Genomic DNA, 56513 nt, shown 5'->3' with positions numbered 1-56513 from the left:
GGCGAGTTTCCGGCGGAGGTCCTCTATTTCTTTCCTCAATTTTAGTTCCGAAAGGGCTCGCTCCATAATGAGGAGTAATTCCTCCAGGTTTACCGGTTTGGTGAGGTAGTGGTAGGCTCCGAGTTTCATGGCCGAGACCGCCCGTTCTACGGTGGCAAAGGCCGTTAGCATGATGATGGCCGAAAGGGGAGAGCGTTCTTTGAGTTTGGGGATAAGGTTCAGGCCATCATCATCTGGGAGCCGCCAGTCGAGGAGAACGATCTCCGGCTTTTTCTCCTCTACAATCTTCAAGGCTTCTGTGCCGCTTCCGGCTTCAGACACCTGGTAGCCCCTTTTTTGTAAATAGCCTCCCAAGATCTTGCGCTGGGCTTCTTCGTCTTCCACCAGAAGCACACGATAGGCCATTTTCATAGACTTGTTGACTCTCCGGGGATTTCCATCTCAAAGCATACTTTTTCCGGAAAGGTCTTCAAGCCGACTCGTCCGCCGTGGGCCTCCGCCACCTGTTTTACGATGTAAAGCCCCAGGCCGAAACCTCCTTCCCGGGTGGTGAAAAAAGGTTCAAATATCTTTCCTTTTAAGGCTTTCGGCACGGTAGAACCACTATTGCAAACCTGGAAAACGATTTGCCTTTTTTGAGCCGAGATCGAGACTTCTACCGATTCCCCGACAGGAGCGTGTTCGATGGCATTGGTAAGGAGGTTAGCAAGCGCCCTATAAAGCCACCGCCGATCGGCGGTTAGGACAAGTTTTTCCGGGGCCGAAATCCGAAAAGCAAGTCCTTTGGCTTCTATCTTGGGGCGGAAGCGGACTTCAATCTGAGAAAGGAGTTCCGAGAGTTCAAATTTTTCGATTTTGACCTCAAATCCTCGGGAAAGCGATAGAAGTTCCCCGGTAAGTTCGGAAAGTCGTCTGATTTCATCTTCAAGGAGAGGAAGGATCTCTTCGGAGTTTTCCGCCTCCTTTAGGTATTGGATCCCCATAAAGAGGGTGTTCAAGGGATTCCTTATCTCGTGGGCAATCATGGCTGAAAGTCTTCCCATGGTAGCCAGTCTTTCGGAGGAAATGAGCCTTTCTCTAAGGTTTTCCCGTTCTTTCTCAAGTTTCTGGGTGTAAAGGGCCGCTAGAAGAAGAAGGAGGCTTCCCCCTAAAAAAACTAGACCTCCATAGACTAAAGCCTCTCTGAAAAGAAGGGCCTTGAAATGGGTATCAAAGGCTACCAAAAGAAAAAAGTTCTTTCCAGGGGCAAGCTCGGAATTTCGACAAAGAAAAAAAGCCCTTTGGTATTCGTATCCCTTCCGACAGGCCAAAAAGGTTTCCTTGTCGAGCCGAATATCTTCGGGGAAGGTGTTCAAAAGTACGCGCTTCCCTTCTTTTACCAGGACTCCGGTAAGACCAGGATCTCCTTGGAGTTCATCGGTCAACCAGGCAAGGTTCTTTAAGTAGGGTGGCACCTCTGAAAGGACTGCCAGCAATTCAAGGTAACCCGCGAGCCGTCCTTCTATTAAGTTGAGTGCCCTTTGGGCTTCGAAACGCTGATGGTCGGAAAGGGTATTGTGAAACAACCATATTTCGGCCATGAAGCTCAGAAAAAGGACCACAAAACCTGCCAAAAAGAAAACCTTTGAACGCAAGCCTTTACTACCACCCTGGTCTGGAACGATATTTCCTCCAGAGGGGAATCCCTTTTTCATTACGAAGTCTTATTTTCCCTCCTCGATGACGAATGACTTTCGGGAAAATGATATCTCCACACCGATAGCCTCTGATAATAACTTTTTCGCCTTTTCTCAGGCTATAGCCCATGGCCTTCCAGAACTGATAAGGCCCCAGACGGATATATAAAGTTTCGCCCTGAGGGGTTTCCAATACCGCCAGTGGTGGGCGAATTTTTATTATTCGACCAATAACTTTCACCTCATTTCGCCACTTCTCTCCTCGTGAGCATCCTCCCCAGGCGAAAGCGGTTTGGGAGGCTCCCAGAAACAAGAACCCTATTAGGAGAAAGATACGCATTTTCATGGCTACCTCCGTCTTATTTTAAAGCAGAACCCGTGCCAGAGTAAAAGTCCTCCTACTTTATCCAAAAACTCGGTTTCCCAGTGGAGGCCTTCGACGATTTTGTCGTTGAAGCCTTCGAAATCGTCGAGAAAACAAAGCTGTACTTTTGTTTTCTGGATAGGCCTTCGGGCCTGAACCCTTTGTTTTTAAAGCGAAAGAAGGCTTTGGCACGTCATTTGATTTGAACCAAAACAAAGGACAAAACGAAGGAGGTGAGGAGGATGAGGATTCAGAGGTGGTTTTGGGGTCTTTTGATGGTCGGACTTTTGGTTACAGCATGTACCACTACTCAAAGTGCCCCTTATCAGGGAGCGGGGCTTGGAGCGGCTGTGGGAGCCTTTTCCGGAGCCCTTCTTGATCATCACAATCCTTGGCGGGGGGCCGTGATTGGGGCTACCGCAGGGGCGGTTCTTGGAGGTGGACTTACGGCCATAAGCACCCGGGCCACTCAGGAGGCGGTCGCCAAACAGCAGACCGTAGTTTATCAGAGTGAAAACGCAGTGGTGGAGGCTACGCCCATGGAATACAACCAGAAGACCTACTGCCACAAGGTCCACAAGCGTATTTGGAGAAACGGACAATTGGTGACCGACCGTATTGAAGAGGTCTGTGAGGGCACCAAGACCGGAAACTACTACTAATAAAATGGCCAGGAGGTGAACCATGAAAAGGTTTGGGGTTTGGCTTTTAGTCGGGGGACTTTTGATGGGAAATGCAGGGGCAGCTAGGGCTTGGTGGTCGGAGATTAGGTACGATAGGCAGGAAATAAGACACGACTTGCGCGAGTTGCGTGCAGATCGACGGGCATTGCGAGAAGACCATCGGGAACTGAAAAAGGATCTAAGGTATCCGCATACCAGGCCTGCAGAGATTCGTCACGACCTAAAGGAAATAAGACATGATTTTCGAAAGTTGCGCCGTGATTGCCGGGAACTCCACCGGGACTTTCAGGAACTCCAAAGGGATAAGAGATCCTTTAGGCGGTATGGGAGAAAAATAAATTAGTTAGTAACAAACACATAAAGGAGGTAAGTGTCATGAAGAAGGTCATGGGGATCTTTTTGGTGCTGGGGGTTTTGATGTTAGGCGGCTGGGCTTTTTCTCAGGAGGGAGGGGAGAGCTCTTACCCGCCGAGTTATCAGAAAAGTGTTCCTTCTTGGGTAGGTCCCATGTGGCACTACTGTGAAAAGGTCAACCCCAAGAGCAAGAATTGTCAGAAGATGATGGAAATGATGTGGGAACACTGGCAGAAGATGAAGGATGTGAGAGCCAAGGTTTGGCAGGAGATGGAAGAGTACTGTCAGAAACATAAAGGTGAAGAACTTTGTAAGAACATGAAAGGCTGGAATAACCAGAAAAATTGCCCCTGCTTTTGTAAAGGAGCAAGGTCTTACAATAAACGTTGGCACAGGATGAGAATGGAAGGTTGCTAAATAGCAGCAAAGAGGGCCCGGAGTTTCTCCGGGTCCTTTTTACCAGGTGAAGCCTCGACACCGGAGCTTATATCCACTGCAAAAGGTCTTACAGTTTGGAGGGCTTCCTTGATGTTTTCCGGTCTGAGTCCTCCAGCGAGGATGACAGGGATCCCGAATTTTTTGGCCTTCTTGGCCAGTTCCCAATTAAAGGTTTGGCCGGTTCCTCCTGGGATTCCTTTTACATAGGTGTCAAGCAACACAGCTCGGATCTTGCCTTTATAAGCCGATATAGCCTTGAGGTCTTCGAGGCTCCGTACTCTTAGAGCTTTGATTGCTTTCGGGAAAAAACGGGCACAAAGATCTGGGGATTCGTCTCCGTGGAGTTGCACTAAGTCTAGTCCGACCTCCGAAAGGACTTTTCGGATGAAATCTTCGCTTTCATTTACAAACACTCCCACCGTGGTCACAAAAGGGGGCAGCTGACTTATGATCTTGCGGGCGGCCTCGGGTTCTATATAGCGGGGACTTCGGGGATAAAAGATGAAACCCAGGGCCGAAGCTCCCAGCTCAATTGCGAGCAAGGCGTCCTCAAGATTGGTGATCCCACAGATCTTGATCCTTACTTTGCTCTCCATTTATGATATCTTTAAAATATGGCGAAGATTAAAGACTATTTCGTCCCTTTCATTTTGCTCCTAATCCTCAACCTGCGTTATTATCCTGGAAACCTGGAACTCACCCTTAAACAAAATTTTAGATTTTTGCTGGCCTCCTTTATCTATGGTTTGGCCTTTGCTTTTATTTTTAAATGGTTCCTGCGCCAGTTCCTGCGACGGGAACTTTCCCGAGAAAATTTTGTCAAAATCGCTTTGTGGGCCGCCGTCATAATGGCCTTTGGCGAGTTTTTGCGAATCTATTTCGCTCCTTACTGATATTCTATAGGTTCAAGCGTCACTAGAACATAAGCTTCATCTTCCAAATATTTACGAGCAGCTGCCAAGACTTCTTCTAACTTAACGTTCTTGATGTTTTCAATGTATCTATAGAAATAGTTGAACCCGAGCCCTAAAGCTTCGTTTAAAGCCCGATCCATGGCCTGAGAGAGATTGGTCTGGAGTTCGGTCTCATAACGTCCTACAAGCCAGTTTTTGGCCCGGGAGAGTTCTTCTTCGGTGAGGCCCCTTTCCTTGATTTTGTTGATCTCGCGCCAGAGCCCCGAGAGGGCTTGATCTTTTTTCTCTGGGGCACAGCCGATGTAGAAGGCCAGGGCCCCGGTGTTGGTCCCCAGAGTAAGGAAAGAAGTTACGGAATAAGCTAGGGCTTCTTGATCTCTAAGGCTGCGAAAGAGGCGCCCTCCCTGTCCAGCGAGTACGGCATTGAGGACCTCCAGGGCATATCGATCTGGATCGTTAAGCCCTCCGGTCCTAAAGCCTAAGAGAATATGGGTTTGTTCCGAAGGTTTGGGCACAGTTGTAATCCTAGGAGCCTCAAGAGGCGAAGGTTGGAGGTCTTCGGGTGTAGGATTGGGAGGAGCTTGCCAGTCGCGAAGGGCCTTTTCAAGCTTGCTAAGAACCTTTTCCGGATTGACGTCTCCTACAATGGCAAGTACCCCAGTATCTGGACGAACATATTTGGTATAGGCCCGCCGGAGATCTTCGGCGGTTACCTTTTCGAAAAATTCTTTGGAACCCAAGACATTCAGGCTATAAGGATGGGGTGCAAACATAACTCGGTAAAATTCCCTTAAGGCCACCTGTAGAGGCTGGTCCTCTTGACGGAGAAGAGCGGAAATCAATTCTGGACGGGCTTTTTCTATTTCTTTGTCCGGGAAGGCCGGTTTAAGTAATACTTCGAGAAAGAGATCTAATCCTTGGTCAAAATTTTCCGAGAGAAAGGTGGCTTCCAGACCAAAGGTATTCCGGCCCGAAAAACCGGTGATTTTGCCTCCCAAGGATTCAATGAGGGTGGCTAAGGCCTCCGCAGAGTGTTTGCGGGTAGCCCGGGGCCAGATAGTAGTAAGCGCTCGGAAAAGACCATTGGTCTCGGGGGTTTCATAGCGAACCCCTCCTGGAAAAACGAGAGATATGGCTACCGAGGGGACATCTTTGAGAGGAAGGATGATGACCCTAAGGCCATTGTTTAAAATGCGATAAGTGGGCGGTATCACTGGAGCCATCTCTCCTGTGGAGATCCCTTGGGCGGCTAGTTCGGCTTCCTTTACCATTTCAGCCAGCAATTTAGGATCTAGACTCTCGTTTTGGGCTAGGATTCCGGAGACGACCTTGTCGGGCTTGAAATATTTCTGAGCGGCGTGAAGGATGGCCTCTGGGGTGATCCGTTTGATGGCTTCAAGATATCGATCGGCGGCCAAGGGGTCTCCGGTAACCATTTCAAAGGTTCCTAGTTTGCGGGCCTCGCCTTCCATGCTCTCACGTCCGTAAACAAAGTCCGAGAGTACCTGGATCTTGGCCTTGGATAACTCCTCTTCGCTTACAGGCTGATATTTGAGACGGAAAACCTCTATAAGAGCTTCTTTGATGGCCGCTCGTAAGTTTTCGGGAGGAGCCGTACCATAAATTTCAAAAAGCCCTGGACCCGCAGGGGTGAAGGCCGAAGCCTCGATAGAGTTTACCAGGGATAGTTCTCGGCGGAGTTTGAGATAGAGGCGGGAAGAGCGCCCTTCTCCTAGGAGGGCCGCTATTACATCCATGATAGGGGCCTCTTTTTCCGTGAGTGGAGGGGCCGGAAGGACAATTTCAAAATAACCTTCCTCTACGGGACGTTTTACGACTACCGACTGGGGACTGGTTACGTATGGTTCCTTTGGGAAAATGGTTTTGGGAGGCTTTTTACGGGGAACTTTACCAAAATATTGCTCTATAAGAGCTAAGGCCTTCTCGGATTCTATATCGCCGACTACTACTACCGCTATATTTTCTGGGACATAGAATTTCTTGATGTACTCCAGGATGTCCCTTCGGGTGATCTTTTTGACAGTGCTTTCGTAGCCAATAATGGGCCGACGGTAGGGGTATTTTTGATACGCGGTTTTGAGGACTTCCTCTGAGAGGACGATCATGGGACGGTCTTCCCGCATTCGCATTTCTTCGAGAACAACCTCTTTTTCTCTTTCAAGCTCTTTGGGATCGAAGACAGAGTTGAATAGAGCATCCGAAAGAATGTCGAGAGCTACCTCTAAGATTTCTCTAGGCCCTACGATGTAGTAGCAAGTATAATCATAAGAGGTGAAGGCGTTGATATAACCCCCATAGCCTTCGATGGTACTGGCGATTTCTCCCGGGCCACGGGTTTGGGTGCCTTTGAAGATCATGTGTTCGATGAGGTGGGTAATGCCCGCGACTTTTTCGTCTTCATAGATGCTGCCGACTTTGACCCAAACCTGTACGGCTACTACGGGAGCACGATGATTTTCCTCTACGATGGCTGTAAGACCGTTAGAGAGAGTATGTTTGTGAACACCTGGTTTCAATTCCAATCCCATACCCTGACCTCCAAGGACCAAAAGGTAAAAAAGGATGCTTGCTAGTATAGTATACATAGCTCACTCCCTCAGGAGTTTACCCGATTTGATTTTTATTTTTTAGGATGGAATCGCACAAATCAGTAAAAGTCAAGGGTAAAATAGCGTTTGACATATGCCTGAATTTTTGATAGAGGCTTGTTTTAGCTCCCCAAAAAACAAACTCTGCTTGATAGGGAGGGAGGCTTTATGAGTGTATTAAAGGAAAAGATCAAAGGTGTGTATGAAGGGCTTTGTGCTAAGAATTGGTCTCCTCTTATGGGTGGCATCCTTTTGGCTTTTTTTGTGGTCCTCCTTGAGACTTGGTATCGTCCTTGGGGTATCGTGGGGGGGTTGAGAAACTGGGCGGACTGGTTCTTTTACGGCCTGGGGCTTTATGAGGACGAGCCTCCTCACCCTCTTTGGTTTTCTTCCTCTATTCTGGACATAGGCTTGGTTTGGGGGGCCTTTATTTCGGCTGCTTTGGCCCGAGAATTCGGTATCCGTGTGCCTCCCAAGATTGAGTTCATAAAGGCGATAGTGGCCGGTATCCTCATGGGGATTGGTTCGGCCTTGGCCATGGGATGTAATGTAGGTGGTTTTTATATGGCGGTGAACAATCTGGCGGCCAATGGCCTGGTCATGATGATCGGACTCATTTTTGGGGTCATTTTGGGAGTGAAGTATCTCTATTGGGAGCTTGAGCATTTTCCGAGTGCCGGTGGCTTTGAAATCAGCTTCCGAAAGATAAACCCCATATTGGGAGTGATAGCCCTTATTGGCTTGCTACTGGCCACTAAGGCCTATTTTGGAAGCGAAGCTGATGACGGAGCTACTCTTGGAGGTTGCTTGATCCTTACGGCGGCCATTGGTTATACCATGCATCGGAGTCGGTTTTGTATGGTGAACGCCTTGCGCGAGCCCTTTATGACTGGTGAGGCCGTAATGGGTAAGGCTTTGGCCATAAGCCTTATTCTTTCGGCCATCGGGATAGCCATCCTGAAATACAATGAGTTTAGGCCTGAGATGGCTTATGTTACCCCCACCTTCGGCATTGGGGCCCTCTTGGGAGGTTTTATTTTCGGGGCCGCTATGGTGGTGGCTGGTGGATGTGGTTCTGGAAGCCTCTGGCGAGTGGCGGAAGGGCAGGTCAAGCTGGTGGTGGTGGTCATCTTTTTCGCTTTAACCAACTCTCTGGTAAGACATCTTTTTGCGGAGTATGAGGTCATTGAAAGTGGTTATCTGGGTAAGGCTATCTTTATGCCTGAATACTTGGGATATGCTGGAACGCTGTTTTTGATCGCTTTGGCGGTCATTGTTTGGTACATCGTTATTGACTGGAATGAGGATACTAATAAACTGGTTCTCGAAATGTAAAATAAAAATAAATCTAAGGAGGTTTAACGATGGCAGACATTAAAGTGGCCCCCGATGACGTCAAGGCTGACATGACCATTGATTGTAAAGGACTTTCCTGTCCGATGCCCCTTCTGAAGACCAAGAAGGCCATTCAGAAGCTTCAGTCCGGGCAAATCCTAGAGGTTCTGGGAACGGATCCAGGTTCTCGGAACGACATTCCGGGTTGGTGTGAGCGGGCTGGACACGAGTATCTCGGCGAAAAGCAGGATCAGGGGTTTATTCGCTTTTACGTCAAGAAAGGGTAAAAATTTTAGGGGGAGGTGAGTTATGGCTAAGGATCCCGATAAGCTTGGTATTTTTGTAACCAATCCTCAGTATATGCCCCAACTGATGAAAATTGTGGAGGCCGCTCAGCGGGCTGGCAAGAAGGTCAAAATCTTTTTTACCTTTAAGGCTGTTCATCTCACCAAACAACCGGATTTTCCTAAATTAGTTCAGATGATCCCGGAAGCGGATCTGGCTATCTGTGCAGATAGTTATACCTGCGAAGGCTTCGATGTAGAAACGGATATCCCCGGCGGTATGACTCCTAAACAGATGCGGACGCAGGCCTATCACGGTGAGATCCTGGATGAGTGCGGTAAGTATCTCGTGCTTTAAAAATTTCAGAAAAGGAGGGATAAAATGGCGGAATCCCTTAAGGTTTATTTTTTGATTGCTAACCGGATGTATATAGGGGATGGCATTCGCTCTACACTGGGTCTTTCCGTAGAAAATCATTATTCCCATACATGTGTTTTCTATAACAAGATGCCTCGGGTTACGGAGTACGTTCAGGAGAACATCGATTGGATCCGCGATATGGAAGGCGATGTCTTTGCGGTAGTAGATACTATGGATGAGGAAGCCAAAAAATATAATGTGGATGAGGTTGGCCTCACGGCTATCACCCTTGAAGAGCTGGCCCAGAGGTTGAAGGAAGCGGATGTGATCATTGGTTACGGTCTTCCTAAACAGAAACATGCTCCGCCTCCAGCCTGCGCGGATTAATTCCGGCTTTCTAAAATTCTGAACCAGGAGGTTGAAAATGAAGATTCTGCATGTATATCGTAGTGAACCAAATGAAGAGGTTCAGAAGTTGGTCTCCCTACTTAATGAGGGTAATGAGGCTATGGAGTTCAAACTTTACGAAGCTAAAGATGACGCCGACTACGATAAGCTTATTCAAATGATCTGGGAGGCCGACAAGACCATAAGCTGGTGGTAAGTTTAGGAGACGAATTCGGCCGGGCGAAAGGCCCGGCCTTTTTTACTTTTTAATGACTTCATAGACTCCGGGTAGGTGTCTATATCTTTCAGCGTAGTCCAGTCCGTAGCCTACTAGGAAGCCTTTGGGAATTTCGAAGGCCTTGAAATGAATCTCCACCGGGATTTGTCTTCTTTCGGCCTTATCAATGAAGCAGCAAATTTTCACCGAAGCCGGTTCATGCAGAAGTAGGTGATCTTTTAAGTAGGCTAGGGTATATCCTGTATCCACGATATCTTCCACTACCAGCACATGTTTTCCCTTGAGTGGAAGTTCTACATCTTTGGTAATCTGGACCTCACCGGTAGAGGTGTCCGAAAAACCATAACTTTTGAGACGCACAAAATCTACCTCCACCTGAGGAAGCCTCAGCACCCGCATGAGGTCGGCCAGGAAAACGAAAGCCCCCTTTAAAACGCCGATGAGAACCAAGGGTTTATCCTCGTATTCTCTTGAAATTTCTTCTCCGAGTTCTTTGAGTCGTTGAGTAATTTCTTCTGGGGACAGTATAATTTTCAAACTTTCAGCCATAATCACTCCCCTTAATTTAGGATTTTTTCTACTCGAACTATGTCTTCTTCTAAATCTACAGGTTTGAAACCTAACTTTTGGGCTAGGGTGAGCATTTTTTCATTTTCTTTCAAAATGTGCATACGAATGCGTTTCAAGTACATATCTCTGGCCACCGAAAGCATTTTTTCAGAAAGGATCTTGCCTAGGCCTTTGCCCTGCCACGGATCTCCTACCACTACGGCCATTTCAGCTGTTTCTTCGTCAGGATATTTGTTGAGCCTCACTACGCCTATTATTTTCTCTCGGCCATTTTCTTTTTGGACGGCTACCAGGGCCATTTCGCGATCGTAATCGATTTGGCAGTATCGGACTAGTTCCTCATGAGAAATACTCTTTTTGATCTGGTGAAAACGGAACCTTATAGTTTCTTCCGAAAGAGTATAAAAGAGCTCCGCCATAAGAGGTTCATCTTCGGGTTTAATAGGGCGTATAAAGATTGGAGTCCCATCCTTTAAAGAGGCTTCAAAAATGAAATGAGAAGGATAGGGACAAATGGCTAAGTGAGTAGGGCAAAAATAGCCTTTTTTGAAGTCGGTTCGTTTGAATGCAATTTCGTCTAGAAGGATTTCCGCTTTCGGAGCTTTTATCTCATCGCGTGATATTTCTAGGGCCGGAATAAATACTTCCTTAATTTCTGGAAAGTCTACAATTAAATGAGAAAAGCGGACTAGTAGTTCCTCCAGAAAAGAGAGGGGAACCTTTAGGTTCTTTTTTAGATGCCAGTATATTTTGGTTTCCTCAAGAAGTCTTCGGGCTAGGGTTTGATTTAAGGGCGGAAGGCCAATAGCATAATCTCTCTCCGGCTCCAAAAGAAAGCCCCCCAATCCAAAAAGGATGGTAGCTCCAAAGGAGGGGTCTCGAGTAGTGCCTAGAAAGAAAGAGACGGGTATATCCGATAAATTGTTATATCTTCCAATTATGCCGTAGGCTTGTAAAATAGATGCCGCTTCCTCAAAGGTTAAGATTAGGCGATTCTCCTTAGTAGCCTTCTCAATAATGCTATTAACCAAGGTTTTGTCAGGGGAAAAGTCTTCTAATATAGTCCCCGGAGTCTCTGATATTAAACGGAGATTGTGATCGTAACGATACATATAAACAAAGCTCTTGACGGCTTCTGTGGGACTAACAAAGTTGGGTATGCCTTCTTTGGCCAAGATTCGCCTACCCTCCAAGACCCTATTTTCTCCCATAAGACTGGCTAAGACGGGTTTCCAATGTATTTCTTTGTGGGCCCTTACGATAGACCAAGCAAAATCTTCTACCGGGGCTTCTAAGCTGGGAGTAAAAATTGCTAGAGCGCCATCTACTTCGCTATCTTTTAAACAAGTTTTCAGGGTTTCTCGAAAGAGGTGAGGAGGGGCCGAAGACAATAAGTCAATGGGGTTTTGAATTTCACGGCCCAATAGTTCATGCAAAGTTTTAGTGGTTTCAGGAGATAACCTGGCTAAGGTACCCCCTAGACGTTGCAAGTATTCAGCGGCGATCATGGCCGGACCACCGGCATTACTTATTATGACTAGCCGCGGGCCTTTGGGCCGGGGTTGTTTGGAAAGACTCTCGGCCAGATAAAAGAGCTCTAAGATTTCTTCAACTTGAACTACGCCCGCCCTTTTGAAGGCCGCGTCATAGACTAGATTTTCCTGGGCCAGAAGGGACAAAGTCTCTTCTGCATTTTGGGAAGAGCCCAGTTTTTTCCCTTTTACTACGACAATGGGTTTGTTCCGAGCAAAGGCCCGAGCGGCCCTTATAAATTTTCGGCCGCTTTTTAAGTTTTTTATATAAGCTACGATAGCCTTGGTGTAAGGGTCTAAAGTTAGATAGTCGATCAGATCCGAAAGATCTACATCCGCTTTCTCTCCCAGCGAAGCAAAGAGACTGAATCCTACCTTCTTTTCTTCGGCCCAGTCCAAGATGGCGTAAGCCAAAGTAGCGCTATCTGAAAGGAAGGCCAGGTTCCCAGGGGTTAGACTTCCAGGAAACAAGCTGGCGTTCAGCCTGAGTCTGGGGCAGATAAAACCTAAAGTATTGGGGCCTAAAACTCGAATTTTTCTTTCATGGGCAAACTGGGCTATTTTTTCCATAAAAGCTGAGGGATTTTCGGTCCGAGCAGAAAAGTCTAGCCCTAAAATGACGACGGCTTTGACATTATTGGCCGCACAGGCCTTTAATTGTGACCACCAATTTTCGGGCTCCCCTGCAAGAATGGCTAGGTCTACGGGCCTCGGAAGACTGGCCAAATCAGGGTAGGGTTCTATGCCAAAGATGGACTCTTCTTGCTCACTTATGGGATAAACTCCGCCTTTGAAGCCCTGTAAGATTAGATTTTTGAAGATTTGTGAGCCTAGTGAGGATTCCTCGGGTTTGACGTCAAAAATTGCGATCCTTTTGGGCTTAAATAAGAAATCTAGGTTATATACCGACATTGTTCGCTTCTGTCATAGGTTTTTAGATAAGGCTCGCAGAAGAATAGGTGAAGGAAAGGCTCCCTTCTTACCCTTTTTTAACCAATCTTTTAATTGGATTTTGTGTCTGTACATGGCTAAATCTGCCCGGTGAAGACAACTTTCTAAGGTGTCCTCGCCTAAGATATCTGTAGCTCCGCAAGCCAGAAAAGCTTCGATAACGGCTTCCTTATAAGGCAAACGTATGGGTTCGGAGACTAATTCTTTCAGAAAGGGTTCGGCTCGTTCTAAAGAATGGGCCGCCAGCAAGAGTATGAATTCATCTCCCCCTATCCTTGCCGGAACATCTACTCTCTTAGTGAAGACCCTAAGCCTCTTGGCAGCCTGGATGATAATCCGGTCTCCGATGTTGTGTCCATAGAAGTCGTTTATTCTTTTTAAGTCGCAAAGGTCGAGAAAGACCATGATGTAAAGCTCTTTTCCATGGGCTATTTTGCCTAAGACTTCTGGGAAAAATATGTTCAAGGCTCGACGGTTCCATAGTTTGGTAAGTTCATCTCTTAGGAGTTCTTCTCTAAGATAATAGACCTGCTCTTCTAGTTCTTTAATGCGCGTTAAAATTTCTTCCAGATCCGTAAGACGACCTTTAACCGCTATCGCTTCCCTTATTTCCTTTTGGGCCAAGAGCCAAGAAAGAATTTTCCGTGTTTCCTCAAGGAGGCTGGCAAGGACGTGTTTCTTTTCCTCTGGAGAAAGTTTTTCGGCACGCGAGAACTCTTCTGCATATATAGGGGGCAAAGGGAGTTTTAGGTCCTTAAAAGGAGACAGAAAAGCCGTCCAACAGGTTCGCAACCGTTCGGCCTCTTTTTCTAAAAATTCTGAAATGGCATCCATGGTTCGAGAAAATACTCATCTTGCCTGCCCTTGCCAAGACCTAGATTAGCGAGTAAATAGAGGAAAATGTTCCCAGAGGTTTTCCCTTCGAAAAGAGAGTTTGTAAGATTTGCTGAAACGGCCAATCTTGTTCCGGTTTATACCGAACTTTTAGTGGATCTCGAGACGCCGATTTCGCTTTTCTACAAAGCTTTTACTGGACATTATGGTTTCTTACTAGAGAGCCTTGAAGGCGGAGAGAAATGGGCCCGTTACAGTTTCATAGGGCTTAATCCATTTCTGGTCTTCCGGTCTAAGGGGCGGCAGGTCACCCTTCTTGATCGACACGGAGAAACTACTCGTGAGGTGCAGGATCCGCTTGAAACTCTAAAAGAAATCCTCTCTCGTTTTCGACCAGCCTCGCTTCCAGAGTTGCCTAGATTCTTCGGAGGGGCGGTAGGATTCATCTCCTACGACATGATCCGTTTCATAGAAAGGCTTCCTGATTTCTCCCCGGACACGGCCGGCTTTTCGGACCTTCATTTCATGTTCCCTGAGATCCTTCTGGTCTATGATCGTCTGCGACATGTCCTTCAGGTTATTTATAATGCCCGAATAGAGCCTGGAATTTCTCTGGAGGCCCTTTATGAGCGAGCCCGGGCCGAGCTTGCGGCTACAGTGGCCCGCGTGCGGGGGCCTTTGATTTATCCTCCGGTGGTTGAGGGGCGCGAGGAGGTAGAGCTTAGGCCTGAAATCGAAAAGGAACAATTCAAGGAGATGGTCCGACGGGCTAAGGACTACATCGCTGCAGGGGATGTCATTCAGGTGGTCCTCTCCCAGCGTTTCTCTGGGCGTTCTCACCTTCCGCCCTTTGCTATTTACCGGGCCCTGAGAAAAATCAATCCTTCGCCCTATCTCTTTTTCCTGAGAATGGCCGACGAAACCTTGATTGGCTCTTCTCCGGAAATCTTGGTGCGGGTCGAGGATCGTCAGGTGGAGACCCGTCCCATTGCTGGTACTCGTCCCCGTGGACGCACAGAGACCGAGGATGTAGCCCTGGCCGAGGATCTACTGCACGATCCCAAGGAGAGAGCCGAGCACCTGATGCTGGTTGATCTTGGACGCAACGACCTCGGGCGGGTTTGTACCTATGGAAGTGTAGATGTGTATGAACTCATGGTGATCGAACGCTATTCCCATGTCATGCATTTGGTTTCTGGAGTAAGGGGAGAACTTTCTCCGGACAAGGACATGTTTGATGTCTTCCGGGCCGCCTTTCCGGCGGGCACGGTCTCCGGGGCTCCGAAAATCCGGGCTATGGAGATCATCGAAGAACTCGAGCCTACCAAACGCGGTCCCTACGCTGGAGCCGTAGGTTATTTCGGGTTCTCCGGAAACATGGACCTTTGTATTACCATTCGGACCCTTTTCCAGAAGGGAGATCAGCTCTATCTTCAGGCCGGGGCTGGGATTGTGGCCGACTCCGATCCGGAACGAGAATATGAGGAAACGCTTAACAAGGCCCGGGGCATGATGAAGGCCCTGGAGATGGTGAAAAAGGGGGTGGTTTAGAACATGCGCCTCCTAGTCATAGACAACTATGATTCCTTCACTTACAACCTGGTTCAGCTTCTAGGGGTGATGTTGGCTAAGCTTTTTCAGGGAAGCGAAATTCTAGTCTTTCGAAATGATGAAATAGATCTCAAAAAGGCCGAAGGTCTGGAGCCCACCCATATTATAATTTCTCCGGGACCTTGTACCCCTAAAAAGGCCGGGATTTCCGTGGCCCTGATAAAGCACTTTGCCGGAAGAGTCCCCATTCTGGGGGTTTGTCTAGGACACCAGTGTATTGGAGAGGCCTTTGGCGGCCGTATTGTTTCGGCCAAACGCCTCATGCACGGTAAGACCTCCGAAATTACCCACGACGGCAGGGGGGTCTTTGCGGGCCTGCCCAGCCCCTTCGAGGCCATGCGCTACCATTCGCTGGCCATCGAGGAGAAAAGCCTTCCCGATTGTCTAGAAATCACCGCCCGGGCTGAGGACGGCGAGATCATGGGCGTAAGGCATAAGGAATATCCTATCGAGGGCGTCCAGTTCCATCCCGAATCTATTGGGACTTCGCTTTACGCCTGGAAACGCCTATCAAAGCCTCCACGAGACTGGGACTTCCTTTCCGATGACCTGCCCGAGGGGGTGGTGATTCTCAGGAACTTTCTGCGGTTTCCTCCAGGAAGAGCTTAAGCCGGATCTTCTTGTATTCCTTAAGGGTTTTAAGGGCTACGAAATCAGAAAGTTCGTACTTGTGCGAGATCTCTTTAAGTCTTCCTTCCGCGTCTTCTATCGCGTGGAGCATAGTGTAAAGGTTATAGGGCCACTCGGGATAACTTTGTCTTTCGTAGCAATGGGTGATGCCGGGTTCCTGAGCTAGGGCCTGCCCGATCTCTTCTATTCGTGATTCCGGCACCTTCCAGGCCACCATGACATTTTCCTTGAAACCCGCCCGGTGATGGCGCACCAGTCCGGCAAATCGACGCATAACCCCTTTCTTGAGCATTTCCTTTATCCAGGAAAGAAGTTCCTCTTCGGAAACCTCCGCCTTCCTGGCCACCTCAAGAAAAGGCCTGGGAGCCAGAGGTAGGGGCTCCTGGGTGGCCCGGACCAATTTTATCGTCCGTTTATCCGGCTTCCCGGAAACGCCTTCGTAGGCGAAATTTCCATCCCCGGTCTGTCCATCCTCGAGGTCGAAAATCACCGCAATTCGAAAAACCCGTTTGATAGGCAAAACGAGATAGCCTTCGGCACCGGCCTCCTCAGCCAGTCTTTTTACTTCCGCTTCAAGGTCTTTTCCCGGAGGCACCGCCAGCGTGAACCAGAAGTTGAAACAGTGATCCCGTAGATAGTTGTGACTCACCCCCGGATGCTGGCTTATGACTCGGGCGGCTTCCTCCTCCCTGTCTTCCGGTACCCTGAAGGCCACTAAGGTGGTCCGGTAGCCCAAGGCCTTGGGGTTGAATATGGCCCCGATCTGGCGTAGGATACCGGCCTCGGTGAGTCTCCTGAGCCTGGCGATGATATTTTCTTCCGGAAGCCCGAGAGCCTCGGCCAAAGCCGAATAAGGACGCTTGACCAGGGGAAAATCCTTCTGCACCAGGGTTAAAAGCTTGCGATCCTCGGCTTCCATGGCTTTAATTAAAAATGATGGAGGGGGAGATGACAAGTCCGGTTTATTTTGTGGATCTCCATTTAAAGAAAAAGAGTTCGCTTCTTGATAAGGTGGAGGCCTTGCTTGAGGCCCTGAAACTCCAAGGCCGGTTTAGGAAGGGAGCTCTGGTGGCGGTGAAGCTTCATTTCGGAGAGGCCGGCAACCTGGCCCACCTTCGACCCCAATGGGTGCGCCGAGTGGTAGATTACCTAAAAGGGCTTGAAACTAAACCTTTCCTTACAGATACCAATACCCTTTATCGAGGAAGCCGTTCGGATTCTGTAGTTCATCTTGAGACTGCTATCCGAAACGGTTTTGACTTTGCGGTGGTAGGAGCACCAATTGTCATCGCCGACGGGTTAAGGGGCAACACCTATGAGAAGGTAGAGCTCGACCTACCGGTTCTCAAGGAGTTCTACCTGGCCAAGGAGGTGGTGAGGGCCGATGGTCTGGTGGTGCTAACGCACTTCAAGGGTCACGAGCTTTCGGCCTTTGGTGGGGCCCTAAAGAATGTAGGTATGGGGTGTGCCGCACGTAAGGGTAAGCTAGAGCAACATTCTACAGTGGCCCCTAAGATAGACAAGAAACGGTGTGTGGCCTGCGGTACCTGCCGGGAGTTCTGCCCGGTGGAGGCTCCCGAGCCGGTCGAGGGGGTAAAGAAGCCCCGCTATCGCATAAACGAAAAGCGCTGTATAGGCTGCGGCGAGTGTATTGCGGTTTGTCCTCAAGAGGCTATTAAAGTTCAGTGGAACGAGAAGGCCGAGCTTTTTATGAAAAAGATGGCGGAGTACGCTGCGGCCCTTCTTTCTACCAAAAGGGGGCGGACCTTTTTTCTGAACTTCATTTTGCAGGTCTCTCCAACCTGCGACTGTTATCCTTTTAATGATTACCCCTTGGTAAGAGACATCGGGATCCTAGCCTCGGAGGACCCAGTGGCCATTGATCAGGCTAGTGTTGACCTGATAAATCAGGAGGCCGGGCTTCCAGGTTCCAAAGTGGGTGAGGTCGCTCCAGGCGAGGACAAGTTTCGGAGACTCTATCCGCAATTAAACTGGGAAATTACACTGGAACACGCAGAGAGAATCGGGTTAGGATCAAGGAAATATGAATTGATAAAACTCGAGAAATGAGGTTACTTAAATATTTCGGGAAGGGTAGGGGGTCGATCTTCCCGAAAGTCTGAGGATTTGGGATGGGTTTTAGGCCTTTTGAGATTTTGAAGGACAAAATCCGGGTGGAGGATTTGCCGAAGGGGCCGGAAAGGCCACTTTGCGATGAGGACCCAGAAGAGTTTTTTCGTAAAGTGCGGCCCCTTTCCGGAAAGCCTATCTTTTGGTCCCCGGCTCCCAAAGAGCCGCCCCGCTTCGAAGAGAAGAACTGGCCTCCTCGAAAAATAAAGGTCAGAGTCTGGCAGACCTCGGAATACATAGAAGGCCGTGCCCCGGGGGTGAGTCAAGAAGTGATAAAGGCCTTGAGAGAGGGACGTTTTGCCGTCTCCCGAGTGCTTGATCTGCACGGATTGACCGTGCCGGAAGCCGAATTCGCCTTCTTTGAGTTCATGCGGGAAGCCCTCTTCCGTGGCGAACGGTGTGTGCTCATCATTCACGGTCGGGGGCTTTCCTCACCGGATAAACCGGTGTTAAAAGAAAAAGTAAGGTTTTGGCTCGAGCGGGGGCCCTTACGGCGTCATGTTCTGGCCTACGCCAGTGCTAGACCCTGTGACGGAGGTCCTGGAGCCACTTATGTACTTTTAAGCCCAAAACCATGGAAAACAAAATAAAGATCCCGGCCCACGGTCGCAGGAAGGTTCTCGTTCATGGGTTGCCTGGTTCAGGCAAGACCACCCTCATAGAACGGGTGGCCGAAAGGCTTGCCGGGCCCAAAAAGGGATTCGTAACCCGTGAGGTCCGGGAGGGTGGCCGGCGTGTGGGGTTCAAGATCTATACTCTCGACGGGCGAGAGGCCTGGCTGGCCAAAAGGGGCCGAGGTTGGCCTCAAGTGGGTAAATACAAGGTCTTCCTTGAGACCTTCGAAAAATTGGCCCTTTCCTCCCTTGAGCTGGATAGCTCTTCGGGCGCCACTCCAGTCTTCATCGTGGACGAAATCGGAAAGATGGAAATCTTCTCCGAGGCCTTTCGCGAGCGTATGCGGAAGCTTCTTTCAGGACCAGAGCCACTTCTGGCTTCCGTGGGCTACGGTAAGGTGCCCTTTCTTGAGGAGATCCTGAGTTTAAAGGAGCCTATTTTTTGCGAAATCACGCCGGATAATCGGGATTTCCTAGTAACAAGGATTCTTGTGGAGTTTGAGCGACCTGGACGGCTAATCGTCTTCGAAGGCCTTGACGGCTCTGGGAAAAGTACCCTGGCTAGGGAGGTGTATCAGGAGCTCAAATCTAGGGGGATTCCCGCGATTTTTACCCAGGAGCCCACCCGGGGAGAATGGGGGGAGAAAATCCGGGAACACCTAGCTAAGCGTACCCCGCTTTCCCCCCAGGCCTATGCTGAGCTATTCCTGCGGGACCGTCGGGAACACGCCGAAAAGATCTTAGTGCCGGCTTTGCTTGCCGGCAAAATTGTCATCTGTGATCGTTATTATCCTTCTACCCTGGCCTATCAAGGGAGTGAGGGCCTCGATGTTGAAGAACTGCTCCGTAAAAATGAAACCGTGGCCCCGGTACCAGATCTGGTGGTATTTATAGATGTTTCCGAAGACTTGGCGTTAGAACGCATAAAAGATCGGGGTGAACCCCACGAGCTTTACGAAACCAGAGAAAGGCTTTCGGCCATAAAGGAACTCTATTTTGAGATCCTGCCGCGATTCAATTACCTAAGACTTTCCGGAGACCGACCGGTCTCTGAACTATGCGAGGAGGTCCTTGATGCCTTACCCTATCCGAATAAGGATTGAGAATCTAGAGCTTCGAGCCGAGCTCTTCGATACCGATTGTGCCCGTAGGCTCTATGAGGCTCTACCTATTGAAGCCGAGCCAAGCGAATGGGGGGATGAGTTTTACTTCCGGATACCGGTAAGCTGCGAACCGGATGAGACCTATACCGTAAAGGTGAAGGTAGGGGATATTGGCTACTGGCCTCCAGGTCAGGCCCTGGCCATCTTCTTCGGTCCCACCCCGGCTTCTACCGGCCCGGATCCGGTTCCGGCAAGCGAGGTAAACCTGGTAGGTCGTATCCTTGACGATCCCTCTAAGCTTAAAGAAGTAAAAGGCGCCCACCTCATTCGCATTGAGCCTCTTTAATTCTCTTACCGGCCTTGACTTTTGATTTTGATTTGAATTAGAATTCAAATTATGAATGGCCGTTCAAAAAGGAAGGCCTGGCGTGAGGAGGTTGAAAGGGAGATTCTTGCGGCCGCGCTTTCGGTCTTCTCGGAAAGGGGCTTTCATCGAGCTAAAATGGTGGAGATTGCCGAAAGAGCCGGGGTGGCGGTGGGAACCCTTTATCAGTATTTTCCAAGCAAAAAGGCCCTTTATGAAACCCTTCTCTTTGAGACCGCCTCAATGATACACGAAAGGGTGATAAAGGTTCTTTCTGAGGAAGGCCCTCCGCAAGAGGTCCTGAAAAGGTTTCTGGAAATAAAGCTTGAGACCCTTCGTGAAAATGAGATCTTGCTCAAACTTCACCTTCGGGAACTCTGGGAGGCGAGATTCCGCGGGGTGCATACGGAAAAGATTCGGGCTCTTTTTGAGGACTATCTGGAAAGGCTTGCCGGAATACTTAAAAAGTTACCCTCTCCCCTTTCCAAGAATCCTAGATTTTACGCCGCCTTGGTGGACGGGGTGATCGCCACCGCGGTGGTGGAAGCACTGGAAGGGAAGATGCCATTTCCCAGATCGGAAGATCTGTGGGAAATCCTTACCCGGGCCCTCATTCCGAAGGAGAAATAAATGGAGAACAAACACCGAAGACTGGCGTTATTTATCCTTCTCGCCATCTTTATTACTCTTCTCGTTTTTCTGGCTCGTTTTCTCTGGCACCGCCACCTTTACGCCGTGACCAACGCCGTTTTTGTGGAAACCGACTCCCTGGTCTTTGTATCCTTTGACAAGGTAAACGGAAGACTCAAGAAACTTAACAAGGAAGAAAGCGACCGAGCCTCGAAGGGGGAACTTCTAGCCGAACTCGACGATACCACCTACGCCCTAAGGGTCAAAAACCTTACGGAAAACTTAAAGGCCTTGCGGGAAAAGGCCAAGGCCCTTGCGATAGAGATCGAAAGGCTCAGAAAGGAGCTAACCCTTAGGGAGGCCCAGATCGGAAACGAAATTGAAAGATTTCAGGCCGAAAGGGAGGCCCTGAAAAATGAACTTGCGGCCCTTGAGGTGGATTTATCCCAGGCCGAGCGGGACCTTAAACGTTTCAAGCGTCTTTTGGAGGAAAAACTGATCCCGGAGCATCGCTTCGAGGAGGTTGAGAACAGGGTGCTCGGGCTCCGTGAGAAAAGAAAGGCCCTTTTGGCCCGGATAGATTCTCTCTCAGCCGCTATCCGCGCCACTCAGAAGGAAAAAGAAATCGTAAAAAACCAGCGCAAACTCATTCGAGAAAAAGAAAAAGAGCTTTTGGCCTTAAAGGCTCAGATCAAGGCCCAGGAGAAGGCCCTTGAGGAGGCCCAGGTCCTGCTTTCCTACTGCAAACTTAAAAGCCCGGTCTCGGGCTATATTGCCAAACGCTTCCACGCCGAAGGCGACGTAGTGGCCCACGGGGAGCCGGTTTATGCAGTGGTGGATTTTTCTAAACTGTATGTTCTGGTTCTTCTTGAGGAAACTAAGCTTCGGGGCGTAAAACCCGGCTGTGAAGCCAAAATAAGGATAGACGCCTATCCCGGCCGAATCTTTTACGGCGTAGTGACGGCCGTACTTCCGGCAACCGCCGCCAAGTTTGCCCTGGTTCCGCGGGATATTTCCGCCGGAGAGTTTACCAAAGTGGCCCAAAGGATTCCGGTAAAGATCAAAATTACCAAAGGGGACATCTCCCTTTTAAGAGTGGGACTCGGGGGAGAGGTTGAAATTAAAAGGAAATTCTAATGGCTGAAGCCCCGGTTACCCAAAGTTTTTATTATCCGGTCTCTCCCCTGGATCGGGTCCTCATCACCTTCATCGTAATGACCGGTTTTTTCATGGCTATTCTTGATACCACCATCGTAGATATCGTGGTTCCCAAGATGATGGGCCCGCTTTCCACCGACCTTTACGGCATCCAGTGGGTGATCACGGCTTACATGACCGCAGCCGCGGTAGGCCTCATCTTCGTGGTTTCCCTGGCTCCGAGGATCGGCTATGCCTGGACCTTTCTCTCCGGGCTCACCCTCTTCACCCTTTCCTCGGCCATGTGCGGTTTGGCCGGAAGCCTTCCCTCCATGGTCTTCTGGCGAGTGATGCAGGGGCTGGGGGAGGCCTTCATTGCGGCCTCGGCCCAGACCATCCTCCTTGCGGTCTACCCCCCGGAGAGACAGGGCCTTGCCATGGGCATCTTCGGCCTGGGGGTAAGCTTTGCCCCGGCCCTGGGGCCGACCCTCGGAGGGTTTCTCACCGAACACCTCTCCTGGCGCTGGGTCTTTTACATCAACCTCCCGGTAGGCGTCCTCACCCTGGTGGCCGGACTTTTCTTTCTTCCCCGTGCAATCGGCCGCACCGGCCGTTTCGAATTCAACCCGATAAGTTACATCTTTCTCACCGCCTTCACCATTTCCCTGCTGGTACTCCTCTCGAAGGGCCAGCAGCTTGGCTGGTTCCAGTCCACCGTGATCGGGACTCTGGCCTTTGTCTCGGCTCTGGCCCTGGTGGCTTATCTCATAAGTGAACTTCTTTCCCGTAAACCCCTGCTTGATCTTTCTATATATCTCATCCCCGAGTTCGGCCTTACCATGGCCTACCACTTCTTTGTGCTTGGTTTTTCCATGTATCAGATTTTTTACCTCCTTCCCCTCTATTACGAGAACCTCAAAGGCCTTACCACTTTCCAAGCCGGGCTTCACATGCTGGCCTTTGCGAGCTGTATCGGCCTTTTTTCCGTAATCTCCGGGGCCTTAAGCGACCGGTTTAAACCGGAATATCTGCTGGTGGCAAGCTTCTTTATCTATTCCTTTGTGTCCGTATTTCTCCTCCCGCGCCTCAATTATTATACCCCGGCCTTTACGGCCGCCCTTTACACCGTACCCCTGGGAATGGCCATTGGAACCTTTTTCCCGCCCCTTACCCGGATCACTTTAAGCAACCTCGGGCCCCGGACTGGCCTCGGGGTGGTCCTTATGCATTATCAAAGATTTATCGGGGGTTCTTTCGGAACGGCTATAGCCACCAATACCCTCACTTATCGAACCGATTTTCATTTTCAGGAGATCACCGGCCTCCAGAATCGCGTTCTTTTTGAGAAAGCCATCCAGAAAGGAACGGCCTTTCTTGAGCCCTTTTTTCCCTCTGAGCTTGCCATCCGGAAGGCCAAGGCTCTCATGTTCAAGGTGGAAAGTCTCTACGCCGCAAGTTACGCCTTTCAGGACACCTTCCGCCGCACCTACTACTTCGCCCTCCTCGGGGCCGTCTTCCTCTTCATCCTCTTTTTCCGCAACCTTTACCGGAGCTATCAAGCCCGAAGGGAGGTGAGGGCGTGAAAAAGATATTCTTTCTGGCCCTGAGTTTATTTTGCCTACTCGGTCCTGCCTTGAGAGCTGAAGAAAACCTTTTTTCCCTTGAGGAATGTTTGAGACTCGCTCTTTCCCGGTATCCGGCCTTAAAGGCCGCTTTGGCAAGAAGACAGGCCGCGGAGGAAAGGGAAAAAGCGGCCTTTCGGGAACACTTTCCAAAACTCTATACCGGATATGAATATCGGCGCTATCGGGATCAGGAGATCATAAAAACCCCCTTCGGAAATTACCCCATAAAAGACCGAGAGGAGGCCATTTTTGCCCTCACGGTGAAACTGCCCGTGTTTCACGGGCTGGCCATTTCCACCCGCCACGATCTAAAGAAGCTTGCGGTTAAGGTCTCGGAGGTGGAGGAGGCCCGGGTAAAGCAGGAACTTATCTTTCGGGTAAAAGAGGCCTACTTCCGGCTGGTTCAGGCGGAAAAAGAGCTTGAGCTTGCCAGAAAATCCCTTGAAAGACGGAGGACTCACCTCAGGGATGTTCAAGGATTTTTCCGAGAGGGACTGGTGGCTAAAAACCAGCTCCTTCAGGCCGAAACCGAGGTCAAGGAGGGCGAATACCGGCTCCTTTCAGTCGAAAATCAGGTAAAGGTGGCCCGTTCCAGACTGAATCTTCTGCTTCAGCGTCCCCTTTCCGCCCCGCTCAAAGTGATTCCTGTGTTCCCCTTGAAACCAGTAAAAGAGCCTTACGAAAAACTTCTTGAGCTTGCCCTTCAAAACCGGCCGGAGGTAAAAGCCGCGGTTTTAGCCGTAAAGGCCAAGGAAAAGGAATTAAGGCTTGCCCGGAGTCGCTATTTTCCCTGGCTCGACCTTGAGGCCCAGTATTACAAAAGGGGAGACACTCTGGATCTATCCGAGAACCCTTACGGTGACAGAGAAAATGCCTGGGTGGGCCTGAGTCTCAACTGGGAGCTCTGGGACTGGGATATTCGCGGTCGGGAGGTTGCGGCCGTACGGGCCGAACTTCTATCTCAGAGGGCCCTCTTAAAGGAAATAAAGGATCGGGTGGGGCTTGAGGTGCGCGAGGCGCTTCTTTCGCTTTCCGCCGCCGAAAAGAAAATCGAGGTGGCCCAAAAAGCCTTAGCCGCAGCTCAAGAAAACTTCCGGCTCAACCGAGCCCGGTTTCGCGAGGGCCTGGCCGACACCACGGATGTTATGGATGCCGAAACCCTGCTTACCCGGGCTCAAACTCACGAGATTGCGGCTCTCGCGGAATACGAGATTGCCAGGGCCAGATTGTCTTACGCCGTGGGACTGCCGGAACTTCCCTGACGCCGTTCCACGGTGATCACGGTGTGCACATTTCCCCGGGGGTTGAAGTCCCCCACCACCTTAAGCTCCCTGGGCTCAAGGAGTTTCCAGAGGGCGTCAAAAATCTCGTTGGTAGCGGCTTCGTGCGAGATATAGCGCCCACGGAATTTGTTAAGCCAGAGTTTCAGAGAGCGTAGTTCCACGATCTTTTTGTGCGGGAGATAAGAAATTTTAATGGTAGCAAAGTCCGGATAGCCCGAACGGGGACACAGACAGGTGAACTCCGGGAAGGTGATGTCTATACGATAGTCTCGGTCGGGATAGGGATTGGGCCAGGCCTCAAGCTCGGCCTCTTCAATAGCCCGCTCTCCGTATCTCTTTTCCTCAGCCATAAAAGTTAGATGGCGCGCCCGGGAGGACTCGAACCTCCAACCTTTGGATTCGTAGTCCAATGCTCTATCCGATTGAGCTACGGGCGCGCTTGCTTGTGATTTTAATGCCAGGGAGTTAACTTGGCAAGAGGATAAGATTCCTGTAATTATGGAGGCGAGACCTCAAGAGGAGGCATCTATGGCGGCTATTATGGAAGATTCCTTGCCCACCGAAGGGCAAGGGGCCAAGATCATTCTGGGTGAGCCGGTACAAAAGGGCTACTTTTACGGCTATGAAGGGATCGTGCTGCACGAGGAAGGCGGAGAACAGGCCATCATGATCCTGGAGACCCCTTTCTGGGGACGAATTCTCTTTATAAATGGCACCGCGCAGTTCACCTCTCGGGATGAGTTCATCTATCACGAAGCCTTGGTGCACATCCCTATCCAGGCCTTTCCAGAGGGCAAAGTCAAAAGGGTTCTCATCTGTGGAGGTGGAGACTTCGGGGCCGCTCGGGAGGTCCTCAAGTATCCGGAAGTGGAAGAAGTCCTCATCGCCGATATCGACCCCCGAGTACCGCGAGTAGTAAAAGAATTTTTCCCGGAGCTCCTTCCCGAAAATCCGGATGATCCGCGTCTCAAGCTCCTAACCGTGGATGCCTTTAAGCTGGTGGAAGATCTCGTAAGCCAGGGGCAAACTTTCGATCTCGTGATAATCGACTCCACCGATCCGGATATTTCTACCTCCGACTTCACCCTGGAACTCTCGCATTCCTTGTTTAGCGAAGATTTTCACCGGCTACTTCTAAAACTGGCCCCGGGAGGAGCCATTGTCCAGCAGGCAGCTACTCCCTTTACTATGAAGAACATCCTCGAAGGCTCTTACAAGGTCTTTACCAACGTCTACTCCAAAGGAGAGGTCTTCTGTTATCGGGCTTCCATTCCCTCCTTTGGGGGGGACAACGCCTATGTGTTGAGGTTCCCTGGAGGAGACCCTGGCGAACCTCGTAAAAAGAGTGTTCCGGCGACCAAGTATTATACCCACGAGGTCCACCGGGCCTCTTTTGCCCTGCCCAAATTCTGGCTTACGGAGGTCTTGAATCGCAATGCCTAGGATCATAGGGATACTCGGTTCGCCGCACCCCTTTGGAGGTTCGGGCTCTCTTCTGCGTTGCGCCCTTTACGCCGCCGAGGAAGAAGGCGTGGCTACCGAATTGATAAGCGTGTATGCCCAAAAGATCGAACCCTGTATCGGTTGCGTCCAGGAAGAGGAACCTACGTGTAAATATCCGTGTATCTTCGAAGACTATGGCAAAGAGATCCTCCAGAAACTCAAAAAAGCTGACGGCTATATCATAGCCTCGCCGGTTTACTGGTATGGCCCCTCCGGGCCGTTAAAGATCCTTATTGATCGCATGACAGCCCTCGAAAACATGGTGGCCTTTGGAGAGCCCAGTTATGTGGAGGGCAAAGCCGTCGGGGTGATCACGGTGGGGGCAGACGCCGGGGTGACCCTTTCCGGGGCCTATCTGCTGACGGTATTGAACGCCATGGGAGCCGTGATCCCACCTTGGGCCCACGCTTACTCCCATCGTGGAAAAGAGGCCATTTTCGACGACCGGGCCGCCATGGACGCCATCAACGTGGGACGCCTTACCGCTCGCCTGGTAAAAATTTTAAAGGGCTATTCGGAAAAGTTGGCTTATAAGGAAGATCTAGATCAACTTGAAAGAATTCGTCAACGAGTATTAAAAGATAAAATGATCTGGGAAGAAGAAAATGAGCGCGATGAACTTTATGGAAAATCCGGTTCTTAAGGCCATCTACGGACGGAGGAGCATCCGGGAATATACCCAAGAGGTTCCTCCCCGGGAACTTGTTCTTGAAGTCATAAGGGCCGGTATTTGGGCCCCTTCAGGGCTCAACAACCAGCCATGGCGGTTTGCTATCGTCTGGAATGCGGAAATAAAGGAGAAACTGGCCGAGCTTACCCGCTACGGGGAAATCATCCGGCGGGCACCGGTGGTGATCGCCGTCTTTTTGGATCAAGCTGTCATGTACCACCAAATAAAGGACCACCAGTCCGCCGGGGCTTGTCTGGAGAATATGCTTCTAGCAGCTCATGCCCTAGGACTCGGAGGGGTGTGGCTGGGAGAGATCCTCAAAAATGGAGATAAGGTGCGAGAGGTCCTAGGGCTTCCAGAGGGGCTGGAGCTGGCAGCCGTGGTGGCCCTGGGATATCCCAATGATCGCCGTAAACGGACCGGACGCAAACCCCTTGAAACCTTCATTTTGAAGGAGATCCTTTGAGGTGGAAACTCCTTTTTTTAATCATCGCTTTCTGGGTTAACACGGCCTCGGTTTGGGCTCTAAAAATAAAGGATCTAAGTGTGGCTCCTTATGGGGATTATCTTCTGCTCTACGCCTATCTTGAAGAACTCCCTTGGCAAGATCTGCGAGAGGCTTTGAGGCATGGTCTAGGGTTGAGCTTTACTTATCAGATAGAGGTTTATCGTATCCGAAGATTTTTGAGGGACGAGAGGGTAACCGTTCAGGAACTGACCCGTACGGTTTATTACGACCCTATCAAGAATGTTTTTTTCGTACAAACCGTAGGGGCCTTGGAGGCGCCTTTTAGGGCTGGTTCCGCAAGGCAGGCCCTTGCGATAGCTTCCTCCTTGGAAGGATTACCCCTACTTCCCCTTTCCCGCCTTTCGGCTCAGGCCAACTATCGCTTGAAAGTCCGGGCCGTGGTCAGGAAATTTACCAAAACCGGCTGGCCCAAAAAAATCATAAAATTTTTGCTTTTTAGAGGCGACACCTTGGAGACTTCCTGGGAAAACCTCAGGTTTTCGTTATGAGGTCCGAACTAGAGGAAAGACTCAAACGCCGCCGAGAATTTCATTTAATACTGATAGGACTTATCCTTTTTACTCTTTTTGCCTTTTTGGAATTTAAGGCCTTTCAGATCCTGCCTTTTAAATTTTCTGGCCAAAATCTCATCATCTTTGCTCTCATCCAGATCAATCTCATCCTCCTGCTACTAGTCATCTACCTGGTCTTACGGAACCTCTTGAAGACCATTTTCGAGGCCCGGAACAGTCGACTTTCCCGTAGCCTACGTCTAAAATTGACCCTTTCTTTTGTGGTGCTCAGTTTTATTCCAGCTCTGCTTCTTTTTGCGGTTTCTCACCGTTTCATTGAGACCAGCCTGGAGTACTGGTTCGGTAGCAACCTAGATCAGCAACTGGAGAAGGCCCTTTTCGAAGCTCGGGCTTATTACCAGGATAAAGAACGGGAGATCTTGGTAAAGACCCAGAACTTTATTAATAATTATGTAAAAAAAACCCGAAGACTTTCCTCTAAGTACGTTGGGCGCTACCGGAAAAAACTATCCCTTGCAAGTCTTGAGATTTATGATGCCCAAGGACGTCTCCTCAAGAAATCGTATGCCCGAGAGATTAAGAATCCTCTAGGCATTCCCCCTTCCCTTCTTTCCCAGATACTTTCAGAAAAGTCTCCCCTTTCAGAGACCAGCGATCTGGAGGGCAAAGTCCTTTTGAGGGTTTTCGTGCTCACAGCCTTCAAACAACAGCCCGTAATTGTAGCCGGTGGAGAATTTCTTGATCCCGGGCTTGAAAAGCTCATCAAGGATATCAGTTCCGGAGTAGGTCTCTATCAACAGCTCAAATTCTTAAAAGGACCCTTGAAGACCTCGCTTCTTTTGGTGCTACTTTTGGTGACCCTTCTTACCATCTTTGTGGGTTTATGGTTTGGGATGCGTTTTGCCCGAAGACTTACTGAGCCCCTTCAGGAGCTCACCGAAGCCGCAGGCCGGATTGCCTCCCGGGACTTTGAGGTTAGCCTTCCGCAAGAGACCTCGGACGAGGTAGGTGTTCTGGTGCGGGCCTTCCGGGAGATGGCCAGGGAGCTCAAACTCTATCGGGAAAGGGTGGAGGAAACCACTCGAGCCCTTTCTGAGGCCAACGAGGAGCTCTCCCGCCGCACGGCTTATCTCGAGACCGTCCTAGCCCATATTACGTCCGGAGTTATAGCTGTGGATCAAGAGGAAAGGATTACCCTCCTCAATCGCCGGGCCCGGGAACTCCTTGACTTAGAACCATCGGCTTCGGGGAAGAGCTTGCATGATGTGCTTCCCGAAAGTCTTTACCTAAACTTTAAGGATCTCCTAGAGAAGGTACCCCGTGATAGACCTCTTAGCACTCCGGTGAGATTGTATGAAGGTGAAAGGCATCTGGTACTGGGGATTACGGTTATTCGGCTTCCAGAGGAAGCCTTTCCGGGCTATCTTTTTATACTTGAGGATTTTACGGAAAAGGAACGCATGGAAAGACTAGCCGCTTGGCGGGAGGTAGCTCGCCGTATTGCCCACGAAGTCAAGAATCCTCTTACCCCTATTCAGCTTTCAGCCCAGAGATTGCGACGCAAACTCTCTGGGAAACTATCTCCCGAAGACGGAGAGATCCTTTTTCGTTGCACTACTACCATCGAGAACCAAGTGGAGGAACTTAAACACCTAGTAAATGAATTTTCGGCCTTTGCCAGGCTCCCTGGACTTAAACTCAAGGAAAACGACCTGACAACGGTGATAAGGGAAACCATTGCCCTTTATGAAGAGGCCCACCGAGAAATCGAGTTCCGCTTCGAAGCCGGAAAGGTGCCGCCTTTTCTGTTCGACCGGGACCAAATGAAACGGGTCCTCCTCAACCTTTTTGACAATGCCATTTCGGCCCTTTCCGGCAAGGGTATGATAGAGGTCAAACTCTACCGAGAGGGAGAATGGGTCTTTTTGGAGGTGACTGATAATGGTCCCGGGATCCCCTCGGAACTCAAGGCCCGGTTGTTCGAACCTTACGCCTCGGGTAAGGGAAGCACGGGACTAGGACTGGCTATCGTGAATTCCATAGTGCAGGGCCATGGAGGGGAGATCAGAGCCGAGGATCATCAACCTCACGGGGCTCGTTTCATCGTAAAACTTCCCTTCCGCCGGAGGGAAGATGCCTGAGATCCTGGTAGTGGATGACGAAAAGAGCATCCTTGAGAGCCTACGGGACATCCTTGAGGACGAAGGCTATCAGGTGCGGTGTGCCGAGACCGGGGAGGAAACCCTGCGGATACTTGAAGAAAATTCCCCGGATCTGATACTACTAGATATCTGGCTTCCTGGGATGGACGGCCTAGAGGTCCTTTCCAGGATCAAGAAAGTCTATCCCCACCTTCCGGTCATCATCATCTCCGGACACGGGACTATTGAGATGGCGGTAAAGGCCGTAAAGCTCGGGGCCTTTGACTTTTTGGAAAAGCCGCTTTCCTACGATCGGGTAGTGGTTTCGGTGGAAAACGCACTGAGATTCAAGGCCCTTGAGGAGGAGAACATTCGGCTTAGGGCCCGCCTCAAGGAGCCCGGGCTTACCGGCGAGTCTCCGGCCATAAGGGAGGTGCGGACCCTCATTGCTCGGGTAGCTCCCACGGATGCTACGGTGCTCATCCAGGGGGAATCCGGGGTGGGCAAGGAGGTGGCTGCTCGGATGATTCATCGGCTTTCCCATCGAGATCGGGGGCCTTTCGTGGAGGTGAACTGTGCGGCCATCCCGGAAACCTTGATCGAGTCTGAGCTCTTTGGGCACGAGAAGGGAGCCTTCACCGGAGCCACTCAGGCCCGCAAGGGCAAGTTCGATCAGGCCCACGGGGGAACCCTTTTCCTTGACGAAGTGGGCGATATGAGCCTTTCTGCTCAGGCCAAGGTCCTGAGGGTGCTTCAGGAAAAACGCTTCCAACGGGTGGGCGGAGACCGCTTGATTGAAGTGGATGTGCGGATTATTGCGGCCACCAACAAGGATTTAAAAAAGGAGATCGAGGCCGGTCGTTTTCGAGAGGATCTTTACTTCCGTTTGAATGTGGTGCCTATCACCATTCCTCCCTTGAGGGAACGACCAGAAGATATCCCTCTTCTGGTGGAGGAGTTCTTGGACAACCTTTCGCGGCATAGTGGCCTTGGCCGCAAGACCTTGGCCCCGGAGGTCCTAGAGGTCTTAAAGAGGTATCCCTGGCCCGGGAATGTGAGGGAGCTCAAGAACCTAATCGAACGCCTGGTAATCATCTCCCTTGGCGAGGAGATTACCCTGAACGATCTCCCGAGAGAGTTTCTGGAATATGCTGAAAAGGTTCCAGAAGAAGAACTTCCCCCCTGGTTTGTTGCCGATAGTTTTAAGGAGGCCCGGGAGCTTTTTGAGCGAGAGTACCTTAGACGCAAACTCGAAGAATTCGGAGGAAACATCAGTCGTATGGCCGAGGCCATTGGCTTGCGCAGGAGCTATCTTCACCGTAAACTCAAGGCCTTGGGACTTTCTCGGTAAGATCCATGAGATCCTTCCGCAGGAATCTTTATGAAAAGGACTTTCTGGTTACCTTTGAGCTGGTTCCGGGAAGGAGTACTCGTACTCGGCACTACCGCGATATCATCGGGTTTGCCGAGAAGGTAGCCGAAGACGGGCTTTTCGATGCTTTATCTATTACGGACAACGCCGGGGGGCACCCGGCACTGGCCCCGGAGGCCCTGGGGCGGGAACTCAAACGCATGGGCCATGAACCTATCATCCATTTCTCCTGTAAGGACAAGAACCGTAACAAGATCGAAAGCGATCTTCTGGCCTTGGATCGTGAGGGTCTGCACAATCTTTTGATTCTTACTGGAGATTATCCCCGTTACGGTTATCGTGGCCGGGCCAAACCGGTCTTCGATCTGGACTCGGTTTCCTTGCTTCGTCTTATTTCCGAGATGGAAAAGGGCTTTCTACTCCCGCCAGAAGTTCCTGGTGGAGGCATTACTCTGCCACCTATTCCTTTTTTTGCCGGCTGTGTAGTCAATCCTTTCAAGTGGTCCGAGGCCGAGACCGTAACGCAATACTACAAACTCATACGAAAGCTCCGGGCCGGAGCCCGGTTCGTGATTACTCAGGTGGGCTTTTCAGCCCGCAAGTTTCAGGAATTGAAGTTTTTTCTCGAAGAAGAGGGGTTTGGAGAGGTTCCAATTTTGGGAAGCATCTTGGTAATGGATGTCCGGCTGGCTCGCATTCTTTATCGGGGGGCGGTTCCTGGGATTACGGTCACGGAAAGGCTCCTTAAGACCGTAGAGGCCGAAGCCCGGAGGCCGGACAAGGGACGGGAGGCCGCTCTCCTCCGAGCGGCTAAACTCATGGCCCTCTTAAAGGGGTTGGGGTTTCAAGGTGCTCACATCTGTGGAGCTCCGCTTGATCCGGTGGCCGCAAGGGAACTCCTTGCCATGGCTGAAGAGTTCTATCCTTCCTGGAAGGAATTTCTGCCGGAATTTTCTGAGGCCCCGGAGAGAAGCTTTTTTCTTTATGATAGAGATCCGGAAACCGGTCTCAATCTCCGCAGACGTCGTGGCCTCTCTCCACGAAGTGTAAGGAGCCTCACTTTCCTCTTTTCTGGTCTGATACATCGTCTCTTTTTCTCATCAAAGGCCCCTTTTTTCCGCCTGACTAAGAGCTTTTTTGAGAGGCTTTCCGGAAGCCGGTTCGAAAAGTATTTTGCTCGGCTGGAATATGGCTTCAAGAAACCCCTTTTTGATTGTCAGGAGTGCGGGGATTGTACGCTTGGAGAGTTGGCCTTTCTTTGTCCTCAGAGCCAGTGTGCCAAATATTTGCTGAACGGCCCCTGTGGGGGGAGCCGGGATGGCTGGTGTGAAGTCTATCCCGGTAAGCGTCGCTGTGTTTACGTAAGGATTTACGAGAGATTGTCACCGGAGGAACGACGGAAGAAGCTCCTTGAAAACGAGATCCCTCCCCGCAATTGGGCCCTTTATCGAACTTCCTCCTGGCTCAATTTCTATCTGGGAAAGGACCATCATAGTTTACTGACCCACCGGAAGAGTTAGAAGAGGCGAAAGGATCTTGCCCTTGGAAGCCTCAAGCGCGAAGAGTTGCTGGAGTAGAATGAAGGTGGACTTGGTGGGGAGGTCAGTATCGAGGATGTAAAACCACCTTCCTCGGTATTTCACGGCTAGGGCGGCTTGGGAGGGGAGTTTCTCGCTCGTGCGAACGCAGAAAAGGTCTTCTAGCATTTCCTGCCAGGAAAAGGGACGCCCATCGGGATAGCGGGTAATGGTCACCCGACCGCCTTGCAGATCCTCCTGGGGAACCTCGAGACCTTGGGAGAGATAGAATAAGACCCCAATGAGGGAACGGGTTTCGATGCGTATGTGCCGCGGTCCAGAGGGAGTTTCTGGCCCTACGAGAGGATAATAAGGGGCCTTCTCAAGCTTGAGGATATGGCGTATCTCGTCGGTAACAGGAAGATCTTCGGCCCGTGAGTCCAGCATAAGGACCGGGAGTGTCTGATGGTCTTTTTGGAGGAAGAGGAACTTGATAAGTCCTTTCTTACGGAGGATCTCCAGTTTTCGGCTCAGAACTAAAAAGTCCTTAAATTCTGGGGCTTCGGCCGGAGTGGGACCAGAAGCCGTGGGCGCGTTTGGAAGGTCGTTTATGGCCTGTACGCAGAGCCTTAGGACCCGGTCCACCCGCCAGCCAGAATTTAAGAGCAGGATCAGGTGTTCTATTGGAATGGGTGAAAGGAGCCTCTTGGCAAATTCTTCCCCCTGAAGGGGGACGAAGGTAAAGGTAGGTTTGGTGGCATAGGAGAAACCGAGATTCAGGCTGTAGGAGTCCGGAAAGACCTCGTTGATCTTTACGCCTCCGGAAAAATCGCTAGAGAAGGCATATTGGCTGGAGATGCTCGTGACTTCGAGGAATATCGGGGGTTCTCCATACCGGAGTCGGACGAGATTGAGTAGCATCTGTTCGGAGAGGGCGTGTTGCAAGGCCTTATTGAAGCCTAGCGAAGACTGTTTGAGGGTAGGGCCATGCTGAAAGCCGCAGGCCGAAAGGAGTAGAAAAGCACAAACTAGGATCGCTTTAAATGGAAGATGGGTCTTCATTTTTGACCAATTCTTTGAGTGTGATACAGACTTCTTGCCAATCACTTTGGCCCTCCTCGATTCTATCCATCAGGGTTTCGAGTTCCCGAGTAAACTCTTCCGAAACGTAATGTGGAAAGGCTTGCCTTAAAGTTTCATATACTTCTTTTCCTAGATGGGTAGGGACCAGGCGACCGGCTTTTATAGGCTTCACGTAATGACGATGAAGGAGGGTGGAGACGATTTCGGCATAGGTTGATGGCCTTCCCAGCCCCCGGCGTTTCATTTCCTGAACCAGGGTGCCTTCGGTAAATAGCGGAACCGCCGAAATGGCCGAAAGTGTAACCTTTTCCGGTTGAGCTGAGCCTTCGGGACTAAAGAGTTCTATGCGGTCCCAGAATTTCTCAAAGCCCTGAACCAAGATCTCCACCGGGACTTCTTCCTCCCACTTGAAATCTTCCGCCTTAAAGAGCAAACGGGCTTTCTTTACCACCGTATTACGGCACTGACTAGCCATGAAACGACGGAAGATGAGGTCGTAGAGCCGGATCGCCGTCCGTTCTTCCTCAAGATGAAGTAACCCATGAGCCACTCGGGAACGCAATTCCCCCGTATCCCAAGGTCTAGTGGGTCTTATGGCTTCATGGGCTCCGCTATCGGCCCAGCCTCGAGGCCGGAAATATTCGGCCCCGAGGGTCTTTTCGATATAAGGTCTGGCTACCTGGAAACGACCGGCTTCCGAAACCCGGGTAGAATCTGTACGGTGGTAGGTGATGAGTCCACTCTCGAAAAGTTGTTGCAAAAGCTCCATGGTCTTACGGCTCGAAAGCCCCAGGCGTGCATGGGCCTCTTCAAGGACACTATCAGTGGTGAAAGGCGGTGGAGCCTGAAGAGTTTCTTCCCTAAACTCCAAAAGGTGCCATTTTAGCGTAGAAAGCTTTTCGAAGGCCCTCCGGGCCTCTTTGGCGTCCTCGAACTCCCGGTCGAAACGTCTTCCAGAAAGGTAAAAGCTCAGGCGATACTTTCGGCGGGAGGCCTCGCGGGCCCTTTCTATCACCCAACCCAGGACCGGAGTCTGTACTCGGCCGGCTGAAAGCCCTCGCCGCGAGAAAACCCGCCAGAGATACCGGGAAAGGGTAAAACCCACCCAGCGGTCTGCTACCCGGCGGGCAAGTTGGGCCTTTACCCGGGGAAGGTTGAAATCTCGAGGGGTCGAAAGGGCTTCCTTCAGGGCCCGAGGAGTGACTTCGTGGAATTCCAGTCTTTTGATATTTCTTTGAAAGGGTCTGAGAGTAATGAAAAGATCGTAAGCGATTTTTTCCCCTTCAGCATCGGGATCGGAGCCGATGAAGACCTCGTCTACCGTAAAAGCCAATCTTGATAAGGCCGAAAGGATCTCGCCCTTGTCTAACACTTCTCCCGGACACCTTTCCCGCACCTCCTCCGGATCTATCAATTCCTCGCCGGTTTCCCGACACCGTTTGATGGTGTCAAAGATCGGCACAAAGGCTCCGTCTGCCTTTTGAACTCCGAAGATTCCTCGCCGACGGGAGAGATTGAAAACGTGTCCCAAGGAGGCAGTGACCATGAGAAGGCCATTTTCCGTAGGGATTTCATAGACCGTAAGGCTTCCCAATCTGCGCTGGGAGGGTCGCCCCCAGAAAGAAGCTATGGTACGAGCCTTGTGGGGAGATTCCACCACCAGGAGAGTGCTCTTAACCTCCAAAGTTTGACCTTTTCGCGTGTCTTTGCGGGCCTCGGTGAGTTTGCGGGACTCTTCTGCAAGGTCCAACTTCGAAAGGGGGATGAAGGCTGGAGGTTCTCCTAGAAAAAAGGTCAGGCGATGGACAAGACTTACGAACGCCTTTGAATCCTCGGCAAGGACCAAAGAGAGCCCTGGTAGCACCCTTCCGGCCGAAAGCCTGGAGACCCGTCCCGAGGCCTGAAGATAGGTGGCGGCGTCCCCTACCACCACCCGAAGCCCATCGTCTGTCTCTTCAAGAAAGACTTCCTCCGATTGTTTGAGTCTTTCTTGAAAGGCAGGATCGTTCAGGTGCTTTTCTAAAAAATTACGGATCTCCCTTATCCGTTTTGCTAGGCGAGGATAACGGTGGAGATCTTCGGCTCGGAGGGTGAAATAAGATTTTAGGTACCTGAGGTAGGAAAGGGCGGTTAGTTGATCGTCGTTTTCGAAAAGCGGGAGCAGGGCCGAAAGGAGATTCTGTAACCTAGCCGGGGTATCCTCGAGCTTCAAGGGGAAAACGTGCTTGGGGACCCCTACAAATACAGCGTATCTCAGGATTTCCGGCAGATCTATTCCGCGAACCAAGGGGTTGGAGAGATGCGAAAGTCCCACCGCGACCTCGAATTCTCCGGCCCTGAGCCGGGCCATGAGCTTTTCAGGTTTCTCCTCGAGGTAGGAGATGGCCTTGATGCCTTGCGATCGTAAAAACTGGGTGACATCCTCCACCCGGTCCTTCCCAAATTCTTCGGAGAGAAAGACCAGTCCTCCAGAACCGAGGACTTTGATGAGTTCGGTCGCTCTCTGAAGGAGTCTCTCTCGGGTAAGCACTTCATAAGTGTCGGTGATGTTTCTAAGGCTCGAGACCGCCCGCTGGATGTCGAAACCCAGAAGGTTCTGAAAGAGCGCTAGGCGAGCTCCGCGTGGTTTTAGGGTGGCAGAGGAAAGGAGGAGCTGTCCTCTCCCGGCTCGAGATCTTATAATCTTCAGCCTCTCGTAATCCTCGGGCGTTTTGCCCTTTTTAAGGGCTAGGGAGAGTTCTTCCTCTGTAAAGCCAAGGATCTTGAAAAGGGTCTCTACGTGACGGGAGTTCTTGAGGAAGGCGTCTACGTCATCCACAAAGACCAGGGAAAAACTGGCCTTTTGGAATTCTTCGGCCTGTTTGTACATGAAGGCCGAGGTGGCCACCAGGATTTCATAGTCTCCGGAAAGGAAGGCTTCTTTTTCCTTTTTCCGGCCGCGGTAAGCAAGGATCGATCTCTGAAGCCCGATCTTTTCGGCCATCTCAAGAAGCCTAGCAGCCAGCTGTTCGCAAAGTAGCCGGGTGGGGACCAGGATCAGGTTCTTTCCAGGGAGGAGAAGAAGACTCAACAGTCCGAAAGTGGTCTTGCCCGTGCCGGTAGGCGCGACGATAGCAAAAGATTCTCCTAGAAATAGTCTTTTAGCCCAGGAGAGTTGGAGGGAAGAGGGTTTTAGTCCCAAGGCCTTTTCAAAGGCCTCCTGAAACCGGACGAGCTCTTTCTCTACCCGACAGAAAGGTTCAAACCCTAAAAGTTTGCGATTTTCCTCTAGGGCCTGACAGGGATGGTTTTTGAGTTCGGGAAGACAGGTTTCACAGGGAAGTCCCTGAGCGAGGCGGGTGTCGCTTATCTCATGGCCACAATTCGGGCACCCGTGGGCGATCTTGAAAAGCATCAGTTCTTATTTTCGAGCACAAGCCACCTCTCGACTAGCCTTTCGGCACAAAAGACCAGGGATTCTAAGTCGAGATATTCGGTGGCTCTTAAATCGTAAAGGATCTTGGCCTCTGGAGAAAGCCCCTCTTCTGGATCTCCTCGCCAAAAATAGACTCGAAGGGGCACCCGAGGAAGAACCAGTATTTCGACGGCGAGATCAGCCTCTCCTGAGAGCTCCCGGGACCGAAAATGGGATATGAGCGGACGTAGGTCTTCAAAATCTTCGTTTAGAGCCCGGGCAAGTTTTTCTTCCGCGTAGCGCCTCAAGGTAGCCACTTTGGAGATAGAATTCGGAAAAGTCTCAAGGCCTACGAATTCTCCGGTGAGGGGTTTGTACCCCTGAAAGATTACGTAATTATAGAGAAGAATCTGGTCCCTGGGGTCCAGTTCCAGGCCGTCTAACCGCCGGGCGTTCTTTTTCGTAAGTTCAACCTCCCCATCGAGATAAGGAATGTGTAGTCGGCCGTATTTATAGCTCAGACCTAATCCCGGAGCCGCCTTTTCAAAATTTACATTTTGGACTTTCTTTTTGATCTCTTCGAGAATGCGGTAGGCCTGATCCAATTCGGAAGCCGGCTTGGGAGCGACTTCTGTGGGTAGCTTAGCGAGATCGAGATGGGGGCATTCTTCGGGCAAGCGTTTGCCTGTAGTTAGAGCCATTGCGAAGGCCAGGCAGCTGACTTCTCCACACTTTCCACAGTTCGTTTTGGGTAGGATTTTGATAATTTCAAGTAGGGCAAAGCCCATGATCGCTATGATAGCATGGAGCTGATTTTTTTGAAAGAAAAACTTTTTAGAGGTATAATATATCTTAATTAATGCGGCCCGAAATAGGGAAGGGGGTAGGGCAAGATGTTCAATATAGGTGATGTAGCGGTTTATCCCGCCCACGGCGTAGGTGTCATTGAAGCCGTGGAAAGTAAGGTTATCGGAGGCCAGGAAAAGACCTTCTATGTCATGCGAATTTTAGAGAACAACATGACGGTTTTGGTGCCCAAGGACAATGCCCACAAGATTGGCCTTCGAAGCGTAATTTCCAAAGACGAAGCTCAAAAGGTCTATAGCATACTTAAAGAAAAAAGACCCTCTCTCAACCATCAGACCTGGAATCGCCGGTATCGGGAGTATATGGAAAAGCTCAAAAGTGGTTCTATTTATGAGGTAGCCGAAGTCTTAAGGGATCTTCATCTGGTAAGCCTCCAAAAACCCCTTTCCTTTGGTGAAAGGAAACTTTTTGATACGGCTCACAACTTATTGGTGAAGGAACTTTCGCTGGCTGAAGGGCTGAAGGAAGAGGAAGTAGAAAGGAAAATACAAGAGGCTTTATCTTAAAAGACGGGGGGTATTTTGCGACGATATTTGGTTCCGTTTATTCTAGTTTTTCTGGCGGCGGTTAGTGGTTTTGTAGTTTTTTGGTATTTCACCCCTAGGGGGAAAGAAGCTTATTCTCCTTGGATAGGGTTTTTAGCTGGGGCGGCGGTAGGTTTCTTGGTTTTATGGGTCGAGCGTCTTATACGGAGACTTCCCCTTTCACAACTTTTGGGAGGGGCTATTGGTCTCCTTCTAGGGCTGGGGTTGGCCAAGCTCTTTTCCTCCTTTTTCCAGATCCTGGACCAGGGGGTGATTTCGACCTTTATTTACGTCATGCTGGCCCTGGCTCTAGGATATTTGGGGCTTGTAGTCGGCGGACGGCGTGTTCGAGAACTTCGGATACTTGAAGGGCTTTCGTATCCCTTCTCGTACGTCTCCAAGCGGCTTCCGCGGAAGGAATGCCCAAAGGTGGTGGACACTAGTGCTATTATTGACGGACGCCTTGCAGATATTTGTGAGACCGGCTGGCTGGATGGTCCCCTTTTGATCCCGAATTTTGTCCTTTCCGAACTGCAGCATATTGCCGACAGTCGCGATCCCATTCGGCGCGGAAGGGGGCGAAGGGGCCTGGATGTCCTCAATCGCATACGGGAGTCCGGCCGGATAGAGGTCCGTTTCATCGATCAAGACTATCCAAAGATTCGGGAGATTGATGCCAAGCTGGTGAAACTCTGCCGGGATCTTCGAGCCAAGCTTATTACTACGGACTTCAACCTAAACAAAGTGGCTCGACTCAAAGGGGTGGATGTCCTTAATGTCAATGAACTGGCTATGGCTTTAAAGCCAGCGGTGACCCCGGGTGAAGAACTTCGTATCCAAGTCCTCAAGGAAGGGAAAGAAAGGGATCAGGGAGTGGGATATCTAGAGGACGGGACTATGGTGGTGGTAGAGGGGGGGCGCGGCCTTATCGGAAAAGAAGTTTCCGTAGTGGTCTCAAGTGTCCTACAGACTCCTGCCGGACGAATCATCTTTGCTCAGCCCAAGGCCGAGGCCAAGGCCGCCTGATTCGTCGTGTCTGGTATAAGGATCCTTCCTGAAGAGGTAAGTCGCCGAATCGCAGCCGGCGAAGTCATTGAGCGGCCGGCCTCCGTGGTGAAGGAACTGGTAGAAAACGCCCTGGACGCCGGGGCTCGCAAGATCCGGGTAGAACTCGAACGGGGTGGGACCTTGCTTGTTCGGGTGAAGGACGACGGTGAGGGCATGCCCCCCGAAGACCTTCGGCTCTGTTGGCGGTCACACGCTACGAGCAAGATTTCTTCTGCCGAAGACCTTTTCAGGATCACCACTTACGGTTTCCGCGGAGAGGCCCTTTTCAGTATTGCCCAGGTTTCAAGACTTACTATTGTAAGCCGTCCCCGAGGGACTGAACACGGCTTTCAGCTGGAAGTGGCTTTCGGTAAGGAGGAAGCCTTTCGGGCCTCCCCTTCGGGTTACGGTACGGTGGTGGAGGTTAAAGATCTGTTTTCAGAGTTTCCGGCTAGAAAGTCCTTTCTAAAAGGCCCGCGGGCCGAGGCCGGAAGGGCCCTCGAGGTCCTAAAAATGCTCGCCCTCGGAAGGCCGGAAGTTAGCTACACCTTTTTCCATGAGGGCAGGGAAATCTTTTCTTTTGCCGGCGGTTCGAGAAGGGCGCTCCTTTCGAAGATGCTCAAAATTTCTGAGGAGGTTCTTTTAGAAAAGACCTGTGAAAGAAAAGCCTATCGTTTAGAGTTAATCCTGACGGAACCTTCATCCGGTCTCGCTACTTCGCGCTATCTTTTCGTACTGGTAAACGATCGGGTGGTGAAGGACCGACGCCTGGTCTCCGCCCTTCTTGAAGGCTTGAGAGACTATTTCCCTGGGGGCCGCTATCCGGCAGGGGTGCTGGCCCTCTATCTGCCCCCACATCTCGTGGACGTGAATGTCCATCCCGCCAAATGGGAGGTCCGTTTTCGGGAAGAACAGGAGGTCTATGGTTTGGTCAGATGGGCGGCTGAGAGGGCTTTGGCCAATAGGTTAGTGGTTCCTGTAACTACCTCTTCCGAAGAAGATCTCCCTCTTCCATCGAAAGATGTTCTTCCTGCGGAGAGACCTTCATCTCAGTCCATCGAAAGTCTCTTCTCAAAGCCCGCTATTCGTGAAGCACAGGAGGTTTATCCCGTAAAGGAGGCTGCCGAGGATAGGCCACGATTTTTGGGCTTTCTCAGGAATACATATCTTCTATTTGAAACCGGTGATGGCCTTCTTCTCCTTGATTTCCATGCCGCTCACGAGAGATTGATATATGAAGAACTAAAAAGAAATCTTGATAAAGGGGCCTGTGGGCGCGAAAGCCTTCTCTTTCCGGTGGTTTTCGAACTTTCGGAGGAGGCCCGAGAAAAGCTCTTACGGGAGAGGGAGCTTTTTGAGAGGTTGGGTTTCGGCCTGAGAGAGAGCGGGCCTCGGGAGGTTCTGGTGGAAGAGGTCCCGGCGGGGTTCGGTCCTGAAGCTGTGGAGGAGCTGCGTGGGATCCTCGAAGAAGAATTTCGGGCCCCGGAGAAATGGCGGGAAGAGATCCTTTCGCGCCTTGCCTGTCGTCGGGCCCGTAAGGCCGGAGAGCGCTTTTCCCCTGAGGAGGCCCAAGAGCTTCTGGCCCGGATCTTGAGTGAGGGGTTTGTTCGTTGTCCCCACGGAAGACCGCTTTATCTTATATTTTCTTGGTATGAGCTTGAAAAACGCTTCGGGAGAAAGCCTTAAAAAGCTCGTGGCTGTGGTGGGGCCCACCGGAGTTGGCAAGACCGAGACGGGCCTCTTTCTGGCCGAGCGATTTTCTGGCGAGATCGTAAACTTCGATTCCGTTCAGGTTTACAAGTATCTCGATATCGGGACCGCCAAACCATCTGCCTTTGAAAGGTCTCGAGTACCTCACCACCTGATAGATTTTCTTGAGCCGGACGAACCTTTTAACGCTGCCCGCTTCGTAGAGTTAGCCGATCAGGTCATCGACGAGATTACCGCCAGGGGACATCTGCCCATTCTGGTGGGTGGCACAGGGCTTTACTTGAAGGCCCTATTGCACGGTCTTTTTCCGGTGGAGGTTCCCGAGGAGTTGCGAGCCAGGCTCAAAGAAAGGCTTGAGCAGGAGGGGCTATCCCTTCTGTACGAGGAATTGAAAAAGGTAGATCCCGAAGCCGCGGCCAAGATCCATCCTCACGATGGGGTAAGGATCCTTAGAGCTCTTGAGGTCTATTATGCCACCGGGCGTCCTTTTTCGGCTCTGGCCAGAGAACACGCCTTTGCCAGCCGGCGCTATCTGGTCTTGAAGGTCGGTCTCACTCTTCCACGGGAAGAACTCTACCGTCGCCTAGAAGCCCGGGTGGATCGTATGCTTTCCGAAGGTCTCCTCGAAGAGGTCAAAGAGCTTCTGGCCCGGGGTTATTCGCCAACTCTCAAACCCCTTCAGTCCATAGGCTATCGTCATATGATCGCTTATCTTCAGGGCAAACTCTCTTTTGAAGAGGCTGTGCGCCTCATGAAACGAGATACTCGCCACTACGCCAAACGGCAGCTTACCTGGTTCCGGGCGGATCCGGAAATCGTATGGTTCCAACCGAACGAGAAGGAGCAAATCGCTCATAAGGTTCAGGAATTTCTCGTATAGCCTTGAAAATAGAAAGTATTTGTTTTAAAGTCATTAAACTTAAAAATCTGAAAAACGGAGGTTTTTTGTGAGAGAGAAGTTTTTTTTGCCTTCACCTAAGAAGATAGCTGACAAATCCAGAAATCCGGAAGAAACCATTTCCATGGTGGAACAAGCCTTCCGGAGAAGTGGTCTCAAGATCTTTCGGGAGCTTCGACGGATTGACAAGGGGCGATTGGGGATCCCAGTCTATATCAGTATTTATGATCTTGAGGGGCAGAAGACCACCGGAAACTACAAACAAATGGGCAAAGGGAGCACGGATGTCCTTTCGCGGGCAAGCGCCCTCATGGAACTGGTAGAGAGGTTTTCGCTCTTCGATTTCGTGAAGAATCGGGCCTATACGAAGCTAACTACTTTAGCGGAACTTGGTGAAAAGACCCTTTCTCCAGCCAAGCTCATGGCTTCGGTGGAGGATCCTGAGGAAGATCGAAAAGCCCGCGAGGTGGTGCTCAAGGTCCTTCCAGAGGTCCCGTTTTATTTTGTGCCAGCCTTGGAAGTAGCTAGCGGTCAGGTCCGAGAGTTACCTTTTTTCTGGTTCTGGATTCTTTACGAATACAACGGTTCGGCTGCAGGAAATACCTATCCCGAGGCCGCGGTCCAGGCCACCTGCGAGTTGATTGAACGCCACGTCTCGGCGCTGTCGGCCCGCTACAAAAGTCCTATGCCGGAAATTCGCCGGGCATCCATCTCTGGGGAGGGCGATCAACTTTGTCGTTGTTTTGAGAAACTTGGTATTCGGCTCTGGATTCGAGATATGACCTTCGGTATGCCGGCTCCCACGGTGGCGGCTATGGCCATGGACCCTTCCACTTATCCTCACCGGAGCGAAATCGTCTATGCCTCTGGTACCGGAACCAGCCCTGAAAGGGCCTTGATTCGTACTCTTACCGAGATAGCTCAGCTTGCCGGGGACTTCGATACCGAAGGCCAGTACGTGGAGAGTGCGCTTCCCAAGTTTGCCACCCTAGAAGAGGCCTCCTACGTGTTGGCTCGCTCCGGCGAGGTGGATCTCGACGAACTTCCCAATATTTATGCCGAGGATCACGTAGAGGAACTGAGGCGTCTGGCTGAAGGCCTAAAGGGGCAGGGATATGATCTATACCTGGTGGATATCGGACATCCCATCCTGGAGCTTCCGGCGGTCTACGCCATTATTCCGGGTATCCTGTTTAGGGAGAGGACCAGACTCTCGCCCCTTTATCAGCTTGTCAGGGTAGCGGCCCTTTATCTTGAGCCCGAGAGGAGTTTGCCTTTGCTCAAGTTTTTAAGTGAAGAGGCCCCACCGCGGTACTACGTCTTTTCTTACTTGGGTCAAGTATTGTCAAAACTGGGGGATCGTTCCGCGGCCCTTTCCGCCTTTAAAAAGGCCCTAGAACTTAAGCCCGAGCCTGCCGACCGTCCCGCGCTTTATGCCCATTTGGCCGATGTCTATCTGGGACTTGGCGAGTACGAAAAGGCCCGGCAGGCCGCAGAGGAAGGACTGGCCCTGGGTGAGATGCCCGAGCTCTGGAATCTTCTGGGCCGGGCTTATTTCAAGGAAAGTAAGTACGGAGAGGCCCTCCAGGCCTTCCTCCGGGCGGTCGAGCTTGAGCCCTCTTCGGCGGTGGACTACGCCAATGCCGGTTATTGTCTTAAAGAACTGGGGGTTATTCCCGAGGCCCGGAGATTCTTTGAGATGGCCTTGAGCCTTGATCCTACTTTGAAGATGGCCCAGGATGGTCTCCAGGCCCTAAAGACTGCTTCTGCTGGGGAGGTAGACATTTAGTAGGGCCAGGGGTTCTACGGCTGGACGCTTTGTAGAGCGCGGCGCGGGGTTGCTCCGCTCTTACTTACCCTCACCAAGGACAAGGGGACTTCGGGGCCATGAGGGGGCCCGGGCCGGATTAAGCTTGGCTATCTTTCTCCCCAGCCGTCCTGGGTCGAAGTGCTTTACCTCCCTGAGAAGACCATTCAGAAAGCAGTAGGTGAAGACCCATGGCGCTCTTCGGGAAACTCCCGAGCAGACAGATTTTACCCCGCTTAGGATGGAGTTTTCTCCGTCTTACTAATCAGTAAAGCTTTTACCGGAGTCTCCTTGGAGAGACTAAAGGCTTTTACTCCCATTTCCTAGGCAAGCAGACACTCCTCCGAAATGGCCCACGCCAAGACTGCGAAACCTAAGAGATGCCAGATTAAAAACGCAAGGGCAGAAACAGCTATCCGGCGCACGGTTCCTCATTTTTAATTTAAACTTTCTTCCCTAGCCCGGTAGGTGGCGCCGGGAATTTATCCGCGGCTATGGCGGGGCCAAAAACCTTGCGCGCTACGTCATGAATGAAAGAGGTTTGAACATAACTAAAAACTTCCTCCTATTTCGAAGAAGGGCCCAGTTAATTCCAGAGAGCCCTCGATATCCTTTATGTCGAGCTCAAGATTTTGATATTTGTAACCTACTCCTACAAAAAGAGAGGGCCCTAGGGGGACGGGCTTAAGCAAGATTCCTTTGAGACGGACTACGACATCGTAATAATGGTTGTCTTGGTAATTCATCCCCCGGACCTCTCCCTCTAGCGCCAGACGGCCGAAGTCCAAAAAGAGCCCTCCATAAATCATGGGGATGGGGATCAAAAAGCTCTTTTCTTCCTTTCCGACGGTTTCTTGTTCAATTTTGGCTTTTATGTCGAGCACTCGAAGATTTATACCTAACTCCAAATTTATGCCCGCAAAGCCCAGCGTAGCCACCTTGGTGGCCGTTTTAAGAAATGGGATCCCCCAGAAGATACCTATGTCATACTGATCAATGGACAAATAGGAATCGAAGGGCAGAGTGCCGTTGAAAACCACGTCACCGAAACGAAAGCTTGCGTCTTTCCGACCCTCACCATCGAACTCAACGGGAGTGAAACCTAGATAAAAGTTAACTAAGGGTAAGTTCAACCTGAGCCGACCGTAAAACCTATCCTTCATGTCAAAGTCCAGATTTTTGTCCATGGTGAGGGCATCTCCCTTATAGGCTATCTCTCCCCAAGGATCCTGACTCCATATTCCCAGGGCCCCCTCAATTTCTAAGGACCAAGCCTTTCCAGTACCTAAAATCCATAAGGAAATCAAAAATAGAAATAACTTTTTTATCATATCTAGCCTCCATTTTAGTCTTTGGAGAGCTTTTATCAGATTCTGATTGGCTAATCAAGCCAGAAAATTCGCTTTTGCTGATTTTTATGGAGGGTTTATTTGCTTGACTAAATTTTTGTAAGGGCGCTAAAATCTCTCTTTAATGAAAATTTTCCTTGGTTTTGTAAGTCTATTATTTTTAGGAATTGTTCCAACAGCCTTTTGTACGGAAGGTCCCTTTACCAGGCTCAATCTCAGGGCTTTACTTTTCCTCCCTTCGCCTCTCCGGGAGGCTCGCGAATTTAGGGTTGATAGCTTGAACATCCCTGAGTTTGGTTTGGCCCTGGAGGGCGCAAAAATCTTATATAGAGAAGATGAAAGCTTTAAGGTCTCGATACGTAAAGTTGAAATAAGGACTCTTGAAGTCCTGAAATTCCTCAAAAAGGAGGCCATTTTAAAGGATGTACCTCTAAAAATAGAGGGCGTACTTTCTCTGAAAGGGATTGAGCTAGTTTGGCGCTCTCAAGCTTTAAAACTCCATGTAAAAGAAGTTGCCCTTGATGGTATTGAGATCTTTGAAAGCTTAAGGATGGAGAATGTCAGTTTGTTGAAGGAGGCTTCCAGGCTTCAATTTTCTGCCACGCGTATAGATTTATCTAATAGCACCCTCTCGGCCTTTGAGGGAGAGTTGATTTCAGATGCAAAGGCCCAAAAGGATAATCTAGCTTTGACTTTTTCTGGCTTCAAACTTGAGCTTTCAACAGTTTATGAAGTTTTGGATAAATTTTTTCCTCATAAGATTTTATCTTCTTTTGAGAAGGAGTTCCCCTGGTTAAAGCTGGAATATCCGGAATTAAGTGGTGTCTTGGTAATTAATCAGAGTAAAGTGAGCTTAGTTTCGGGAGATAAGAACTGGAGTCTTTTATCTTTTAGTGGTGAAATCGGAGAAAGCAAAGTAAGTGTCTTTGCCGCTGGTCGGGAAATCCTGAGTTGTTATTTGAAGGGGGAACTCTCATACGATGAAAATCATTACAGTTTTCGATTTCCTTCGGTTACTCTCTCTTTAAAGGATGTCCGTTTCTCTTTTCCGAAATTGAAGGTAGAGATTGAGGATTCTTTATTTGGGATCAAAGAGCTGGAGGGAATATATGGGAATAATACTGATCTGAAACTAAACTTCCTGATAGAGATTCTTGGGAATGGGAAGGTAAAAATTGAAGGTGAGGACTGGAAAAAGATCCTTTCGTTCTTGGCTCCGTCTTCTGCAAGAGTAAGTTTGAAGAGCCTGAAAGAGAAAGCGATCGGGATAGACGACCTTTTTCTGGCTTTTCGAGACGAAAATGGTGGAAAGGTCAAGATTGAAGGAAGCTTGGGGTGGCCTTTTTCTTGGCCGGAGGCCGTTATCAATCTCGAAGTTGAAAGTTTTCGTTTTAAAGATTTGAATTTTGTTAAATTTCTGGCCTCTAAGAAAGAGAAGGAAAACCTCCGCTTAGAGGCCAGAATTCAGGACCGGGATCTGGATATTAATCTTGATGAGGCCTTTCTAGAATATACTCCGGAAAGGCTTTCCCTCAGAGGCCGGACGCTTAAGCTCGTTTCTCTGAGTTCAGAAGAAAGGGAGACCTCGGTAAAGCCGGAACCCACCGCTTCTTCCAATTTGGCTTCCACCAAATTTGATTTCGGTTTTCTGGAGCATCTTCGCAAGATAGCTCCTGAATGGGAACTTTCTTTGGATACTATGGAGTATGGAGACTTTATGCCCCTAGAGCGAATACTTTTAAAGCTTTCACTATCTCAAGAGCCGGCCGATTTCTTGCTGAGGGCCGAAAGCTGTTATACCAGCGTTGCGCTTTCCGGAGAGATTGAAAAGGGAGGGAAGCTCTTACTTTCGGGAGAGACTCAGACCCTTTCGGCCCCGGTGGACAATTTTCTGGCCTGTTTTCTCAGGGAGGCTCCGGTTTATATTTTGGGAAATCTTACTTTTAAGGTTTCGATGGAGACCGAGGGAGACAATGTCAAGGAACTCTTGGATAAACTTTCTTTTGAGGGTGTAGGCGAGATAAGAGGTGGCAAAATACTTAAAATTTCTCACCTGAATAGTAATCTACGCTGGTTCTTGAACGTTCTTTCTTTGGTAAAACTTAATCCCACCAAGCTTAAAGATACGATAGTCTTTGAGGCTTTGGGATTTGCCGTAGAGGGAGGAATTAGTGATTTGTATATAAAAAGGTTTTTCCTTTCCTCTCCGCTTCTTAAATTTCATCTGGACATGAGGGGAAATGTACAGCTTAGGCCCGAAATAAAGAAAGATTTGTGGGGTGAAGTCTCTGTGATGGGAGTGAGCAAGGAGTTTAAGATCAAGGATGATGGTCAGAACTAGAAACTTTTTTCTGGTCGTAGTTTGGGTGATTCTAGTTGTGAATTTATGGAGGGGTTATTCGCTGGCCCAGGTGGATCTGGAAACCGAGAGACTGGCCCGGTGGTACCTGAATTATGCCAGCTATCTCATTGATGTAGGGAAATATATGGAGGCCCTGGAGAACTATGAGACAGCCTATGAAATTTCTCGCCGGCGAGCCACTAGAGCCGAGGCCCTTCTGTCTAAGGCTGCCCTGCTCTCAACCTTTTTAGATGCCCCGGAGGAGGCTTTAAAGGTCTATCAGCAGATAGAAAAGGAATATCCTGAAAAGGAAGAAGTAGCCCTATATAGAGAGGGTTTGCTTCTTTTTGACTTGGGGCGTAAAGAGGAAGCTCGTTTAGTTCTTGAAAAATACTTAAAGTTCTATCCAGAGGGACGTTTTCGTTTCCAGGCTGAGGCTTTACTGAAAAGGCTGCTCATAATTCCGACGCCTCCACCTCCTGAAATCAAAGTAGTAAGACCCAGGGTGAGGGTAAGGTTGGCCAAGGGAATAAAAGAGATTTTGATAAAAGGAACTCCAGTTTGTAATGAAATTTTAGGGTGTAATGAAGCTTTTTTAGTACGGGCTATTGGACGAGAATTGTGTATCGGTGATAAAAGGGTTGGAGTTTCAAGGCTTTGTTTCCGGGGTTCAGGGCCCCTTAAGGTGGAAAGCCCTCGCAAAAAACGGGTGCGCGGTAAAGTATGTGTGGAGATTTATCAGGGAAAATTGTTGGTTATTAATATTTTAGATATAGAAGAATATCTTCTCTCGGTGGTTCCTTCCGAGTCTCCGGCTTCTTGGCCACTTGAAACCTTAAAAGCTCAAGCCGTGGCAGCCCGTACTTATGCTTATTATCAATTGCTTCATCGCAAAAACAAGCCCTATGATTTAGTAGATTATGAAGGAGATCAAGCTTATGGTGGAGTGGATAAAGAACATCCTAGATCTACCAGAGCAGTAAGAGAAACGGAGGGAGAAGTACTGGTTTATAAGAATAGGCCCATATTAGCTATGTATATGGCTAATAGTGGTGGTTATACTGCGGATCCGAAAGCTGTTTTTAGTTTATCTAAACCTTATCTCAGAGCTCAGCCTGATCCAGAAAGTCTTAAGGGAAAAATGGCTCGCTGGCGAAGAGTTTTCAATATAAAGGAGGTAGAGGAAAGACTTAATCGTATTGGGATAAAAGTTATAGGCTTGACAGCTATTGAACCGGTTGAAAAAGGGCCTTCAGGGCGAGTTATAAAAATAAAACTTATAGCCAGAAATGGGGTTAAAGTTTTACGTACTCGAACTACTCTTCGACGGGCTTTAAAACTTCCGGATATTTTACTATCATCTATAAAAAAGAATGGAGATCAATTCATTTTCGAGGGTGGAGGTTTTGGGCACGGGGTAGGATACTCACAGTGGGGAGCAGCCTTTATGGGAAAGAAATATACCTATCGAGAGATTCTATTTTATTATTATCCCGGTACAGAAATCAAGAAGTTATGGTGAGAAAGCTTGTTTACCTTTTTTTAATTACTTTTGTTTTTCTGACCGGAAATGTTCTAGCTTCTCAGGCATCTAAAGACAAAAAATCGTCTTCTAAAGTCATCTATATTCCTGAGAAAAAGCTTCCGCGTCGCGTAGTGATTTTACCTCCTTTTGTAACAGGAGAAGCAAAAATAGATCAAAATTTTAAAAAAATGTTGCGAGGAGTAGTTCAAAATTATATGGCTGGCAAAGGATATATTATTCGTTATGCCAGTTCACTCCCGGAAAAGGTTGTAAGCCTTGCCCTTAAAACTTTTAATCCCAAGGAGATAGCTAAACAACTTAAGGACATAGATGGTTTTTTTACTATTACTGTATATCAGTTTTCTGGGGTAAATGTTATTCTCCTGAAGCATTTTAAAATAGATGCTGAATTGTGTTTGTTTGATAAAAAAGGGCAAAAACTTGCCTGTTGGCGAGAAGATGTTAGTCGTCGCAAGATAGATATTGCTACTGATCCTATAGGGCTCGCTGCAAAAGTATTAGGTAATGTTTTAAGTAGTTCCAGCCAGGTCAGGCTGAAGAGTCTTATTTTTGATTGGGCTTATCAAGTATCCAGTTTAGTTCCCGGTTTTTCTGCCGCCACACGCAAGCCCAAGATTTTACGTGTAATTACCAATGTGTCAGATCGAACTTTTAAAATAGGTGATCGCATAGTGGTGGCTCTGGAGGGGGATCCGGGACTTGAGGCCACCTTTGATATAGGGACCTTTAAACAGGGTATTAAAATGGTAGAAATGGAGCGTCCCGGGGTGTATGAAGGCTTTTATGTGGTTCAAAAAGGAGACGAAACGCAGAATCAATATCTTCTGGTGCGTTTAAAAAATCAGCAAGGGGAAAGCCAGGAATGGCTGGAATTTGTTCCTCCTATCAATATAGATGGCATACCTCCAGCTCCGCCCAAGGATTTGGAAGCCAGAGTTGAAGGTAAAGCTGTTCGGCTTTCCTGGAAATGTGTAGACGGGACTACTACGGGTTTTGTGGTTTTGAGAAGCTGCGAGCCACTTTCTGGCTATCAAGAAATTGCCCGTATAGGAGATCTCAATTTCCTAGATAAGGAGGTAAAGGCCGGGGAAAGGTATTTTTATCGGGTAGCAGCTTTAGATAAGGCTGGCAATCGCTCGTCCTTTGTTCAGATAGGTCCTGTAAATATCCCGGTAACCGGAGTTTCTCTTTCGGGAGATCTGCCTGCCAAACTGGGCCGCGGAACATATACCGTTGAGGGTCTTATTAAGGTGCCTGCCGGAAGCAAAACGGTAATAGATCCGGGAGTCCGTCTGGCTTTTAATCCTGAAGGGAAGCTGGTAATAGAGGGAGAACTCCTGGCAAAAGAAGCTATATTTGAAGCTAAGAAAGGATGGTGGCAGGGCTTAGAAGTTAAATCTGGAGGAAAACTTAACGGGGAAAAAATAAAAATTTTGAACGCCAAAAGGGCAGTACTGGTGGAGGGGGAAGCTTCTTTCAAAGAGAGCTTTTTTTACAAGGGTGAAGAGGGTTTAGTAGTAAAAGGTATTTCCACGGTTTTGGTTGAAGGGGGCAAGATAAGCGCCTTTAAGGAAGGTATACGGGTAGAAGATGGTTCGTTTTCTGCTTCGAGAGTCACGCTCAGAGAAAATAAGGTCGCCCTTAAGGTAATAAAGGGCGAAGTTAAGCTTGAAAAAGTCAATTTTTTAGAAAATGAATTAAATATAGAAAGCAAAGTTTCTTTAATATTGAAAGCTTGTTTCTTGGGCAAAGATCCCCTGAATTTCAAAATTAAAGGGCCGATTACGGTAGTTTCATATCTTAATTTTCCTTATCCTGAGGGCCAGGAGGTAAAATTTGATCTAAAGGCCTTTCAAAAAAAGGGCGAAGAGCTTCTAGCCGAGGGTAAAAAGTTTTTACAGGAAGGCAACTATGGCAAGGCGTGCGAGAAACTGGAAAAGGCTTATAAAATACTCCACAATGAAGAAATTTATTACTGGCTAGTTTATGTGTATACCTTATTAGAAGAGGATGAAAAACTGGCTCGGATAATAGATAGAGCTTTAGAAGAATTTCCTTATGAGGTAAAAATTTATCAGTTAGCAGTTCGATATTATCTTTTTAAAGATAGGGTGGAGGAGGCCAAAAAGCTTATAGAGCGAGCTCTAAAACTTCAACCTAATAATCCTACCCTTGAAGCCATGAAAGCTCTAGTAGAAAACCGAAAAACAAAGATAATTAACGGTAATACAAAATAAGGAAATTTTTAAATACAAAATAAAGGGGGTAAGTATGAAGAGCACAGGGAAAATAATTTGGTTGGGGTTATGTTTAGTTTTGTGTTCGGTTTTTTGGGCTCAGGCGGTTACGATTACGGCTACGGGATCAGGGCCTACCCGGCAGGCCGCTATAAATAATGCCTTAAGGGCGGCCGTGGAGCAGGCCATGGGAGCGTACATTCAGTCCAATACCCGGGTGGTTGAAGGGCGTCTGGATTATGATCGTATTATCTCAGCCAGTGCGGGTTATATACGTCACTATGATGTACTGGCTGAAGGTCAGGATCCTATTGATCAGGTATACAAGGTAAAAGTAAGAGTGGAAGTTGATGATTATAAGCTTAAAAATTTAATAGCTCAGTTTCGTCAGGATCCGAGGTTCCAAAAGGCCTTCCAGAAGGCGACCTTTGATCAGAGGCGGGTAGTAGTCCTATATGCCAAGCGGACTAGGACCTCTCTTCCCTATGAAAGTATGGCCGTCCAGGAAGTAATAAACAGAATTGAAGACAAGCTTGCAGGTTATGGTTTTAGGGTTTTCCTCCCGGATCAAATTGCTCGCATCAAGACCCGGAGTTCGGAGTTGGCTATTGATGAGGAAACAGCTATTCAAATTGCCAGACAGGAAGATGGAGATGCGGTGGTTCTGGTAGATATTCAGGCAGGAAAAAGGCCCACTTCGGATGGTTTTTGGATTATATATGCTACTCTCAGTCTTAAGGCCTTTGATGTTACTACAGGAGAACTTTTCGCTAATGTAATCAAGCGTTCCAAAACCATTTCTCGAGGGGGAGATTACGGAATAGAAGAGGGAGCTGCTCGAGCTGTGGAAAAGATTGCTGCCAGGTGCGCCGATCAACTGGTGGCCAAAATAGTCAATCGTTTTAGCACCAAGAGAGAGAAGTTTGTGGTCTTTATCTTTCGGGATGTATCTCAGGATATTCAGGATCAGCTTTTTGGACTTTTTCAACAGCTCGGCTGGGATTTTAGAGTAGCTCGTCAATATGGAACCTATATGGAAGTAGAAGTTTTTAGTGACCAAGATCCTACTTCGGCAAACCTCGCTTTTCGTAGAGCTTTGAGAGATATTGGTGTTTTTCTCTCTCAGGTAGAAATGAAAGGGGCACGGATTGTTTATTCTGGTGAATAGTATAAGTAAAAAGGAGGTGAGAATATGAGGATAATTTTAAAGATTCTGATTTTTATGCTGATAATAGTTCCAGCATGTACTACGATGACTTCTACCCCTAATATAAATCTAACTATGTATGAACAGCGTGCTGAAGATAATCAAATGGCTTCAGTTATGCCTCCCCGTTACATCATAGAAAAGAAGATTCCACGTATTGCTATTTTGAATATTGCCGATCATTCCAGACTTACGGACATGACAAAATGTAGTCTTGGTCCCATGGCTACGGATGTTCTTCATAATGTGGTGGCTAAGATGGGGCGCTATGAGGTTGTGGAAAGGGCCCAGGCGAAAAAGATAGCTGCTGAGCTCGGATATCAGGAGAGTCACGGAGTAGACTGGGAGGTTATAGAGGGAAAATATTTTGCTTTGGGCAAAGATATTGATTATGTGATTGTTGGTTCTATTAATAGAGTTACTCCCAAAATAGATAAAGATATTGAATTGAAGACCTGTACGGAAGAAGTAGAAACTTCCGTTTCTCTTCGTATTATTGATCTTTCCTCCGGACGCACAGTAACTAGTTTTAATGTGGCAGATAAGGCTGCAAATGTAAAATCTATTACACAATCTTGCATTATTACTTGTGGTCTGGTTCAGGAGGCTTTGGAAAATACTCTTGCTCGCTGGGTACCGGTAAAAATTCAGGAAGCTATTCCTATCTATGGATATATTAGTAAAATCATGAGTAACTATTCCAACGAAAAGCTTACTAAGATTGCTTACATTAATCTTGGTACCAATGATGGTCTTAAACCTGGTGATAAGGTAATCATAATGGAACTTAGACGTGAGAGAGATCCTATAAGTGGTAAAGAAAAGCTTCGTTACATTGACCTTGGTAAGGCCACGGTAACAGAGACCGGACTGCATCCTGATGAAGCTATTATTGTTATAGATGATCCAATATTAGCAAAGAAAGTAAAGGTGGGATTTTTGGTGCAAACCACTGCTGAACGGGCCCGTAGATTGGCCGAACAGGAAAGGACTAAGGAACAGCTGAAAGTTATCTTCCAGAAATTTATAAAATAATGGAGGTTTTAAATGAGAGAAAAGAGCATAAAAAGAGGAGTTTTTCGTAGTATTCTTTTGTTTGCCTTGATAATATGGGTTTATGGCTGTGCTCCTAAATCTCAGCCCTCGGTGTCTCTAGAGGATACTCCTCCCCATCATTATTTACAGGGTATGAAACTTTTGGAGAAGGGAGATCTTTCGGCGGCGGAAGCTAAGTTTGAGCGTGCACTGGCCCTAGATCCGGGATATGCGCGGGCTTATGCCGGTAAGGCCTTGGTAGCAGCCATGCGGGCCGAAAAAGAGAAGGATCTGGATCATAAAAGAGTCGAAGTGGAAAGGGCTCTCCAGTTCTTTAAGAAGGCTTTAAAGAAGGCGGAGGATCCCTCGGACAAATTTTCCATATATGTTACTGGTATCCGGGTTTATACTCATTCTAGGCCCAAGGGATGGCTTAAGGAAGCGGAGAAATACTATCATAAGGCTCTTGATGAAGATAAAGTTGTAGAAAAGGATCTCATTTACTATCAGACTCGATCGGCAGTTCACTATTTTATGGGAGTAGCTTATTTAAAAGCCTATGAATTTCGTAAAGCAGAGCAAAGTTTTTCTCTGGTTCTTTCATCTTCTCCTGGAAAATGGCATGATAAAGCGGACATTCTCTATCGTAAAGTTCAAAAAATTGTGAGGGCTTCAGCACAATATACCCTTACAAATGTGGCCAAAAAGATAGCTGTAAAGGACCAGGTCGGCCGGGGAGATGTAGCGGCTTTGTTAGTGGATGAATTACACCTGGATAAATTCTTTTCCGGACGAATTCCCATTCCAGGGAGCGAACCCAAACCTGATTTTGTTCCTGCGGATGTAATGAATCACATGTTTAAAGAAGAAATTCTTACGGTAATTAAATGGCGGGTTAGAGGACTTGAGCCGGTTTATGACGAAACTACGAAAGCCTATCTCTTCAAACCAGATGAGCCCCTCACCAGGAAAGAGCTGGCTTTTATTCTGGAAGACTTACTTATAAAAATCACCGGGGATAAAAGCTTAGCTACTAAATATTTTGGGCAGGACACCTCTCCCTATCCGGATGTTTCCCCTACTGCTCCCTGGTTTAATGCTGTAATGAATGTGGTTACTCGAGGGCTTATGGAGACTAATCTCTCAGGTGCTTTTCGTCCTAACGATTATGTAGACGGCGCGGAGTTATTATTAGCTATACTACGCTTACGCAATGTGATGAATGTTTATTAAATCACTAACTAAGGAGGTTTTAGATGAGAGAGAAGAGAAAATGTGGAATAGGATTATTAGCAATTTCAATTTTACTTATTTCTACTTTGGTTTGGGCTCAGGGATGGCAAACTATTAAGGATCCTGTCAAGATCTTTCAGGAGGGGTATATCCAAGTAGTAGGGATATCGGAGGAGGGCCAGAGTCGTTATCGGGCCATCAGAGCCGCTGAGGTGGTGGCCCAAAGGGAATTATTGGAAATCCTTCAGGGGCTTCATCTTTACGGTGAGACCACGGTTAGGGATGGTATGCTGGCTTCGGATGTAATTCGTACTCGAGTGGAAGGATTCTTGCGGGGGGCAGTGAAATGTGGTGAGAAATACTATCCTGACCGCGGATACGCTGAAGTGTGTATGCGTCTTTATATTCGTGGCCGTGGCGGAATGTATGATATTATTTTGCCGCTTTTAAAAGAGGAAGGGTTAACACCTCCTTCATTACCAGAATATAAACCTCGCCTCATTCCTAAAGAAATCTCACCGAAAGTGCCCGAAGTTCCGGAGTCTAAAATAGAGAAGGAGGAGAAGCCTGAGGTGGCCGCTCCTTCGGAACTTAAGGAAGTTCATGATGGTCTTATTGTGGATGTAAGGGAATATGCTTTTAAGCCTGCTCTTGTGAATAGGATTATTACTGACAAAAATGAGGTGGTTTTTGATCCATCTAAGATAGTCAGTAACATTTTAGTGGAGCGTGGATGCGGAGGTTTCACTACCGATCTTTCCAAAGCCAAAGCTCTTTTGACTAGCTGGGGAGCTAAAAACCCTATGATAGTTAAAGCGGTTGGAGTTTACAAATCCACCGACGCTAAAATTTCATCCGATGCTGCTGCTGCCATTTATGTGCATGACCAGAGAGCCAATTTCCTGGCTGAAGCCAAAGTGGTTTTTGTGTTGAAATAATCTTTTTCAGAAGAGGCTCCTCCTTGTTTTTCATGGAGGGGCCTCAAATTTCATTCAATAAAGATTAATCATCCTCGAAGGAATCATTCATCTTCCACCGAAGAATTTATTTCTTATAATTCTTCATCTTCTTTTTCAATCCATAGTGTTTCGTCAACTGTGTCCGGAGAACAAGAGGCCTTCCTCCATAAGATCCTCAAAACCTCTCAGTTTTCGCGAACGGTATTTCTCCTCTAGACCCCTAAGCACCAGATAGACTACCTTGTAAAGTGCCCCAGGCTAACAGAAAACCTCTATCACCTTGGTTCTGCGCTTGACCTCTTTAATCAGCCTTTCAAGCTGATTCGTGGTGTAAATATAATTCCGAATAGGCTCCGGATATTCCAGAAAAACCAA

General features: G+C 49.0%; 52 protein-coding genes, 1 tRNA gene and 1 pseudogene (1 of these 54 running past the window's edge). 38 read left to right on the top strand and 16 right to left on the bottom strand.

The window, feature by feature from the left end:
- The 3 genes in view from TDIS_RS04480 to TDIS_RS04470 are tightly spaced (at most 7 nt apart) and all read right to left on the bottom strand, a layout consistent with a single transcriptional unit that may run on beyond the window.
- Positions 1-411: the start of a sigma-54-dependent transcriptional regulator gene (locus tag TDIS_RS04480; RefSeq protein WP_068669756.1), read on the bottom strand. It extends 954 nt beyond the left edge of the window; the window shows 411 of its 1365 coding nt (coding positions 1-411); it begins with the start codon at positions 409-411; the stop codon falls past the left edge of the window.
- Positions 408-1634, bottom strand: coding sequence for a sensor histidine kinase (locus tag TDIS_RS04475; protein WP_068669754.1), 1227 nt, complete (start codon positions 1632-1634; stop codon positions 408-410). Before TDIS_RS04475 ends, TDIS_RS04480 begins: the two co-directional genes overlap by 4 nt.
- Positions 1635-1641: 7 nt before the next feature.
- Positions 1642-2022 (bottom strand): hypothetical protein, encoded by a 381-nt coding sequence (locus tag TDIS_RS04470; protein WP_068669752.1) that lies wholly within the window; start codon positions 2020-2022, stop codon positions 1642-1644.
- A gap of 260 nt (positions 2023-2282) precedes the next feature.
- On the opposite strand from TDIS_RS04470, the gene TDIS_RS04465 reads away from it, so the two are divergent.
- Genes TDIS_RS04465 through TDIS_RS04455 form a run of 3 tightly spaced genes read left to right on the top strand, consistent with a single transcriptional unit; the run spans position 2283 to position 3494 of the window.
- A complete protein-coding gene (locus TDIS_RS04465; RefSeq protein ID WP_068669750.1) occupies positions 2283-2702 on the top strand; it encodes a YMGG-like glycine zipper-containing protein in 420 nt (139 codons plus the stop codon).
- Positions 2703-2724: 22 nt separating this feature from the next.
- Positions 2725-3066 carry a hypothetical protein gene (locus TDIS_RS04460; RefSeq protein WP_068669748.1) on the top strand — a complete coding sequence of 114 codons (342 nt, stop codon included), beginning with the start codon at positions 2725-2727 and terminating at the stop codon, positions 3064-3066.
- Positions 3067-3098: 32 nt separating this feature from the next.
- Positions 3099-3494 (top strand): hypothetical protein, encoded by a 396-nt coding sequence (locus tag TDIS_RS04455; RefSeq protein ID WP_068669746.1) that lies wholly within the window; start codon positions 3099-3101, stop codon positions 3492-3494.
- Here TDIS_RS04455 and TDIS_RS04450 read toward each other — a convergent pair.
- On the bottom strand, positions 3491-4111 hold the full coding sequence (locus TDIS_RS04450) for a phosphoribosylanthranilate isomerase (protein ID WP_068669744.1): 621 nt from the start codon (positions 4109-4111) through the stop codon (positions 3491-3493). The genes TDIS_RS04455 and TDIS_RS04450 overlap by 4 nt on opposite strands.
- Positions 4112-4129: 18 nt before the next feature.
- Between TDIS_RS04450 and TDIS_RS04445 the strand changes: the two genes are divergently transcribed.
- Positions 4130-4408 (top strand): hypothetical protein, encoded by a 279-nt coding sequence (locus TDIS_RS04445; protein WP_068669742.1) that lies wholly within the window; start codon positions 4130-4132, stop codon positions 4406-4408.
- On the opposite strand, the gene TDIS_RS04440 is transcribed toward TDIS_RS04445, so the two are convergent.
- Entirely contained in the window at positions 4402-7035 is a 2634-nt protein-coding gene (locus TDIS_RS04440) for a M16 family metallopeptidase (RefSeq protein ID WP_068669740.1), read from the bottom strand. The two genes, TDIS_RS04445 and TDIS_RS04440, sit on opposite strands and share 7 nt — an antisense overlap.
- 171 nt (positions 7036-7206) lie before the next feature.
- On the opposite strand from TDIS_RS04440, the gene TDIS_RS04435 reads away from it, so the two are divergent.
- From TDIS_RS04435 to TDIS_RS04415, 5 genes are read left to right on the top strand one after another with little or no spacing between them, the layout of a single operon-like run.
- Positions 7207-8373 (top strand): YeeE/YedE thiosulfate transporter family protein, encoded by a 1167-nt coding sequence (locus tag TDIS_RS04435; protein WP_068669738.1) that lies wholly within the window; start codon positions 7207-7209, stop codon positions 8371-8373.
- Between the two features lie 29 nt (positions 8374-8402).
- Positions 8403-8660 carry a sulfurtransferase TusA family protein gene (locus TDIS_RS04430; RefSeq protein ID WP_068669736.1) on the top strand — a complete coding sequence of 86 codons (258 nt, stop codon included), beginning with the start codon at positions 8403-8405 and terminating at the stop codon, positions 8658-8660.
- Between the two features lie 22 nt (positions 8661-8682).
- The gene (locus tag TDIS_RS04425) at positions 8683-9015 is read left to right on the top strand and encodes a DsrE family protein (RefSeq protein WP_068669734.1); all 333 of its coding nucleotides are present in this window, start codon (positions 8683-8685) and stop codon (positions 9013-9015) included.
- Between the two features lie 24 nt (positions 9016-9039).
- The gene (locus TDIS_RS04420; protein ID WP_068669732.1) at positions 9040-9405 is read left to right on the top strand and encodes a hypothetical protein; all 366 of its coding nucleotides are present in this window, start codon (positions 9040-9042) and stop codon (positions 9403-9405) included.
- 37 nt (positions 9406-9442) lie between these two features.
- On the top strand, positions 9443-9622 hold the full coding sequence (locus tag TDIS_RS04415; RefSeq protein WP_068669730.1) for a hypothetical protein: 180 nt from the start codon (positions 9443-9445) through the stop codon (positions 9620-9622).
- 42 nt (positions 9623-9664) lie between these two features.
- Here TDIS_RS04415 and hpt read toward each other — a convergent pair whose 3' ends face one another.
- The 3 genes from hpt to TDIS_RS04400 are packed head-to-tail and all read right to left on the bottom strand — an operon-like array spanning position 9665 to position 13530.
- Positions 9665-10192, bottom strand: coding sequence for a hypoxanthine phosphoribosyltransferase (gene hpt / locus TDIS_RS04410; RefSeq protein WP_068669728.1), 528 nt, complete (start codon positions 10190-10192; stop codon positions 9665-9667).
- 11 nt (positions 10193-10203) lie between these two features.
- On the bottom strand, positions 10204-12657 hold the full coding sequence (locus tag TDIS_RS04405) for a bifunctional acetate--CoA ligase family protein/GNAT family N-acetyltransferase (RefSeq protein ID WP_068669726.1): 2454 nt from the start codon (positions 12655-12657) through the stop codon (positions 10204-10206).
- 12 nt (positions 12658-12669) lie between these two features.
- Complete coding sequence (locus TDIS_RS04400; protein ID WP_068669724.1) at positions 12670-13530, bottom strand: GGDEF domain-containing protein; 861 nt, start codon at positions 13528-13530, stop codon at positions 12670-12672.
- Positions 13531-13596: 66 nt separating this feature from the next.
- On the opposite strand from TDIS_RS04400, the gene trpE reads away from it, so the two are divergent.
- Positions 13597-15081 (top strand): anthranilate synthase component I, encoded by a 1485-nt coding sequence (trpE, locus tag TDIS_RS04395; protein WP_068669723.1) that lies wholly within the window; start codon positions 13597-13599, stop codon positions 15079-15081.
- Between the two features lie 3 nt (positions 15082-15084).
- Positions 15085-15750, top strand: a complete 666-nt coding sequence (locus tag TDIS_RS04390) for an anthranilate synthase component II (RefSeq protein WP_068669721.1) — start codon at positions 15085-15087, stop codon at positions 15748-15750.
- Here the strand turns inward: TDIS_RS04390 and ahbA are convergent.
- On the bottom strand, positions 15713-16690 hold the full coding sequence (gene ahbA / locus TDIS_RS04385) for a siroheme decarboxylase subunit alpha (protein ID WP_068669719.1): 978 nt from the start codon (positions 16688-16690) through the stop codon (positions 15713-15715). The two genes, TDIS_RS04390 and ahbA, sit on opposite strands and share 38 nt — an antisense overlap.
- A gap of 29 nt (positions 16691-16719) precedes the next feature.
- On the opposite strand from ahbA, the gene TDIS_RS04380 reads away from it, so the two are divergent.
- The 8 genes from TDIS_RS04380 (at position 16720) to TDIS_RS04345 (ending at position 24636) form a co-directional block, all read left to right on the top strand.
- Positions 16720-17841, top strand: a complete 1122-nt coding sequence (locus tag TDIS_RS04380) for a DUF362 domain-containing protein (protein ID WP_068669717.1) — start codon at positions 16720-16722, stop codon at positions 17839-17841.
- A 62-nt stretch (positions 17842-17903) separates the two neighbouring features.
- Entirely contained in the window at positions 17904-18491 is a 588-nt protein-coding gene (locus tag TDIS_RS04375) for a Smr/MutS family protein (RefSeq protein ID WP_068669715.1), read from the top strand.
- A complete protein-coding gene (gene tmk / locus TDIS_RS10790) occupies positions 18476-19618 on the top strand; it encodes a dTMP kinase (protein WP_084270957.1) in 1143 nt (380 codons plus the stop codon). Before TDIS_RS04375 ends, tmk begins: the two co-directional genes overlap by 16 nt.
- On the top strand, positions 19590-19964 hold the full coding sequence (locus TDIS_RS04365; RefSeq protein WP_068669713.1) for a cyclophilin-like fold protein: 375 nt from the start codon (positions 19590-19592) through the stop codon (positions 19962-19964). The genes tmk and TDIS_RS04365 overlap by 29 nt, the downstream gene beginning before the upstream one ends.
- A gap of 51 nt (positions 19965-20015) precedes the next feature.
- Positions 20016-20612, top strand: a complete 597-nt coding sequence (locus TDIS_RS04360) for a TetR/AcrR family transcriptional regulator (protein WP_068669711.1) — start codon at positions 20016-20018, stop codon at positions 20610-20612.
- Complete coding sequence (locus tag TDIS_RS04355; RefSeq protein ID WP_068669709.1) at positions 20613-21749, top strand: HlyD family secretion protein; 1137 nt, start codon at positions 20613-20615, stop codon at positions 21747-21749.
- Positions 21749-23332: a DHA2 family efflux MFS transporter permease subunit gene (locus TDIS_RS04350; RefSeq protein ID WP_068669707.1), complete on the top strand. Its 1584-nt coding sequence runs from the start codon at positions 21749-21751 to the stop codon at positions 23330-23332. The genes TDIS_RS04355 and TDIS_RS04350 overlap by 1 nt, the downstream gene beginning before the upstream one ends.
- The gene (locus tag TDIS_RS04345; protein WP_068669705.1) at positions 23329-24636 is read left to right on the top strand and encodes a TolC family protein; all 1308 of its coding nucleotides are present in this window, start codon (positions 23329-23331) and stop codon (positions 24634-24636) included. The genes TDIS_RS04350 and TDIS_RS04345 overlap by 4 nt, the downstream gene beginning before the upstream one ends.
- Here TDIS_RS04345 and queF read toward each other — a convergent pair.
- The gene (queF, locus tag TDIS_RS04340; protein WP_068669703.1) at positions 24606-25007 is read right to left on the bottom strand and encodes a preQ(1) synthase; all 402 of its coding nucleotides are present in this window, start codon (positions 25005-25007) and stop codon (positions 24606-24608) included. The genes TDIS_RS04345 and queF overlap by 31 nt on opposite strands.
- A 10-nt stretch (positions 25008-25017) precedes the next feature.
- Positions 25018-25094 (bottom strand) — tRNA-Arg (locus tag TDIS_RS04335).
- A gap of 91 nt (positions 25095-25185) precedes the next feature.
- Here TDIS_RS04335 and TDIS_RS04330 point away from each other — a divergent pair.
- From TDIS_RS04330 to TDIS_RS04300, 7 genes are read left to right on the top strand one after another with little or no spacing between them, the layout of a single operon-like run.
- Positions 25186-26100 carry a spermine/spermidine synthase domain-containing protein gene (locus TDIS_RS04330; RefSeq protein WP_068669701.1) on the top strand — a complete coding sequence of 305 codons (915 nt, stop codon included), beginning with the start codon at positions 25186-25188 and terminating at the stop codon, positions 26098-26100.
- A complete protein-coding gene (locus TDIS_RS04325) occupies positions 26093-26803 on the top strand; it encodes a flavodoxin family protein (RefSeq protein WP_068669699.1) in 711 nt (236 codons plus the stop codon). Before TDIS_RS04330 ends, TDIS_RS04325 begins: the two co-directional genes overlap by 8 nt.
- Positions 26784-27296 (top strand): nitroreductase family protein, encoded by a 513-nt coding sequence (locus TDIS_RS04320; RefSeq protein ID WP_068669697.1) that lies wholly within the window; start codon positions 26784-26786, stop codon positions 27294-27296. Before TDIS_RS04325 ends, TDIS_RS04320 begins: the two co-directional genes overlap by 20 nt.
- Positions 27293-27847 (top strand): DUF4390 domain-containing protein, encoded by a 555-nt coding sequence (locus TDIS_RS04315; RefSeq protein WP_068669695.1) that lies wholly within the window; start codon positions 27293-27295, stop codon positions 27845-27847. The genes TDIS_RS04320 and TDIS_RS04315 overlap by 4 nt, the downstream gene beginning before the upstream one ends.
- A complete protein-coding gene (locus TDIS_RS04310; RefSeq protein ID WP_068669693.1) occupies positions 27844-30012 on the top strand; it encodes a sensor histidine kinase in 2169 nt (722 codons plus the stop codon). Before TDIS_RS04315 ends, TDIS_RS04310 begins: the two co-directional genes overlap by 4 nt.
- Positions 30005-31363, top strand: a complete 1359-nt coding sequence (locus TDIS_RS04305) for a sigma-54-dependent transcriptional regulator (RefSeq protein WP_068669691.1) — start codon at positions 30005-30007, stop codon at positions 31361-31363. Before TDIS_RS04310 ends, TDIS_RS04305 begins: the two co-directional genes overlap by 8 nt.
- A gap of 5 nt (positions 31364-31368) precedes the next feature.
- Positions 31369-32904, top strand: a complete 1536-nt coding sequence (locus tag TDIS_RS04300; protein WP_068669689.1) for a methylenetetrahydrofolate reductase C-terminal domain-containing protein — start codon at positions 31369-31371, stop codon at positions 32902-32904.
- Here the strand turns inward: TDIS_RS04300 and TDIS_RS04295 are convergent.
- Genes TDIS_RS04295 through TDIS_RS04285 form a run of 3 tightly spaced genes read right to left on the bottom strand, consistent with a single transcriptional unit; the run spans position 32881 to position 38166 of the window.
- Entirely contained in the window at positions 32881-33963 is a 1083-nt protein-coding gene (locus tag TDIS_RS04295; protein WP_068669687.1) for a hypothetical protein, read from the bottom strand. The genes TDIS_RS04300 and TDIS_RS04295 overlap by 24 nt on opposite strands.
- Positions 33941-37378 carry a reverse gyrase gene (gene rgy, locus TDIS_RS04290; protein ID WP_068669685.1) on the bottom strand — a complete coding sequence of 1146 codons (3438 nt, stop codon included), beginning with the start codon at positions 37376-37378 and terminating at the stop codon, positions 33941-33943. The genes TDIS_RS04295 and rgy overlap by 23 nt, the downstream gene beginning before the upstream one ends.
- Positions 37378-38166 carry a DUF3786 domain-containing protein gene (locus TDIS_RS04285; RefSeq protein ID WP_068669881.1) on the bottom strand — a complete coding sequence of 263 codons (789 nt, stop codon included), beginning with the start codon at positions 38164-38166 and terminating at the stop codon, positions 37378-37380. Before TDIS_RS04285 ends, rgy begins: the two co-directional genes overlap by 1 nt.
- A 105-nt stretch (positions 38167-38271) precedes the next feature.
- Here TDIS_RS04285 and TDIS_RS04280 point away from each other — a divergent pair, with 105 nt between their 5' ends.
- The 5 genes from TDIS_RS04280 to TDIS_RS04260 all read left to right on the top strand — a co-directional run bounded on the left by TDIS_RS04280 (position 38272) and on the right by TDIS_RS04260 (position 44213).
- Positions 38272-38751, top strand: coding sequence for a CarD family transcriptional regulator (locus tag TDIS_RS04280; RefSeq protein ID WP_068669683.1), 480 nt, complete (start codon positions 38272-38274; stop codon positions 38749-38751).
- Between the two features lie 15 nt (positions 38752-38766).
- Entirely contained in the window at positions 38767-39795 is a 1029-nt protein-coding gene (locus tag TDIS_RS04275) for a PIN/TRAM domain-containing protein (protein WP_084270955.1), read from the top strand.
- 6 nt (positions 39796-39801) lie between these two features.
- Positions 39802-41502: a DNA mismatch repair endonuclease MutL gene (gene mutL / locus TDIS_RS04270; RefSeq protein ID WP_068669679.1), complete on the top strand. Its 1701-nt coding sequence runs from the start codon at positions 39802-39804 to the stop codon at positions 41500-41502.
- Entirely contained in the window at positions 41474-42406 is a 933-nt protein-coding gene (miaA, locus tag TDIS_RS04265) for a tRNA (adenosine(37)-N6)-dimethylallyltransferase MiaA (RefSeq protein ID WP_244147477.1), read from the top strand. The genes mutL and miaA overlap by 29 nt, the downstream gene beginning before the upstream one ends.
- Before the next feature lie 67 nt (positions 42407-42473).
- Positions 42474-44213: a YcaO-like family protein gene (locus TDIS_RS04260; protein ID WP_068669674.1), complete on the top strand. Its 1740-nt coding sequence runs from the start codon at positions 42474-42476 to the stop codon at positions 44211-44213.
- Between the two features lie 569 nt (positions 44214-44782).
- Here TDIS_RS04260 and TDIS_RS04255 read toward each other — a convergent pair.
- Complete coding sequence (locus TDIS_RS04255; RefSeq protein WP_084270954.1) at positions 44783-45562, bottom strand: TIGR04219 family outer membrane beta-barrel protein; 780 nt, start codon at positions 45560-45562, stop codon at positions 44783-44785.
- Between the two features lie 142 nt (positions 45563-45704).
- Between TDIS_RS04255 and TDIS_RS04250 the strand changes: the two genes are divergently transcribed.
- The 7 genes from TDIS_RS04250 to TDIS_RS04220 are packed head-to-tail and all read left to right on the top strand — an operon-like array spanning position 45705 to position 56117.
- The gene (locus TDIS_RS04250; protein ID WP_068669672.1) at positions 45705-47921 is read left to right on the top strand and encodes a translocation/assembly module TamB domain-containing protein; all 2217 of its coding nucleotides are present in this window, start codon (positions 45705-45707) and stop codon (positions 47919-47921) included.
- On the top strand, positions 47905-49443 hold the full coding sequence (locus tag TDIS_RS04245; protein ID WP_068669667.1) for a SpoIID/LytB domain-containing protein: 1539 nt from the start codon (positions 47905-47907) through the stop codon (positions 49441-49443). The genes TDIS_RS04250 and TDIS_RS04245 overlap by 17 nt, the downstream gene beginning before the upstream one ends.
- A complete protein-coding gene (locus TDIS_RS04240) occupies positions 49353-51704 on the top strand; it encodes a tetratricopeptide repeat protein (RefSeq protein ID WP_161939475.1) in 2352 nt (783 codons plus the stop codon). The genes TDIS_RS04245 and TDIS_RS04240 overlap by 91 nt, the downstream gene beginning before the upstream one ends.
- Positions 51705-51738: 34 nt before the next feature.
- The gene (locus TDIS_RS04235) at positions 51739-52872 is read left to right on the top strand and encodes a hypothetical protein (RefSeq protein WP_068669663.1); all 1134 of its coding nucleotides are present in this window, start codon (positions 51739-51741) and stop codon (positions 52870-52872) included.
- Between the two features lie 24 nt (positions 52873-52896).
- Positions 52897-53946 (top strand): hypothetical protein, encoded by a 1050-nt coding sequence (locus TDIS_RS04230; protein ID WP_153303756.1) that lies wholly within the window; start codon positions 52897-52899, stop codon positions 53944-53946.
- Between the two features lie 12 nt (positions 53947-53958).
- Positions 53959-55179 (top strand): S-layer homology domain-containing protein, encoded by a 1221-nt coding sequence (locus tag TDIS_RS04225; protein WP_068669658.1) that lies wholly within the window; start codon positions 53959-53961, stop codon positions 55177-55179.
- A gap of 23 nt (positions 55180-55202) precedes the next feature.
- On the top strand, positions 55203-56117 hold the full coding sequence (locus TDIS_RS04220) for a hypothetical protein (RefSeq protein ID WP_068669656.1): 915 nt from the start codon (positions 55203-55205) through the stop codon (positions 56115-56117).
- 153 nt (positions 56118-56270) lie between these two features.
- Here the strand turns inward: TDIS_RS04220 and TDIS_RS11535 are convergent.
- Positions 56271-56513 (bottom strand): annotated as a pseudogene (locus TDIS_RS11535) (transposase); the annotation flags it as partial.

Source organism: Thermosulfurimonas dismutans (genome assembly GCF_001652585.1).
Taxonomy (GTDB): domain Bacteria; phylum Desulfobacterota; class Thermodesulfobacteria; order Thermodesulfobacteriales; family Thermodesulfobacteriaceae; genus Thermosulfurimonas; species Thermosulfurimonas dismutans.
Note: the sequence above shows the minus strand (reverse complement) of the source record. Positions and strands in the feature narration are given on the sequence as shown.

What these genes read in the sequence shown, in the direction of transcription:
- TDIS_RS04470 (WP_068669752.1), bottom strand. Translation starts at nt 2,022, where the DNA reads ATGAAAATGCGTATCTTTCTCCTAATAGGGTTCTTGTTTCTGGGAGCC.
- TDIS_RS04230 (WP_153303756.1), top strand. Translation starts at nt 52,897, where the DNA reads ATGAGGATAATTTTAAAGATTCTGATTTTTATGCTGATAATAGTTCCA.
- TDIS_RS04225 (WP_068669658.1), top strand. Translation starts at nt 53,959, where the DNA reads ATGAGAGAAAAGAGCATAAAAAGAGGAGTTTTTCGTAGTATTCTTTTG.
- tmk (WP_084270957.1), top strand. Translation starts at nt 18,476, where the DNA reads ATGGAAAACAAAATAAAGATCCCGGCCCACGGTCGCAGGAAGGTTCTC.
- hpt (WP_068669728.1), bottom strand. Translation starts at nt 10,192, where the DNA reads ATGGCTGAAAGTTTGAAAATTATACTGTCCCCAGAAGAAATTACTCAA.
- TDIS_RS04295 (WP_068669687.1), bottom strand. Translation starts at nt 33,963, where the DNA reads ATGAAGACCCATCTTCCATTTAAAGCGATCCTAGTTTGTGCTTTTCTA.
- trpE (WP_068669723.1), top strand. Translation starts at nt 13,597, where the DNA reads ATGTTCCCAGAGGTTTTCCCTTCGAAAAGAGAGTTTGTAAGATTTGCT.
- TDIS_RS04310 (WP_068669693.1), top strand. Translation starts at nt 27,844, where the DNA reads ATGAGGTCCGAACTAGAGGAAAGACTCAAACGCCGCCGAGAATTTCAT.
- queF (WP_068669703.1), bottom strand. Translation starts at nt 25,007, where the DNA reads ATGGCTGAGGAAAAGAGATACGGAGAGCGGGCTATTGAAGAGGCCGAG.
- TDIS_RS04350 (WP_068669707.1), top strand. Translation starts at nt 21,749, where the DNA reads ATGGCTGAAGCCCCGGTTACCCAAAGTTTTTATTATCCGGTCTCTCCC.
- TDIS_RS04360 (WP_068669711.1), top strand. Translation starts at nt 20,016, where the DNA reads ATGAATGGCCGTTCAAAAAGGAAGGCCTGGCGTGAGGAGGTTGAAAGG.
- TDIS_RS04245 (WP_068669667.1), top strand. Translation starts at nt 47,905, where the DNA reads ATGATGGTCAGAACTAGAAACTTTTTTCTGGTCGTAGTTTGGGTGATT.
- TDIS_RS04430 (WP_068669736.1), top strand. Translation starts at nt 8,403, where the DNA reads ATGGCAGACATTAAAGTGGCCCCCGATGACGTCAAGGCTGACATGACC.
- TDIS_RS04305 (WP_068669691.1), top strand. Translation starts at nt 30,005, where the DNA reads ATGCCTGAGATCCTGGTAGTGGATGACGAAAAGAGCATCCTTGAGAGC.
- TDIS_RS04325 (WP_068669699.1), top strand. Translation starts at nt 26,093, where the DNA reads ATGCCTAGGATCATAGGGATACTCGGTTCGCCGCACCCCTTTGGAGGT.
- TDIS_RS04465 (WP_068669750.1), top strand. Translation starts at nt 2,283, where the DNA reads ATGAGGATTCAGAGGTGGTTTTGGGGTCTTTTGATGGTCGGACTTTTG.
- TDIS_RS04330 (WP_068669701.1), top strand. Translation starts at nt 25,186, where the DNA reads ATGGCGGCTATTATGGAAGATTCCTTGCCCACCGAAGGGCAAGGGGCC.
- TDIS_RS04415 (WP_068669730.1), top strand. Translation starts at nt 9,443, where the DNA reads ATGAAGATTCTGCATGTATATCGTAGTGAACCAAATGAAGAGGTTCAG.
- TDIS_RS04390 (WP_068669721.1), top strand. Translation starts at nt 15,085, where the DNA reads ATGCGCCTCCTAGTCATAGACAACTATGATTCCTTCACTTACAACCTG.
- TDIS_RS04455 (WP_068669746.1), top strand. Translation starts at nt 3,099, where the DNA reads ATGAAGAAGGTCATGGGGATCTTTTTGGTGCTGGGGGTTTTGATGTTA.
- rgy (WP_068669685.1), bottom strand. Translation starts at nt 37,378, where the DNA reads ATGCTTTTCAAGATCGCCCACGGGTGCCCGAATTGTGGCCATGAGATA.
- TDIS_RS04380 (WP_068669717.1), top strand. Translation starts at nt 16,720, where the DNA reads ATGACAAGTCCGGTTTATTTTGTGGATCTCCATTTAAAGAAAAAGAGT.
- TDIS_RS04355 (WP_068669709.1), top strand. Translation starts at nt 20,613, where the DNA reads ATGGAGAACAAACACCGAAGACTGGCGTTATTTATCCTTCTCGCCATC.
- TDIS_RS04425 (WP_068669734.1), top strand. Translation starts at nt 8,683, where the DNA reads ATGGCTAAGGATCCCGATAAGCTTGGTATTTTTGTAACCAATCCTCAG.
- TDIS_RS04365 (WP_068669713.1), top strand. Translation starts at nt 19,590, where the DNA reads ATGCCTTACCCTATCCGAATAAGGATTGAGAATCTAGAGCTTCGAGCC.
- ahbA (WP_068669719.1), bottom strand. Translation starts at nt 16,690, where the DNA reads ATGGAAGCCGAGGATCGCAAGCTTTTAACCCTGGTGCAGAAGGATTTT.
- TDIS_RS04435 (WP_068669738.1), top strand. Translation starts at nt 7,207, where the DNA reads ATGAGTGTATTAAAGGAAAAGATCAAAGGTGTGTATGAAGGGCTTTGT.
- TDIS_RS04285 (WP_068669881.1), bottom strand. Translation starts at nt 38,166, where the DNA reads ATGGGCTTTGCCCTACTTGAAATTATCAAAATCCTACCCAAAACGAAC.
- TDIS_RS04460 (WP_068669748.1), top strand. Translation starts at nt 2,725, where the DNA reads ATGAAAAGGTTTGGGGTTTGGCTTTTAGTCGGGGGACTTTTGATGGGA.
- TDIS_RS04280 (WP_068669683.1), top strand. Translation starts at nt 38,272, where the DNA reads ATGTTCAATATAGGTGATGTAGCGGTTTATCCCGCCCACGGCGTAGGT.
- TDIS_RS04320 (WP_068669697.1), top strand. Translation starts at nt 26,784, where the DNA reads ATGGAAAATCCGGTTCTTAAGGCCATCTACGGACGGAGGAGCATCCGG.
- TDIS_RS04420 (WP_068669732.1), top strand. Translation starts at nt 9,040, where the DNA reads ATGGCGGAATCCCTTAAGGTTTATTTTTTGATTGCTAACCGGATGTAT.
- TDIS_RS04445 (WP_068669742.1), top strand. Translation starts at nt 4,130, where the DNA reads ATGGCGAAGATTAAAGACTATTTCGTCCCTTTCATTTTGCTCCTAATC.
- TDIS_RS04235 (WP_068669663.1), top strand. Translation starts at nt 51,739, where the DNA reads ATGAAGAGCACAGGGAAAATAATTTGGTTGGGGTTATGTTTAGTTTTG.
- TDIS_RS04440 (WP_068669740.1), bottom strand. Translation starts at nt 7,035, where the DNA reads ATGTATACTATACTAGCAAGCATCCTTTTTTACCTTTTGGTCCTTGGA.
- TDIS_RS04300 (WP_068669689.1), top strand. Translation starts at nt 31,369, where the DNA reads ATGAGATCCTTCCGCAGGAATCTTTATGAAAAGGACTTTCTGGTTACC.
- TDIS_RS04450 (WP_068669744.1), bottom strand. Translation starts at nt 4,111, where the DNA reads ATGGAGAGCAAAGTAAGGATCAAGATCTGTGGGATCACCAATCTTGAG.
- TDIS_RS04375 (WP_068669715.1), top strand. Translation starts at nt 17,904, where the DNA reads ATGGGTTTTAGGCCTTTTGAGATTTTGAAGGACAAAATCCGGGTGGAG.
- TDIS_RS04250 (WP_068669672.1), top strand. Translation starts at nt 45,705, where the DNA reads ATGAAAATTTTCCTTGGTTTTGTAAGTCTATTATTTTTAGGAATTGTT.
- TDIS_RS04220 (WP_068669656.1), top strand. Translation starts at nt 55,203, where the DNA reads ATGAGAGAGAAGAGAAAATGTGGAATAGGATTATTAGCAATTTCAATT.
- TDIS_RS04255 (WP_084270954.1), bottom strand. Translation starts at nt 45,562, where the DNA reads ATGATAAAAAAGTTATTTCTATTTTTGATTTCCTTATGGATTTTAGGT.
- TDIS_RS04400 (WP_068669724.1), bottom strand. Translation starts at nt 13,530, where the DNA reads ATGGATGCCATTTCAGAATTTTTAGAAAAAGAGGCCGAACGGTTGCGA.
- TDIS_RS04405 (WP_068669726.1), bottom strand. Translation starts at nt 12,657, where the DNA reads ATGTCGGTATATAACCTAGATTTCTTATTTAAGCCCAAAAGGATCGCA.